General features: G+C 62.9%; 57 protein-coding genes (1 of these 57 running past the window's edge). 22 read left to right on the forward strand and 35 right to left on the reverse strand.

The features are described from left to right. Window positions 1-54: 54 nt before the first annotated feature. Window positions 55-1,431: an FAD-containing oxidoreductase gene (locus tag NKH21_RS05765; RefSeq protein WP_352863482.1), complete on the reverse strand. Its 1,377-nt coding sequence runs from the start codon at window positions 1,429-1,431 to the stop codon at window positions 55-57. Continuing rightward, complete coding sequence (locus NKH21_RS05770; protein WP_352863484.1) at window positions 1,428-1,889, reverse strand: DUF4126 domain-containing protein; 462 nt, start codon at window positions 1,887-1,889, stop codon at window positions 1,428-1,430. Before NKH21_RS05770 ends, NKH21_RS05765 begins: the two co-directional genes overlap by 4 nt. 147 nt (window positions 1,890-2,036) lie before the next feature. Here NKH21_RS05770 and NKH21_RS05775 point away from each other — a divergent pair, with 147 nt between their 5' ends. Further along, window positions 2,037-2,594, forward strand: coding sequence for a sugar O-acetyltransferase (locus NKH21_RS05775; RefSeq protein ID WP_352863486.1), 558 nt, complete (start codon window positions 2,037-2,039; stop codon window positions 2,592-2,594). Between the two features lie 6 nt (window positions 2,595-2,600). Here NKH21_RS05775 and NKH21_RS05780 read toward each other — a convergent pair whose 3' ends face one another. After that, a complete protein-coding gene (locus NKH21_RS05780; RefSeq protein ID WP_352863488.1) occupies window positions 2,601-3,587 on the reverse strand; it encodes a helix-turn-helix domain-containing protein in 987 nt (328 codons plus the stop codon). 128 nt (window positions 3,588-3,715) lie between these two features. Between NKH21_RS05780 and NKH21_RS05785 the strand changes: the two genes are divergently transcribed. After that, window positions 3,716-4,363, forward strand: a complete 648-nt coding sequence (locus NKH21_RS05785; RefSeq protein WP_023679515.1) for a cysteine hydrolase family protein — start codon at window positions 3,716-3,718, stop codon at window positions 4,361-4,363. Window positions 4,364-4,442: 79 nt separating this feature from the next. On the opposite strand, the gene NKH21_RS05790 is transcribed toward NKH21_RS05785, so the two are convergent. The 8 genes from NKH21_RS05790 to NKH21_RS05825 all read right to left on the reverse strand — a co-directional run bounded on the left by NKH21_RS05790 (window position 4,443) and on the right by NKH21_RS05825 (window position 14,463). Beyond that, the gene (locus tag NKH21_RS05790; protein ID WP_292660714.1) at window positions 4,443-6,122 is read right to left on the reverse strand and encodes a formate--tetrahydrofolate ligase; all 1,680 of its coding nucleotides are present in this window, start codon (window positions 6,120-6,122) and stop codon (window positions 4,443-4,445) included. Window positions 6,123-6,430: 308 nt separating this feature from the next. Further along, window positions 6,431-7,555 (reverse strand): DUF2333 family protein, encoded by a 1,125-nt coding sequence (locus NKH21_RS05795; protein ID WP_352488967.1) that lies wholly within the window; start codon window positions 7,553-7,555, stop codon window positions 6,431-6,433. Between the two features lie 15 nt (window positions 7,556-7,570). Continuing rightward, window positions 7,571-8,875 (reverse strand): DUF6638 family protein, encoded by a 1,305-nt coding sequence (locus tag NKH21_RS05800; RefSeq protein WP_352863490.1) that lies wholly within the window; start codon window positions 8,873-8,875, stop codon window positions 7,571-7,573. Window positions 8,876-8,917: 42 nt separating this feature from the next. Beyond that, entirely contained in the window at window positions 8,918-10,828 is a 1,911-nt protein-coding gene (locus NKH21_RS05805; RefSeq protein WP_352863492.1) for an AAA family ATPase, read from the reverse strand. Between the two features lie 24 nt (window positions 10,829-10,852). Beyond that, window positions 10,853-11,998, reverse strand: coding sequence for a hypothetical protein (locus NKH21_RS05810; protein WP_352863494.1), 1,146 nt, complete (start codon window positions 11,996-11,998; stop codon window positions 10,853-10,855). 35 nt (window positions 11,999-12,033) lie between these two features. After that, window positions 12,034-13,122 carry a hypothetical protein gene (locus NKH21_RS05815; protein ID WP_352863496.1) on the reverse strand — a complete coding sequence of 363 codons (1,089 nt, stop codon included), beginning with the start codon at window positions 13,120-13,122 and terminating at the stop codon, window positions 12,034-12,036. Window positions 13,123-13,325: 203 nt separating this feature from the next. Beyond that, window positions 13,326-13,715 (reverse strand): c-type cytochrome, encoded by a 390-nt coding sequence (locus tag NKH21_RS05820; RefSeq protein WP_352863498.1) that lies wholly within the window; start codon window positions 13,713-13,715, stop codon window positions 13,326-13,328. 136 nt (window positions 13,716-13,851) lie between these two features. Continuing rightward, entirely contained in the window at window positions 13,852-14,463 is a 612-nt protein-coding gene (locus NKH21_RS05825; RefSeq protein ID WP_352466807.1) for a thymidine kinase, read from the reverse strand. A gap of 236 nt (window positions 14,464-14,699) precedes the next feature. On the opposite strand from NKH21_RS05825, the gene NKH21_RS05830 reads away from it, so the two are divergent. The 3 genes from NKH21_RS05830 to choV all read left to right on the forward strand — a co-directional run bounded on the left by NKH21_RS05830 (window position 14,700) and on the right by choV (window position 17,786). Beyond that, the gene (locus NKH21_RS05830; protein ID WP_352863500.1) at window positions 14,700-15,635 is read left to right on the forward strand and encodes a choline ABC transporter substrate-binding protein; all 936 of its coding nucleotides are present in this window, start codon (window positions 14,700-14,702) and stop codon (window positions 15,633-15,635) included. Window positions 15,636-15,753: 118 nt separating this feature from the next. After that, the gene (gene choW, locus NKH21_RS05835; protein WP_352466809.1) at window positions 15,754-16,608 is read left to right on the forward strand and encodes a choline ABC transporter permease subunit; all 855 of its coding nucleotides are present in this window, start codon (window positions 15,754-15,756) and stop codon (window positions 16,606-16,608) included. Then, complete coding sequence (gene choV, locus NKH21_RS05840; RefSeq protein WP_352863502.1) at window positions 16,605-17,786, forward strand: choline ABC transporter ATP-binding protein; 1,182 nt, start codon at window positions 16,605-16,607, stop codon at window positions 17,784-17,786. The genes choW and choV overlap by 4 nt, the downstream gene beginning before the upstream one ends. Window positions 17,787-17,843: 57 nt before the next feature. Here choV and NKH21_RS05845 read toward each other — a convergent pair whose 3' ends face one another. Beyond that, window positions 17,844-19,253, reverse strand: coding sequence for an ATP-binding protein (locus NKH21_RS05845; protein ID WP_352863504.1), 1,410 nt, complete (start codon window positions 19,251-19,253; stop codon window positions 17,844-17,846). Next, on the reverse strand, window positions 19,250-19,966 hold the full coding sequence (locus tag NKH21_RS05850) for a response regulator (RefSeq protein ID WP_352863506.1): 717 nt from the start codon (window positions 19,964-19,966) through the stop codon (window positions 19,250-19,252). The genes NKH21_RS05845 and NKH21_RS05850 overlap by 4 nt, the downstream gene beginning before the upstream one ends. A gap of 237 nt (window positions 19,967-20,203) precedes the next feature. Between NKH21_RS05850 and NKH21_RS05855 the strand changes: the two genes are divergently transcribed. The 4 genes from NKH21_RS05855 to clpS all read left to right on the forward strand — a co-directional run bounded on the left by NKH21_RS05855 (window position 20,204) and on the right by clpS (window position 21,738). After that, on the forward strand, window positions 20,204-20,548 hold the full coding sequence (locus NKH21_RS05855) for a hypothetical protein (RefSeq protein ID WP_292665026.1): 345 nt from the start codon (window positions 20,204-20,206) through the stop codon (window positions 20,546-20,548). A 37-nt stretch (window positions 20,549-20,585) separates the two neighbouring features. After that, window positions 20,586-20,828: a hypothetical protein gene (locus tag NKH21_RS05860; protein ID WP_352664621.1), complete on the forward strand. Its 243-nt coding sequence runs from the start codon at window positions 20,586-20,588 to the stop codon at window positions 20,826-20,828. Window positions 20,829-21,104: 276 nt separating this feature from the next. Further along, a complete protein-coding gene (locus tag NKH21_RS05865) occupies window positions 21,105-21,302 on the forward strand; it encodes a hypothetical protein (protein ID WP_352664623.1) in 198 nt (65 codons plus the stop codon). A gap of 130 nt (window positions 21,303-21,432) precedes the next feature. Further along, window positions 21,433-21,738 (forward strand): ATP-dependent Clp protease adapter ClpS, encoded by a 306-nt coding sequence (gene clpS, locus NKH21_RS05870; protein WP_352664625.1) that lies wholly within the window; start codon window positions 21,433-21,435, stop codon window positions 21,736-21,738. A gap of 38 nt (window positions 21,739-21,776) precedes the next feature. Here the strand turns inward: clpS and NKH21_RS05875 are convergent, their stop codons facing one another. From NKH21_RS05875 to NKH21_RS05890, 4 genes are read right to left on the reverse strand one after another with little or no spacing between them, the layout of a single operon-like run. Beyond that, the gene (locus NKH21_RS05875; RefSeq protein ID WP_352863509.1) at window positions 21,777-23,864 is read right to left on the reverse strand and encodes a hypothetical protein; all 2,088 of its coding nucleotides are present in this window, start codon (window positions 23,862-23,864) and stop codon (window positions 21,777-21,779) included. Window positions 23,865-23,867: 3 nt separating this feature from the next. Then, complete coding sequence (locus NKH21_RS05880; protein WP_352863511.1) at window positions 23,868-26,690, reverse strand: DUF4159 domain-containing protein; 2,823 nt, start codon at window positions 26,688-26,690, stop codon at window positions 23,868-23,870. Next, window positions 26,687-27,601, reverse strand: a complete 915-nt coding sequence (locus NKH21_RS05885) for a DUF58 domain-containing protein (protein WP_352863513.1) — start codon at window positions 27,599-27,601, stop codon at window positions 26,687-26,689. The genes NKH21_RS05880 and NKH21_RS05885 overlap by 4 nt, the downstream gene beginning before the upstream one ends. Then, window positions 27,601-28,605: an AAA family ATPase gene (locus tag NKH21_RS05890; protein ID WP_352863515.1), complete on the reverse strand. Its 1,005-nt coding sequence runs from the start codon at window positions 28,603-28,605 to the stop codon at window positions 27,601-27,603. The genes NKH21_RS05885 and NKH21_RS05890 overlap by 1 nt, the downstream gene beginning before the upstream one ends. Window positions 28,606-28,750: 145 nt before the next feature. Between NKH21_RS05890 and NKH21_RS05895 the strand changes: the two genes are divergently transcribed. From NKH21_RS05895 to NKH21_RS05905, 3 genes are read left to right on the forward strand one after another with little or no spacing between them, the layout of a single operon-like run. After that, window positions 28,751-29,380, forward strand: coding sequence for a DUF1285 domain-containing protein (locus NKH21_RS05895; RefSeq protein WP_352863582.1), 630 nt, complete (start codon window positions 28,751-28,753; stop codon window positions 29,378-29,380). A 13-nt stretch (window positions 29,381-29,393) separates the two neighbouring features. Further along, window positions 29,394-30,026 (forward strand): CoA pyrophosphatase, encoded by a 633-nt coding sequence (locus NKH21_RS05900; protein WP_352863517.1) that lies wholly within the window; start codon window positions 29,394-29,396, stop codon window positions 30,024-30,026. Then, the gene (locus NKH21_RS05905) at window positions 30,023-31,291 is read left to right on the forward strand and encodes a CCA tRNA nucleotidyltransferase (RefSeq protein ID WP_352863519.1); all 1,269 of its coding nucleotides are present in this window, start codon (window positions 30,023-30,025) and stop codon (window positions 31,289-31,291) included. The genes NKH21_RS05900 and NKH21_RS05905 overlap by 4 nt, the downstream gene beginning before the upstream one ends. Window positions 31,292-31,294: 3 nt before the next feature. Here the strand turns inward: NKH21_RS05905 and NKH21_RS05910 are convergent, their stop codons facing one another. The 3 genes from NKH21_RS05910 to hemF form a co-directional block, all read right to left on the reverse strand. Then, complete coding sequence (locus NKH21_RS05910; RefSeq protein WP_023679490.1) at window positions 31,295-31,480, reverse strand: DUF1059 domain-containing protein; 186 nt, start codon at window positions 31,478-31,480, stop codon at window positions 31,295-31,297. A 262-nt stretch (window positions 31,481-31,742) separates the two neighbouring features. Then, window positions 31,743-32,003, reverse strand: coding sequence for a DUF1344 domain-containing protein (locus tag NKH21_RS05915; RefSeq protein WP_023679489.1), 261 nt, complete (start codon window positions 32,001-32,003; stop codon window positions 31,743-31,745). A gap of 257 nt (window positions 32,004-32,260) precedes the next feature. Then, a complete protein-coding gene (gene hemF, locus NKH21_RS05920; protein ID WP_352863521.1) occupies window positions 32,261-33,175 on the reverse strand; it encodes an oxygen-dependent coproporphyrinogen oxidase in 915 nt (304 codons plus the stop codon). A gap of 103 nt (window positions 33,176-33,278) precedes the next feature. Between hemF and NKH21_RS05925 the strand changes: the two genes are divergently transcribed. Beyond that, window positions 33,279-33,536: a hypothetical protein gene (locus NKH21_RS05925; RefSeq protein ID WP_352863523.1), complete on the forward strand. Its 258-nt coding sequence runs from the start codon at window positions 33,279-33,281 to the stop codon at window positions 33,534-33,536. Here NKH21_RS05925 and soxR read toward each other — a convergent pair. Further along, complete coding sequence (gene soxR, locus NKH21_RS05930; protein ID WP_352863525.1) at window positions 33,533-33,979, reverse strand: redox-sensitive transcriptional activator SoxR; 447 nt, start codon at window positions 33,977-33,979, stop codon at window positions 33,533-33,535. The genes NKH21_RS05925 and soxR overlap by 4 nt on opposite strands. Window positions 33,980-34,147: 168 nt before the next feature. Continuing rightward, on the reverse strand, window positions 34,148-34,606 hold the full coding sequence (locus NKH21_RS05935) for a tRNA (cytidine(34)-2'-O)-methyltransferase (protein WP_352863527.1): 459 nt from the start codon (window positions 34,604-34,606) through the stop codon (window positions 34,148-34,150). Between the two features lie 437 nt (window positions 34,607-35,043). On the opposite strand from NKH21_RS05935, the gene NKH21_RS05940 reads away from it, so the two are divergent. From NKH21_RS05940 to NKH21_RS05955, 4 genes are read left to right on the forward strand one after another with little or no spacing between them, the layout of a single operon-like run. Further along, the gene (locus NKH21_RS05940; RefSeq protein WP_352863529.1) at window positions 35,044-35,448 is read left to right on the forward strand and encodes a hypothetical protein; all 405 of its coding nucleotides are present in this window, start codon (window positions 35,044-35,046) and stop codon (window positions 35,446-35,448) included. Between the two features lie 26 nt (window positions 35,449-35,474). Beyond that, window positions 35,475-37,364, forward strand: coding sequence for an ABC transporter ATP-binding protein (locus tag NKH21_RS05945; protein WP_352863584.1), 1,890 nt, complete (start codon window positions 35,475-35,477; stop codon window positions 37,362-37,364). Then, on the forward strand, window positions 37,361-39,244 hold the full coding sequence (locus NKH21_RS05950) for an ABC transporter ATP-binding protein (protein WP_352863531.1): 1,884 nt from the start codon (window positions 37,361-37,363) through the stop codon (window positions 39,242-39,244). Before NKH21_RS05945 ends, NKH21_RS05950 begins: the two co-directional genes overlap by 4 nt. A gap of 21 nt (window positions 39,245-39,265) precedes the next feature. Next, window positions 39,266-39,580 carry a DUF6665 family protein gene (locus NKH21_RS05955; protein WP_352863533.1) on the forward strand — a complete coding sequence of 105 codons (315 nt, stop codon included), beginning with the start codon at window positions 39,266-39,268 and terminating at the stop codon, window positions 39,578-39,580. 27 nt (window positions 39,581-39,607) lie between these two features. On the opposite strand, the gene NKH21_RS05960 is transcribed toward NKH21_RS05955, so the two are convergent. Continuing rightward, window positions 39,608-39,952 (reverse strand): cupin domain-containing protein, encoded by a 345-nt coding sequence (locus NKH21_RS05960; RefSeq protein ID WP_352863586.1) that lies wholly within the window; start codon window positions 39,950-39,952, stop codon window positions 39,608-39,610. Window positions 39,953-40,233: 281 nt separating this feature from the next. Between NKH21_RS05960 and petA the strand changes: the two genes are divergently transcribed. From petA to NKH21_RS05980, 4 genes are all read left to right on the forward strand, one after another. Beyond that, window positions 40,234-40,794 (forward strand): ubiquinol-cytochrome c reductase iron-sulfur subunit, encoded by a 561-nt coding sequence (gene petA / locus NKH21_RS05965; protein ID WP_352488992.1) that lies wholly within the window; start codon window positions 40,234-40,236, stop codon window positions 40,792-40,794. A gap of 16 nt (window positions 40,795-40,810) precedes the next feature. After that, on the forward strand, window positions 40,811-42,112 hold the full coding sequence (locus NKH21_RS05970) for a cytochrome b (protein WP_352863535.1): 1,302 nt from the start codon (window positions 40,811-40,813) through the stop codon (window positions 42,110-42,112). Between the two features lie 89 nt (window positions 42,113-42,201). Continuing rightward, window positions 42,202-43,074, forward strand: coding sequence for a cytochrome c1 (locus NKH21_RS05975; RefSeq protein ID WP_352664654.1), 873 nt, complete (start codon window positions 42,202-42,204; stop codon window positions 43,072-43,074). A 213-nt stretch (window positions 43,075-43,287) separates the two neighbouring features. Further along, window positions 43,288-43,833, forward strand: coding sequence for an adenine phosphoribosyltransferase (locus NKH21_RS05980; protein ID WP_352664656.1), 546 nt, complete (start codon window positions 43,288-43,290; stop codon window positions 43,831-43,833). Window positions 43,834-43,878: 45 nt separating this feature from the next. Here NKH21_RS05980 and NKH21_RS05985 read toward each other — a convergent pair whose 3' ends face one another. The 9 genes from NKH21_RS05985 to NKH21_RS06025 form a co-directional block, all read right to left on the reverse strand. Beyond that, window positions 43,879-44,349: a MaoC family dehydratase gene (locus tag NKH21_RS05985; protein WP_352664658.1), complete on the reverse strand. Its 471-nt coding sequence runs from the start codon at window positions 44,347-44,349 to the stop codon at window positions 43,879-43,881. Continuing rightward, window positions 44,346-44,807, reverse strand: a complete 462-nt coding sequence (locus tag NKH21_RS05990) for a MaoC family dehydratase (protein WP_352466830.1) — start codon at window positions 44,805-44,807, stop codon at window positions 44,346-44,348. Before NKH21_RS05990 ends, NKH21_RS05985 begins: the two co-directional genes overlap by 4 nt. Before the next feature lie 132 nt (window positions 44,808-44,939). Then, window positions 44,940-45,914 (reverse strand): magnesium/cobalt transporter CorA, encoded by a 975-nt coding sequence (gene corA, locus NKH21_RS05995; RefSeq protein ID WP_352863538.1) that lies wholly within the window; start codon window positions 45,912-45,914, stop codon window positions 44,940-44,942. Window positions 45,915-46,111: 197 nt separating this feature from the next. Continuing rightward, complete coding sequence (gene ychF / locus NKH21_RS06000) at window positions 46,112-47,215, reverse strand: redox-regulated ATPase YchF (protein ID WP_352863540.1); 1,104 nt, start codon at window positions 47,213-47,215, stop codon at window positions 46,112-46,114. A gap of 77 nt (window positions 47,216-47,292) precedes the next feature. Next, window positions 47,293-47,856, reverse strand: coding sequence for a hypothetical protein (locus NKH21_RS06005; RefSeq protein ID WP_352863542.1), 564 nt, complete (start codon window positions 47,854-47,856; stop codon window positions 47,293-47,295). A 3-nt stretch (window positions 47,857-47,859) separates the two neighbouring features. After that, on the reverse strand, window positions 47,860-48,585 hold the full coding sequence (gene pth / locus NKH21_RS06010; protein WP_352664666.1) for an aminoacyl-tRNA hydrolase: 726 nt from the start codon (window positions 48,583-48,585) through the stop codon (window positions 47,860-47,862). Window positions 48,586-48,608: 23 nt separating this feature from the next. After that, window positions 48,609-49,253, reverse strand: a complete 645-nt coding sequence (locus NKH21_RS06015) for a 50S ribosomal protein L25/general stress protein Ctc (RefSeq protein ID WP_352489001.1) — start codon at window positions 49,251-49,253, stop codon at window positions 48,609-48,611. A gap of 380 nt (window positions 49,254-49,633) precedes the next feature. Continuing rightward, window positions 49,634-50,383, reverse strand: a complete 750-nt coding sequence (locus NKH21_RS06020) for an SDR family oxidoreductase (protein ID WP_352664668.1) — start codon at window positions 50,381-50,383, stop codon at window positions 49,634-49,636. Between the two features lie 206 nt (window positions 50,384-50,589). Then, a complete protein-coding gene (locus NKH21_RS06025) occupies window positions 50,590-51,834 on the reverse strand; it encodes an MFS transporter (protein ID WP_352664670.1) in 1,245 nt (414 codons plus the stop codon). Window positions 51,835-51,963: 129 nt separating this feature from the next. On the opposite strand from NKH21_RS06025, the gene NKH21_RS06030 reads away from it, so the two are divergent. Continuing rightward, the gene (locus NKH21_RS06030) at window positions 51,964-52,845 is read left to right on the forward strand and encodes an AraC family transcriptional regulator (RefSeq protein ID WP_352664672.1); all 882 of its coding nucleotides are present in this window, start codon (window positions 51,964-51,966) and stop codon (window positions 52,843-52,845) included. Between the two features lie 100 nt (window positions 52,846-52,945). On the opposite strand, the gene NKH21_RS06035 is transcribed toward NKH21_RS06030, so the two are convergent. The 3 genes from NKH21_RS06035 to NKH21_RS06045 form a co-directional block, all read right to left on the reverse strand. Then, entirely contained in the window at window positions 52,946-53,881 is a 936-nt protein-coding gene (locus NKH21_RS06035; RefSeq protein WP_352489004.1) for a ribose-phosphate pyrophosphokinase, read from the reverse strand. A gap of 251 nt (window positions 53,882-54,132) precedes the next feature. Next, on the reverse strand, window positions 54,133-54,753 hold the full coding sequence (locus NKH21_RS06040) for a hypothetical protein (protein WP_352664674.1): 621 nt from the start codon (window positions 54,751-54,753) through the stop codon (window positions 54,133-54,135). A 54-nt stretch (window positions 54,754-54,807) separates the two neighbouring features. Continuing rightward, a protein-coding gene (locus tag NKH21_RS06045; protein WP_352863546.1) for a M24 family metallopeptidase crosses the window boundary here: on the reverse strand, window positions 54,808-55,507 show its 3' portion. It continues 452 nt past the right edge of the window; only the last 700 of its 1,152 coding nucleotides appear in the window; the start codon falls outside the window, past its right edge; it ends in the stop codon at window positions 54,808-54,810.

Below are 55,507 nucleotides of genomic sequence, written 5' to 3' on the forward strand. Positions count from 1 at the left end.
GGCTGTCGATTGGTCCAGCCGGCGCCGCTATGGGCGCACGACTCTACCCGGCGCTCACACCAGCGGCTTGAGTTCCTGGGCGATGGTCGGCAGAAGCTCCGAGACGTTCGGGTGGATGTGGACGGCGCGCGCCAGCGTGCTGACCGGCGCCTTGGCATACATCAGGTCGAGCACGCAGTGCACCGCTTCGTCGCCGCCCGGGCCGAGCACCGAACAGCCGAGGATCTCCCTGGTGTCGGCGTCGACCAGGATCTTCATGAAACCTTGCGTCTCACCTTTTTCGACGGCACGGCTGACACGGGTCATTGGCCGCTGGCCGACCAGGGCGCGGCGACCGGATTTCCTTACCGCGGCTTCGGTTATGCCGCAGCGGCCGAGTGGTGGGTCGATATAGAGCGCGTAGGCCTCGATGCGGTCGCTGACCTTGCGCGGATCGTTGTCGAGCAGGTTGGCGGCGACGATCTCGTAGTCGTTGTACGAGGTGTGGGTGAAGGCGCCCTTGCCGTTGCAGTCGCCCATTGCCCAGATGCCGGGCACGCTGGTGCGCAACTGGTCGTCGACGACGATGAAGCCGCGTTTGTCGACCTCGACGCCGGCTTTGTCGAGGCCGAGATCGTCGGTGTTTGGCGTGCGGCCGAGCGCCAGCAGCACATGCGAGCCGACCGCAGCTGCCTTGCCTGGCGAGAAGGTCACGGCGATTTCGTTGCCTCGCCTGGCGAAGCGGATGTCGTCGGCGCCGAGATGGACGGCAATGGCTTCGTTTTCGAGGATCGACAAAATGGCGTCCGAGACATCCTCGTCCTCGCGGCCGATCAGGCGCGGGCTTTTTTCGATGACTGTGACTTCGGAACCGAAGCGACGGAACATCTGCGCGAATTCGAGCGAGACATAGCTGCCGCCGACAACGATGAGATGGCGCGGCAGCACGTCGAGATCCATCATCGACGAGTTGGTGAGGTAGGATACGTCGTTGACACCGGGCAGGTCGGGCACCGAGGCGCGGCCACCGGTGTTGAGGAATATCCTTTCGGCGCTCAGCAGATCGTCGCCGACGCGCACCGTATTGGCGCTCACGAAACGCGCATGGCCGCGACAGAGCGTGCATTTGTCCATGCCGGCAATCCAGTCTTCGAGATTGCCGCGTGCGTCGTTGGAGACCTTGTCCTTGCGCGCCTTGATCGCCTTGTAGTTGACGCCGACGGGACCGGAGAGCGTCACCCCGTAATCCGCTGCGGAGCGGGCTAGATGCGCGGCATAGGCGCTTGCTACCATCGTTTTGGTCGGCGTGCAGCCGGTGTTGACGCAAGTGCCGCCGACCAGCTTTCGCTCGATCAGCGCCACGCTCATGCCGGCCGCATTCAGCCGGCCGGCGAGCGGTGGGCCGGCCTGCCCGGCACCGACGATGATGGCGTCGAATGTCTTTGCCGTCATGCCACCGCCGCCACGATCAGAAGCCCGCCGACGATCGCCACCGCGTCCTCGATGAAGGCGGCGGGCGGGTCCTTGCCGAAGGCGGTGGCCAGGCGTTTGCGCGCCTCGGCGCCGCCCAGCGTGCCGATCACCGCGCCGATGGCGCCGGCGATCAGGCCGCCGATGATGGCGCCACCGGTGGCGCCGATCACCGCGCCGGTGAAAGCGCCCAGGACGATGCGCGTGCCGAATTGCTGCGGCACCTTGCGGCTCGGCGTCGATGGCAGCTGGTCGGTGACCAGTTCGGCGATGGCCAGGATGGTGAAGATGACGACGGCGATCCAGTGGCCCATGAAGCTCGCCCAGGTGCCGGCGACTGGCAACCAGCCAAGCCAGGCGCCCCAGGTGACCGCGGCGGGCGCGGTCATGGCGCGAAGCCCGGCAACGATGCCAATCAGGAGTGCAAGAATGTACAGCATGATCGATCCCCTCGATGGCCGGCTTGGGACAGGTCCGAGAGGGCAAGCTACCATAGGTCGGGTATTTGACCAGAGGTGGTGTCGCCGCCGGCGCTTCCGTATTTTCACCACTTGTGCTTTGGCAAAGTTGAAACTGGAGTTGCGGCCATGATGGGGAGCGAACGCACGAAAATGGCGGCGGGTGAGTGGTATTGCTGCCTCGATCCGGAACTGGAGGCGCTGCGCATTACGGCGCGCGACGCGGTGTTCGAGCACAACAGCCTGCCACCCCGGCAGCGTGGCGATATCGGGCCTGGATTGCGGGCGCTGCTCGGCGCTGCGGGCGAGGGCGCCCGGATCGAAGCGCCGTTCCACTGCGCCTATGGCTTCAACATCTTTCTCGGCGACCGCGTCTTCCTCAATGCCGGCTGCACCATTCTCGACACGGCGCCGGTGCGCATCGGCAAGGGAACGCTGCTCGGCCCCAATGTGCAGATCTATTGCGCCGAGCACCACAAGGAGGCCGCCGGACGACGGGCAGGGCTGGAGATGGCCAGGCCGGTCGAGATCGGCGACAATGCCTGGATCGGCGGAAGTGCCATCGTCCTCGGCGGGGTCAGGATCGGCGATGGCGCTATCGTCGGCGCCGGTGCCGTGGTGACACGCGACGTCGCGGCGAACACCACGGTTGTCGGCAATCCGGCACGGATAATCAGGAACGGCTGAGCCGGATCAGCGTGAAGCGCCGCGTCTATCCAGATCGACACTCCTCGAGAATTCGCGCCGGTACTGCGCCGGCGAGGTTCTGAGGCGCGCCGCGAAATGCCGGCGCAGCGAGGTGGCGCTGCCGAAGCCGGCCTCGAAGGCAACCGTGTCCATCGATTTTTCAGTTGCTTCCAGCAGCCGCTGCGCCAGCTGGACGCGCTGGTCGGTCAGCCAGTCGCCGAAACTGGTGCCGATCGATTTCTGGAAACGGCGCGTGAACGTCCGGCGGGTGAGGCCGGCGTGACCGGCAACGCTGTCCAGACTGTGCGGCTCACCCAACGTTTTGCGCACCGTCTCGAGAGCCTGGGTAAAGCGGTCCGCATTGCCGGTCCTGGCGATGGGACGTTCGATGAATTGAGCCTGCCCGCCCTGCCTGTGGGGAGAAAGCACGATCTGCCGGGCAAGGCGAAGTGCCGCCTCCGCGCCGTAACGAGCCCGTACGACGTGCAGGCAGCAGTCGAGCCCGGCAGCGACGCCGGCGGATGTCACGACATCGCCATTGTCGATGTAGAGCACTTCCGGTTCGACGAGAATGTCGGGATAGAGTTCCTGCAGCTGATCCGCGTAGGCCCAGTGCGTCGCCGCTCGCCGCCCCGAGAGCAGTCCGGTCGCCGCGACAGCGAACGTTCCCAGGCACAGTCCGACGATCAGCGCGCCGCGCCGATGCGCGCTAAGCAACGCGTCTATCAAAGCCGCTGGAGGTGAGCTCCCGAGATCCTTCCAGCTTGGCACGATGACGATGTCGGCGTCATCGAGCGCGGAAAGCCCGTGCGGGACGCTGATGGTCAGCCCGGCATCGGTGCGGATCGGCCCGTCCTCAATCGCGCAGACCCGGAAGTCGAAGCGCGGCAGGCCGAGCGTCGTGCGATCCGCGCCGAACACGAGACACGGCACGGAGAGATGAAACGGGCTGATGCCATCGAAGGCGATAGCGGCAACGGCAGGCTCGGTCATGGCAACACCAACAGGAGTAACAACCAATTGTCCCAATTCTTTCGAATAATGTCAATTGGGACACTTTTTGCCATCCCGTGCCGAGCTTATCGTCCACCCATCAATGTCCAACGGGAAAGGAAAACCCCATGTCGCAACCAGCCAAAGGCAAAGCTCCACGCCGCGCCCTTATCGTCATCGATGTTCAAAATGACTATGACGGCGGCAACCTCGCCATCCAGCATCCGCCGTTCCGCGACAGCGTCGTCAATGTAGCGCGAGCGATGGATGCGGCCACCGAGGCAGGCGTCAAGGTGGTGGTCATCAAGCAGTTGGCGCCGGAAACCTCACCGGTCTTCGCCAAGGGCAGCCATGGCGCCGAGTTGCACCCGGAAATCGCCAGGCGAAACCGCGACCACTACATCGAAAAGAACTTGCCGAGCGCCTTCACCGGCACAGACCTCGAGGAGTGGCTGCGCGCCAACTCTATCGATACGATCACGGTCATTGGCTACATGACGCATAATTGCGATCTGTCGACGGTCATCCACGCCGTGCATATGGGCTTTGAGGTGGAGTTCCTGTCGGACGCAACGGGGTCATTGCCGTACGCCAACAGCGCCGGTTACGCTTCGGGGGAGGAAATCCATCGCGTGGTGACGATCGTCCTGCAGTCGCGCTTCGCGGCCGTTCTCAAGACCGCCGAGTGGATCGATTGCCTGAAGACCGGCGTGGTACCCCAGCACGACACACCCTATGCCTCCAACCAGCGCGCGCTGGCGCGAAGCGCGGCGTAGGGACGAGATCGTCGCGAAGACGCCAAAAAGGGCGCCGCAGCGTTGCGGCACCCTTTGCGGTTCGAGCGTTTGATTATCCCTAGAACAGGCCTTCGATCTGGCCCATTTCGTTCAGGAAGATCTTTTCCGAGGATGGCGCTTTGGGCAGGCCGGGCATGGTCATCACCTCGCCGCAGATGATGACGACGAAGCCGGCGCCGGCAGACAGCCTGACCTCGCGCACCGGCACGGTGTGGCCCGTCGGCGCGCCGCGCAGATTCGGATCGGTGGAGAAGGAATATTGCGTCTTGGCCATGCAGACCGGCAGATGACCGTAGCCGGCGTGCTCCCAGGCGTGGAGCTGGTCGCGCACCGACTTGTCGGCGATCGCTTCGGAACCGCGATAGATGCGCTGGACGATCGTGTTGATCTTCTCGAACAGCGGCATGGCGTCGGGATACAGCGGGGCAAATTGCGACGCGCCGGATTCGGCCAACGCCACGACTCTTTTGGCCAGTTCCTCGATGCCGGCCGATCCCTGAGCCCAGTGCTTGCACAGGATCGCCTCTTCGCCCATCGAGGCGACATAGTCCTTCATCGCCTGGATCTCTGCGTCGGTGTCGGAGTAGAAATGGTTGATGGCGACCACGGCCGGCACACCGAACTGGCGGATGTTCTCGATATGGCGGCCGAGATTGGCGCAGCCCTTCTTGACCGCCTCGACGTTCTCCTTGCCTAGGTCCTCCTTCTTGACGCCGCCATTCATCTTCATGGCGCGAACCGTGGCGACGATGACCGCCGCTGCCGGCCTAAGGCCGGCCTTGCGGCATTTGATGTCGAAGAACTTTTCGGCACCGAGATCGGCGCCGAAACCGGCTTCGGTGACGACGTAATCGGCAAGCTTCAGCGCCGTCGTGGTGGCAACGACGGAGTTACAGCCATGCGCGATGTTGGCGAAGGGGCCGCCATGCACGAAGGCCGGGTTGTTCTCCAGCGTCTGCACGAGATTGGGCTGCATGGCGTCCTTCAAGAGCACGGCCATGGCGCCATCGGCCTTGAGGTCGCGGGCATAGACGGCCGACTTGTCACGGCGATAGGCGACGATGATGTCGCCGAGGCGCTTTTCCAGGTCCTTCAGGTCGGTCGACAGGCACAGGATGGCCATGACTTCCGAGGCGACTGTGATGTCGAAACCGGCCTCGCGCGGGAAACCGTTGGCGACGCCGCCGAGCGAACAGATGATCTCGCGCAGCGACCGGTCGTTCATGTCCATGACGCGGCGCCAGACGACACGGCGGGTGTCGATGCCGAGCTCGTTGCCCCAATAGATGTGGTTGTCGATCAGCGCCGACAGCAAGTTATGCGCGGTGGTGATGGCATGGAAATCGCCGGTGAAGTGGAGGTTCATGTCCTCCATCGGCACGACCTGCGCGTAGCCGCCGCCGGCGGCACCGCCCTTGACGCCGAAATTCGGTCCGAGCGAAGCCTCGCGGATGCAGACGATGGCCTTCTTGCCGATGCGGTTGAGGCCATCGCCCAAGCCCACCGTCGTCGTCGTCTTGCCTTCGCCGGCCGGTGTCGGGTTGATGGCGGTGACGAGGATCAGCTTGCCGTCCTTGTTGCCCTTCACCGACTTGATGAACTCGGCCGAGATCTTGGCCTTGTCGTGGCCGTAGGGCAGAAGATGTTCGCTCGGAATGCCGATCTTCTGGCCGATCTCCTGGATCTGCTTCTTCCTGGCGCCGCGCGCGATCTCGATGTCGGACTTCACTTCGGCCATGACGGCTTCCCTCTGGATTGGACGGATTTGACTAGTGTGGTCGCAAGAACAGCCCGGCATTGCAGGCGCGAGCATGTTCTACCCCTGTCGCTGCCGCGGCGTCAACTTTCATGCAACTATGTTTCCTGCGAAGAAAATACCTCTGCCGCCGGCCGCTCTGCTACAGGTTCTTTTTTTGCGCCGGTTGCAGCGCCGTATAGAAGCCAGAGCAGGCGCGGTTCCGCCGTCTCAAAACAGCCGCCTAATACGCGAAAAGCGACAGAAGCAACGGCGCAAATTCACCAGCGCCGGCCGTGCGGAACGATCCGCTACTGCGTCAGCACGTTGCTGATCTCGACCATGTTCGAGCGCACCCTGAGTATGTAAAAGCCCATCGTCGTCAGATGTGTCGGCAACAGCCAGCCGTCCTCGCGGCCATTGGCGATGATGAAGGGCTGGATGCGCAGCGCCGAGACGAATTGCGCGTCCATCGTATCCCACAGGTTCTGCAGGTGCTTTTCCTTGATGACGTCCTCGAAGTCGGCCTGTGCGCCTTTCATCAGCCCGTAATAGGCATAGAGCTGGCCATAGGCGAACCAGAAGCGGTCGTCGGCGCGGGTGTCGAACCAGCCATTATTGTGGTTTTCGGCACGCTCCTTGAGGATCGCCGAGGTCGAACCGATATCGGACGAGATGCGGTCGATATACTGCTTGAGATTGTCGGCGCGGGCATCGAACGTCGCCTGGCAGGCTGCGAGGCGGGCGTTGAAGGAACGCAGCTTGCGCACTGCGTCGCGATAGTAGCTCGGCGTCGGCGTCTTGGGACCGAACGGGTTCAAGCCGAAGTACCAGGTTTCCTCATCAAACTGCAGATTGCCGCGGGCGTCCTGCAGGTCGGCGTCGATCTGCGAGGTGGTGCGGACGCGGCCGAGATTATCGGCAAGCTCGGTCGCCGTGCGCCGCACCGCCTGGTTGATGCCGCGCTGGAACGAAGCCTTGTTGTCCATGAACGGCGTGTGGTCCCAGTCGATGCCGAACAGGCCGAGCTTGTAGAGGATCATCGACGACACCCAGGCATTCTGGTTGACGTTGAAGTCGGTCAGGTCGGCCGCAACCTGGGCAATGGCTGAATTTCCGCAGGTCTTGGCCGTGTCGGTGCCGGCGCCGGCGGAAACCTGTTCACCGGCGGAGCTGTTGCGTTTTTCGAACGTGTATTTGTCGACGTAATTCGGGTCGAAATTGTTCCACCACTGGGTGGCGTAGAAGAAATTGACATAGAGGCCGATCAGCACGAGCACAGCCAGGCCGAGCACCGCCTTCAGTATCCAGCCGCGTTGCGTGTACCAGCGCCCCGCCCACAGGAACGGCCACAGGATCGCACCGACGACCAAGCCGATGCCGCGGCCAATCCACTGGAAAATCCGGGTGAAGAAACTCACGATCGGATCAAGCATGGCGATATCACCCCCTCAGTCAGTCAAGCCGTAGAGGCGTGTGCGAAACGCCACCTTGTCCTTCAGATATGTGGTTTTCAGAACGTCCACAACATGCGATCTCCAGGCGTCGCTGAAGCCTTCATAATCCCTGTAGAAGCCCGGCTTGTTGAAGACGTAACGCGAGACGAAGTCCTGCGGCACGAAGTCCGAGATCAGCTGGTTGGTCAGCCAGGCGTCGGGATGGTCCGGCTTGGCGCGGATGACCAGGAAGCGCTGCTGCGGGAACACGTCCTCGATCTTGAGATGGCCGAGCTGGGCGATCTCGCGCTTGGCGGCGTTGAGGAAGGGAAAATTGCCGTCCCTGGTAATCAGATCGGTATGGCCGTGGATCCAGGTCTGCAGCCAGACCTTGTCGACGTCGGTCAGATTGCGGTCGGGATCGGCGTCGCGGATCAGCGCGCGCACCACCATTTCGGCGCGATGCTCGAGATAACCGGAGGTTTCGATCCATGAGGCGCGCGGCAGCTCGATGCGGCCGGTCGAGGCGAGGAACTTGAATACCTTGTCGGCGTCGTGGATCGAAAGGTAACTCACCTGCCATGGTCGCGAGCGGCGGAAGCCCGGCGCCGCCGGGTCGCTGATCACCGTCGTCACGTCGGGATCGACAAACACATAGAGCCCGCCGAAATGGCTGGTCCAATAGGCGTTGTGGCGGAAGATCACCTGGTCCGGCACCAGCGCATTCTCGCGGATGTCGCCGCAGATCTTCGCCAGCTCGACCATGTGGGCCAGCATGGCGTTGTCGCGCCAGGCATCCGGCTCCTGCTTCAGCCGGTCGACCAGCTTGCCGAGTTCGGCGGCCTTGCCGAGCACGTCCTCCGCCGACAGCACCTTGAATTCGACCTGGTTGATCGACAGCAGGTCCTCGATGTCGTCGACCTTGGGAACCGAATCCTCGATCTCGCCGTAGATGACGTCCTTGATCGTCAGCGCATCGATGGCGCGCTGGTTCTTGGACATGAATTCGTACATCAGCAGCGAGGTGTTGGAAAAAGCCGTGTGCACCACCGGCAGGTCGATCTGCGACGGCGTCAGGATGATGAAGCGGCGGTTGACCTCGTTCGGATCGAGGTAGCTGTAGTCGCTGCATTCCTCGGCAACCTGCGGCGAAAAGCCGGTGCGGTCGATCTCGAAGCTTTTCAATTTGGTCGGCTTCAAGCCGAACGCGACCATCGCCTTGTTGTAGCGCTGGATCAGGTGCTGCTCGTCGATCGTCAGCAGCCGGCCGTAGATCAGCTCGTTGTCGCGTAGCAGATCGGGCTTCTTGGCGGGTTTCATTCTTCCTTCTCCCACAAGGGGAGAAGGGGGCGTCGGAGCACCTCACGCATTCCACAGCCCTTTCTTCTTCATCTCCTCGATCTCGCGGACGGCACGCTCCCGCAGGCGGGTGTCGCGGATCATCTTGGTCACCGCCGCATCGTCGGACTTGTCGGAGTAGCGGAATTCGGAATCCGCGTAGCGGTTGATCTCCTGCATGACCATATCCATCGAGAATGGCCCGCGCAGTTCCTCGATCATCGCTTTCTTGTCGTCGTAGCCCTTGTGCATGAACGCTTCCGGCTTTTCGAACCACTCGTCCGGCAATTCGATGTCCATGGCGCGCATCTTGATGGCATCGGTGACGTTCTTGATGGCGCGGCCGGTAAAACGCGGCTCGGCATCCTTGATCATGTGCAGATAAGTGCCGATGTCGGCCATCGTCTTTGGCGCGCCGTTCTCCTTCATGTAGCGCTCGTAGACCTTCATCAATCCATCTTCCTGCGGCTTCTCATGCTCCTCGTAAGCTTCCATCACGGCGCGCTGGATCTCTTGCGCCGCATAGAGCTTGTGGTCGCCGAGCGGGATCTTGTGGTTCTTGCCGGCGAGCAGGACGAAGATATCGATATAGTCGTCGCGGCTCTGCGGGCCGTCGACCAGCCAGCGGGCGCCGGCGCGCTGGCGCAGCGCGTCGTCGACGTTCTCGGGATAATTGGAGAACATGCCGAAGGAACAGTTGCCGCGCACCACGGTCGCCGCACCTCCAAACGCGTCCATAAGCACGCCGGTGATTTCCTGCTGGCCGGCCGAGGCACGGTCGTCTGAGCGGCGTGCGGCGACCTGGTCGATATCGTCGATGGTGCCGAAGCCGATGACGCGCGGGTTCAGCACGTTGTTTATGAACTGGCGGCAGTTCTGGCCCGACTTACCCTGATAGGACGAGATCTGGTCGACGCCGAAATTCTCGTAGGCGAAGGGATAGCCGGCGACCTGGCAATAACCATTGAGAAGGCCGGCGATCATCTGGATCAGCGTCGTCTTGCCGGTGCCGGGCGCGCCGTCGCCGATAAAAGTGAACAGGAAACCGCCGAGCTCGACGAACGGGTTTAGCTCGCGCTCGAAATCGTAGGCCATCAGCATCTTGGCGAGCTTGACCGACTGGTATTTGGCGATGTGGTTGCCGACGACCTCTTCCGGTTTTTTGAAGGTCATCACCAGCGGCTTTGCCCGCTTGCCCGGCGCGACGTCGAAACCGTCAAGGGTAAAATCGTCGACGTCGATGCGGATATGAGCGTTCTCGAACGGGCCGATGCCGTCGAAGCGGCCCTTTCGCGCCAACAGCCCGTCGATGGCGACGCGGGCGAAGGCGCGGGCGCGGGTCATCAGGTCGGCATCGTCCTTCGAACCTGCTATCGACCTGTCGAGCCCGGCTACGATCGACTTCACCGCATCCTGTGGCGTGTCGAACAGAAAGTCCGGCTCGGGCGTGTCGTTCGGCGCCTCGCCGTCGCTGTCGATCAGCTGGAACAGATAGGAGGCAAGGCTGAAGGCGGAGATGTAGGCAGAGGCCGACAGCAGCTTCTTGAAGGTGGCAGCTTCATCGCCTTCGAGCGGCGCGCGGACATTTTTCGCCTGCAGGCTTTCGAGGTCCGAGCCCTCGGCGAAGACATCCGATATGGCCAGCGCTATCGCCAGCCCGCGCCGGGCGCGAAACAACAGCGTGTGCTGCGGGATGGTCAGCAACTGGTCGTCGGAATGAACGGCGGCGACGGTTTTGGCGAGCTCGACCTCGCGCGTGCGGCGCACCGAGCCGACCGAGACGGTCGAGACGAAGCGGCGGTTGGTGCCGGCAAGCGCGGTGCCGGACTCGCGCGATGGGTCTTCCAGCACGACGATGCGGGTGATGAAACTTTGCGCAGTGGCACGGTGCTTTTCAATTGCCGCTTCCGGAATGGTGGTCAGGCCGGTGTCCATGGAGGATGCTCCGCGATTTGACGGTCAGACGTCGCTGATGACCTGCCCTTTGGACAGGATGTGGACCTTGTAGCCCCAAAAGATCTTCTGCGCCTCGCCGGCGGCATAGAGCGCCTGATAGGCCTCGTGCGGGATCAGCGCATGGTTCTCATAGCTCGACACGCCTTGCCGCGCGGCCTCGAGATCGTCGGTATTGATGAAGAATTCCTGCGTCGTCTTTTCGCTCGAAAACAGCCCCTTGCGGCCTGGCTTTTCGGCCTTGGAAAAGACCTCCTGGATGGTCCAGGTCAGCAGCCAGGCGTTTTCCGGCTTGCGGACCTTGGCCAGCACTTCGCTCACCGTCGAATTGTTGTCGGTAATCCCTGCAGAATAGAACGGGCCGAGCACGACGCGACGCAGCTGCTTGGGATGCAGCGGCTCGAAATCCTTGTCGAGGTTGACCGCGATGGTCGCCGGCGACAGCGCGTATGCAGAATTCTTCTCGGTGAAATCGTCGAAACGGTGGGCAAGCTCGGGATTGAGCAAGCCGTCGACCGGCAGCGGAATGTCGACCCTCTCATTAAGTTTGCCACTGGAGTCGACAAGCTGCCGGATCATATCGTCCGAGGAATCCTCGACCGTCACCATATAGACAAGCGGCAGGTTGGCGCTGCCGTCGAAGCAGGCCCAGTGGACCAGATAATAGGGCCGCAACGTCTTCGGATTGACCGACACCTTGACCGTCTGCGCCAGCGTGAACGGGCCGAAGGTGGTCTCGCTCTTGACGTCCTCGAGGTAAAGCCGCTCGGCCATCGACTTCTGCAGCGCTTCGGGGAATTCCTTGTGGCGCAGGATGAAGTCCGCCATTTCCTCGCGTAGCTCGTCGGCCAGCGGGAGATTGGCGAGGCGCGCATCGGCCTGGAGCCGGTCGTTTTCCAGCTCCAGCAGGTTCTGGAAGACCGGGAAACCGCTTTCGGCGCGCGAGATGCGGAACGTCTCAGTGAAGCCCAGCCGGTTGCGCCAGCACGAGAATGACTTGTCGAGCCGCGCAATATATTCGGCGACGACCTTGGCGACGATGCCGTGCCGGTAGAGCGGCGAGCGATCGTCGCGCATGAATACTTCGAGGCCGCCAAGTGCCGCCGCGATCGCCGAGAAATAGCGCGCCGCGGCTTCGTTTTCGGGGGTCATGGCGCCAGCCCTTGGGAGCAGTGCACGTGCAGCAATCACGACTGCACGTAATTTGCCGAATTGTGCTTCTTCATCACATCGTCGAAGCGCCGGGCGAAGGCATCGTCGGCGAGCTTCTTGCGGCGCTGGATGTCGGCGGTGGCGACCATGTTCTTCTCATGCATTTCAAGCAGATCGCCGATGTGCTTCTGCGAGGCGGCACCGATGCCGGCCATGGTCTCTTCGGCGGTGTTGTCGACCTGGCTGCCCAGCGTGTTGATCTTGTGGGCGACATCCTGCTGGGCGGCGGTCTTCAGCGAATCTTCCAGCGCCTTGTACAGAACGATGCGCTGCTCGGTATCGATGGTCAGCTTGTTGATCAGCGTCGATTGCGCCGCGATCTGGTTGTTGAGCGAATCGACGAAGGTCTGGAACATCGAGGTGTAACGCTCCAGCGTCTGGCTTTCGGCCAGCAATTCCTGCTCCTTGGCCTGCTTCTCGTTGTATTCCGTGGCCAGTTTCGAGCGTTCGCCTTCAAGCTGCGTGCGCTCCTTCTGGCTGGTCGAGGCGGCGATCTTGTTCTCGATGTCGAGCAGCATCGGGTTGAGTTCCTCGATGCGCTTCTGCACGGTCTCGAGATTGGACATGGTGGTCTTGCGGCGCTCGATCACCTGCGACAGGCTGGCCTCGGAGGTCTTGTAGCGGGTGTCGAGAACCTGCTTCTGCGCCTTGAGGATGCCGACGATCGTGTCGGATTTCGCCAGCAGCTCCTGCAAATTGCCGGCCAGCGACATGTTGCGGACGCGGTCGGTGCGCAGGCGCTGCTTGCGCTGGCTGGAGAAGACACCGACGAAATTTTCCCAACCGGTGTAGTTCTTCATGCTCTCGAATTCGGCGCCGAAGACGTTGGTGGCGTCCTCGAGGCCGATGATCAGGTCGGCGATATTGCCTTCCATCACCTTCTGCTGCTTCAGCACATCCTCGATGCGGGCATTCTCGATGTCGAAATTGGCGTCCCCGATCTTCTTGTCGGCGGTGGCGAGCGTTTCGAGCACGCTACCGGACTGCTCGATCTTGGTGCGCATGTCCTCCACGACCTGCTTGGTCTTGGCAATCTCGGCATCGAAATTCTGCAATGTCGCCATTGGGGCCTCCCGCTTCGGCATCGGTTTCGTTTCGCAAACCGCCGCGAATATATGTGCCGGGTTTGGCGAATGAAAGACGGAAGACATGGGATTACAGGAAAACAAAAGAATTTCAGGAGGCCGACCGCAGGATAGTCAGGCAATGATTACGGTGTAACTGCCGTCCGGTCAGACACCGCTTCAACCGTGCTCGGGAGCGACGCTCAGGGCTTGGGATCGGCTTTGAGGTAGGCGATGACGTTGGCGATGTCGTCGTCGCTGGTCAGGCCGGAGAAGGCCATTTTGTTGCCGGGGACCTTCTGCCGCGGCGCGCGCAGGTATTCGGCAAGGTTTGCTTCGTCCCAGACCAGGCCGGCAGCGCCCGCGTCCTTCATCCCCTGCGAGTAGCGGCTGAGGTAACTGTCCGCGGTCCCAGCGGTGCGGCCGACGACACCCAGCAGATGCGGGCCGACCTTGTCGCGGTCGCTCGTTGCCTCATGACAGGCCATGCATCTGTTGAAGACTTTCTTGCCGAGAGCGGCATCGCCGTCGGCATGCGCGGCAAGAGCGCCGACAAGGAGGAAACCAGCAGCAGACGAAATGGCTCGAAGCATGGGAACTCCCGACGGCTCTGGCCGCGGATCAAAATAGGCGGCACGCTTGGCAACGCCGCATGATGGCGGAAACGATTGCTGTTTCAAGCTGTTCGGCGTGCGCCAAGTCAAGGCCGGATGAAACAAATAGCGCTGGTCAGGTTTTGGTGAAGCCGATGAAATCGTCGGGCACGGCGCGGCCCATTTCCTCTTCCCAATGGCGGCGGCAGAGCGAGACATAGACATCCTTGCCGATCGCCACCTGTTCGCCCTGTTTCGCCACCTTGCCGTCGGCGCCGAGGCGCACCACCATCGTCGCCTTGCGGCCGCAACGGCAGATGGTGCGCACCTCGCGCAGGTCGTCGGCGATCGCCAGCAGGGCGCGCGAGCCGGAAAACAGCTTGCCTTGGAAATCGGTGCGCAGGCCGTAGCACATGACAGGGATGTTGAGCCGGTCGGCGATGCGGGCGAGTTGCCAGACTTGCTCCTCTTCTAGGAATTGCGCCTCGTCGACGAAGACGCAATGGACCGTGGCGTGGTCGTGATGCTCGGCGACCCGGGCAAACAGATCGTCGCCGTCCCGGAACATCTCGGCTTCCGTCTCCAGGCCGATGCGCGACGAGATCAGCCCGGTATCGCCCTTGCGGTAGTGGCCGGCTATGAACAGCATCGTCGTCATGCCGCGCTCGCGGTAATTGTACGAGGCCTGCAACAGCATCGTCGTCTTGCCGGCATTCATCGTCGCATAGTGGAAGTACAGCTTGGCCATGCCGTCCTTTTAAGCCGAGTTGCAACAAAGCTGGGAGGGGGAGAGCCTACATTCCACCGGGAAAAGGCGACTTCCATCCGGAAAGCGGCGGGCGTGTCGCTGATCGGCCAGCCTGCGCCGTTGTTCGTGATTGCCTTAGTGCTTGAAACCGCAGCAGAATGATGTTTGGCTGGCGTGACAAGGCGGAGATAAAACCGTCGCTTGGCTTCACCGAGAACTGAAATGGGAGAATTTTCATGTCGCGTATGAGTTCATTCGTCGCCGGCCTCGGCCTGGCGGCTTTTCTATCCACGACTGGGGCCTTCGCCGGCGATCCGGAAAGCTGCAAGACGGTGCGGCTGTCCGATGTCGGCTGGACCGACATCCAGGCGACTACCGGCATAGCCTCGGTGCTGCTCACGGCGCTCGGCTATGAGCCGCAGGTGATCCAGCTTTCGGTGCCGGTGACCTATGCATCCCTGAAGAACAAAGACCTCGACGTGTTCCTTGGAAACTGGATGCCGTCGATGACCAACGACATCAAGGACTATACCGCCGAAGGCTCGGTCGAGACCGTCAGCGAAAACCTCAGCGGTGCCGGCTACGGCATTGTCGTTCCGACCTATGTCGCCGATGCCGGTGTCAAGACGCTGACCGATCTCGGCAAGTTCAAGGACAAGTTCGACGGCAAGATCTACGGTATCGAGGCCGGCAATGACGGCAACCGCATCATCCTCGATATGATCAAGGATCCGAAGACCAATCTTGAAGGCTTCGAACTGGTCGAATCTTCCGAGGCCGGCATGCTCACCCAGGCCGAGCAGTCCATGAAGAACAATGAATGGATCGCCTTCCTCGGCTGGACGCCGCATCCGGTGATGGGCGCCATGAAGATCACCTATCTCGAGGGGATGGGAGATAGCGGCTTTGGCGCTGCCACCGTGCATACCAATGTGCGCAAGGGCTACATGAGCGAATGCCCCAATGCCGGCAAGTTCATCGCCAACCTGAAGTTCAACCTGGACATGGAAGGCGAGATGATGGACGCGATCCTGAAGGGCGGCGACGCCAATACGGTCGCGACCGACTGGCTGAAGAAGCACCCGGACGCGGTCGCTCCCTGGATCGCCGGCGTCACCACCTTCGACGGCGGCGATGCGGCGGCTGCGGTGAAAACGGCGCTCGGAAGCTGACCCGACCATCTGGCATGACGAGACAAGGGGCAGCCACGGTAGAAATGGCTGCCCTTTTTCATATCCTGTGACAAGATGACCGTCCGGCAAAGGACGGCGCCGGTAGAAGAGGGGCTAGATGGATCCGATCTCCAAATTCCTGGTCAGTTACAAGATTCCCATTGGGGCATGGGGGAAGGCGTTTTTCGGCTTTCTCACTGACAATTTCGACACCGTCTTCAGGGCTTTTTCCAACAGCCTCAACTTCCTGCTCGACGGCATCGTCGACGGGCTGCTGTTGCTGCCGCCGGTTCTGCTGATCGCCCTGATCGCTCTGCTCGCCTATTTCCTGCAGCGCTCGAAAGGCCTGGCTTTGGCGGTATTCATCGGATTGCTGTTCATCCTCAACCAGAACCTGTGGAAGCAGACGGTGGAGACGCTGGTGCTGGTGGTCGCTGCTGCCGCCGTCTCGATGGCCATCGGCGTGCCGCTCGGCATCTGGGCCGCGCATAAGCCGAAGGTGTATCGCGTCATGCTGCCGGTGCTCGACCTGATGCAGACGCTGCCGACCTTCGTCTACCTGATCCCGGTGCTGACCCTGTTCGGCCTCGGCAACGCACCCGGCCTGATCGTCACCATCATCTTCGTCATCCCGACCTCGGTTCGGCTCACCCATCTAGGCGTCACCTCGGTGCCGAAATCGATCGTCGAGGCGGGCGAAGCGTTCGGCGCCACCAAGCGCCAGCTGCTGTGGAAGGTCGAGCTGCCTTCGGCGCTGCCGACCATCATGGCCGGGCTGACCCAGTCGATCATGCTGTCGCTGTCGATGGTGGTGTTCGCCGCCCTGATCGGCGCCGGCGGGCTCGGTACGGAAATCAACCGGGCGCTCGGGTCGCGCAGGATCGACCTCGGGCTTGAGGCAGGGCTGGCGATCGTCGTGCTCGCCATCGTGCTCGACCGGATGACGCGCATCGGCGTGGGAGGCAAGAAATGACCGTCGCCGTCGATTTCAGGAATGTCGATATCGTCTTCGGCGCCGACCAGGCAGGCTCGCTGGCGCTGATCGACAGTGGTGCCACCCGAGCCGAGATCCTCGAACAGACCGGCAACGTACTGGGCTGCGCCGGCGCCAGCCTCACCGTGAACGAGGGCGAGATCTCGGTGCTGATGGGGCTTTCCGGCTCCGGCAAATCGACGCTGCTCAGAGCCGTCAACCGGCTGAACGTCGTCTCGCGCGGTCAGGTGCTGGTCAAGGACGGCGATGGTACGGTCGACGTCGTCACCTGCGACGAGGCGACGCTTCGGCGGCTGCGGCAGAAACAGGTGGCAATGGTGTTCCAGCAGTTCGGCCTGCTGCCGTGGCGCACGGTCGAGGAGAATGTCGGCCTCGGCCTCGAGCTCGCCGGGGTACCCGAAGCCGAGCGCAAGGAGCGGGTGAACAGGCAGCTGAAGCTGGTTCATCTCGACCAGTGGTCGAAAAAATACGCGCATGAGCTTTCCGGCGGCATGCAGCAGCGCGTCGGCCTGGCGCGCGCCTTTGCCACCGAGGCGCCGATCCTGTTGATGGACGAGCCGTTCTCGGCGCTCGATCCGCTGATCCGGACCAAGCTGCAGGACGAGCTGCTGCAGCTCCAGGCCGAGCTGAAGAAGACCATCATCTTCGTCAGCCACGACCTCGAGGAGGCGCTGAAGATCGGCACCCATATCACCATCATGGAAGGCGGGCGCATAGTGCAGACCGGTGCGCCGGAAGACATCGTGCTGCGGCCTGCCAACGACTATGTCCGCGACTTCATCGCCAATGTGAACCCGCTCTCGGTGTTGACCGCGTGGAACGTCATGCGCGACCGCCGCGACCTCGAGCACGGCGAGAACGGCTGGGTGTGGCTCGACCGGCGCAAGACGACGCGCTTCAAGATCGACGAGCATGGGCTGGTGGCGGCGGCCGAGCGCGACGGCAAGCCGGCGGTATGGGTGTCCTGCGCCGATGTCGAAGCCCAGCCGGAGGAGACTGCGCAGGTGTTCTGGGCCAATCCCGGCACCTCGCTGAAGACCGTGATGCTGGCCATGCATCGCTCGCAGACCGCACCGGTGGCGCTGTTCGACGGCCAGTCGCGCTTCGTCGGCGCTATCGGCGTCAGGGATGTGCTGAGCGCGGTGCTGCGAAGATAGCTTTTTTCCTTGGGGAGAGAACCAAGATCAAACGCCGGCTTAGCCCGATACCGCATGCTAAACCGCCAGCGGCAGGCGCAACTCCGTCATCAGGCCGCCATCGGGATGGTTGGACAGGCTGACTTCACCGCCGGCGGCGCGGGCGATGTTGCGGGCGATGGTCAAGCCGAGGCCGAGGCCGCCGGTCTGGCGGTTGCGCGATTGTTCCAGGCGCACGAACGAGCCGAACACGGCGTCGAGCTCGGCCTGCGGTATGCCCGGACCGTCGTCGCGGATCGCCAGCGTAATTGTCTTGCCTGATTGACGCAGGCTGAGATGCGCCCTCTTGCCATAGGTCACCGCGTTCTGGACGAGGTTGGTGACGCAGCGCCGGAGCGCGACCGGCCGGGCCACGCAGATCAGGCCGCGCGAGCGCGCGTCCTCATTGTCGAAGGAGACCTCGTCGAAGCCGTCGGCGATCGATTCCACCAGCGACCAGAAATCGATCCTCTCGCTCTTTTCCTCGGTCACCTCGAAAGTGGCGAAGTCGATGACCGAGCTGGCAATGCCTTCGATGTCGGCGAGGTCGTGCGCCAGTGCGGTGCGGACGGTCGAATTCCTAAGCAATTCGAGGCGCAGCCGCATCCTGGTCAGCGGCGTGCGCAGGTCGTGCGCCAGTGCGGCCGCAAGATGCTCGCGGTCCTCGACATAGGCGCGCAGCCTCGCCTGCATGGCATTGACCGCCTTTGCCGCGGTACGCACCTCGCGGCTGCCGCTCTCGGCGATCGGCGGGCTCTTCAGGTCCTCGCCGATCCGCTTCACCGCGGTCTCCATCATCCGGTAGGGCGCCGTCAGCCGGCGCAGCGACCAGATCGAGGAAGCCACCACCAGCCCGGCGATCAAGGCATAGAGCGGCAGGCTGTCGAAGCTCAGTATCGGCCCGGCCGGTGTGTTCGGCTCGGTGAAGTTCAGCCATTGGCCGTCGGCAAAGCGAAGCGAGGCGGTCAGCTTGTCGCTCTGGGCGAAATCGGCCGCCAGTACCAGCAGGTCGCGCTCGACCTGGCCGATATCGGGACCGGCGACCGTCCCACCGGGAGCGTCGGCTTCGTGCGTTGCCGGGTCGCGACGGACCCGCGCGTCGGTGATGCCGAACTTCGATAGCCGGCCGACCAATATGTCTTCCAATTCGGCCAGTTCGTCGTCGCCGGCTATCGAGGAAGTAACAGCGGGCGTGTTGGAAACGGTGAGCGCATAAGTGGCGTTGAACAGGCCGGAGGCCGTCGCCTTGCGCTGTTCCGGCGTAGCGTCATGCATCAGCTGTACCAGCGAGAAGGCGCGGTCGTTGAGCCGGTAGAGATCGACGACGTCATTGGCGGCGGCACGGTCGCGCGAAACGATGTAGAGGGTCGCGATCTGGCTGATCAACAGGCCGGCGATGACGATGAGCAGCACCCAGACTGGCAGCGTTTGCGGCAGGATGCGTCTCATTCGGAGGTCGTCTCAGGCAGAAACTGATAGCCGCCGCTGCGCACGGTCAGGATCAGCTTCGGCGTTTTCGGGTCGTCCTCCATCTTGCGCCGCAGCCGGCTGACCAGAATGTCGACGCTGCGGTCGAAGCTGTAGCCGCTGTCGCCGCCGGACAGCTCGATGAGCTGCTCGCGGCTCAGTACGCGCTGCGCGCTCTTGACGAAGGTCTGCAGGAGATTGAATTCGGCCATCGTCAGCTCGATCCTGACGTCGTCCGGCGCCATCAGCCGGCGGCGCGAACAGTCCATGGTCCAGCCGGCGAAACGGTAGACCTGGCGCGACGTGGGCCGTCGCGGCTCGGCAGCGCCGTTGCGCCTCAGTACGGCACGGATGCGTGCCAACAGCTCGCGCGGATCGAAGGGTTTCGGCACGTAGTCGTCGGCGCCCATCTCCAGGCCAACGACCCGGTCGGTAGTTTCGGTAACCGCGGTCAGCATGATGATCGGTGTCGAATAATTGGCGCGCAACTCGCGGCAGAGTTCCAGCCCGCTCTTGCCGGGCAGCATGACGTCCAGGACGATCAGGTCGACCTGGGCGCGGCGCAGGATGGTCTCCATCTCGGTGCCGTCGGCGGCGACTGATGTATGCAGCCCTCGCTTCTGGAAAAATTCCTGAAGCAGGTCGCGAATGCCCTTGTCGTCGTCGACGATCAGTATGTGGGGGTCGGATTTCACAGGGAACCTGTCATTTGTGGATCGCCCAAGCGGTGCTTCGGCCGTCAGCCAGACGATAGAATTCAGGCCATAAGTTGGCCAGTGAAGATCGGCAGCCCGATCCGGGCTGCCGAGAAACAATCCAGAAACAAAATTCTACAATCCGGAAAAACTGCCGAAAAAAATCAAGGTCATAAGTGGTCCCGTGGCGGTCAGGTCATCGGCTGCGACACGCGTTACGGGATTACGGATAGACCAATGCAAAGGTTCTCGATCAGTCTGATGGGTGCGTTGCTTTCCATTTCGCTCGTCACGGCCGCGGTTGAACAAGCCGATGCAAAACTGGCCGATGCAAAGGTGGCCAATGCAAAGGCGGCCGATGCAAAGGTGGCGACCACCCGCAGCGAGCGTTGCATCGATCTGAACCGCCAGTTTGACGAAGCCCTCGAAACCCATGCCGCGGCAACGCAGGTCACCGCGGCGAAAGCACTTCAGAGAAAGGGAAACCGGTTCTGCGCCAACAAGAAACAGGCACAGGGAATCCGGATGCTCGCAAATGCTTTGAAGCTGCTTGGTGTCACACCGATCGACCCGGTTCAGTGATGCTCAAACCGACCTGCACAAACAAGGAAATGAAACCATGAAAAAGTCCCTCCTCTCCGCTCTCGGTCTCGCCGTCGCGCTTGCTTTCTCGATGCCGGTCCTCGGCAACGCCGCTGCCACGACCGTTGCTCCCGCCGCCACGACGACAGCGGCTGCCCCGGCGAAGGCGCCGATGAAGAAGGTTGTCTCCAAGACGACCGCCAAGAAGGTCTGCAGGGTTACCAAGACGCACAAGTGCCCGGTTAAGCACACCGTCAAGAAGACCGCTCCCAAGGCTTGAACCACGCTTACCTAGAGCGGTTCATCGTTTCACGGAACGCCGAACCGCTGCATGTCTTTGTTTTTGCGCAATTCCGGACGAAAACCGTTTCACACTTTTCCTGGAATTGCCCTAGACTACAAGGCCGCTCCAGCCGCAATCTGGTTGGAGCGGCCTTCTGGTGTCGCATACGCATCCGATATCCCGCGTCGCATAACCCGGTCGCAATCCCGTCCCGCCGAGGCATCCGCATGAACGAGCGCGTCGAGCCCGTTTTGTTCGCGCCCAGGATTTTCCGTGGATTGGAGCTACATCGCCATCTGGCGGACCCGATTGCTGATTGTGCTCATCGGCTCGGTGTTGGTCGTGGCCTGGCTGGCCACCGCATGGAGGGAACGCCGGCCGCAGGCTGCCGGGCCTCGTCCCGATGCGCCGCCCGCCGCACCAAGGCGGCAAGTCCACGACCGTCGCATCTTCGGCCGCCAGGACCGTTGAACGCCAGGCGATAGCTCCCACATAGATTGCGAATGACCGCGCCGATCGTAATCCCTGCGCGGTTGAAAAATGGACGGCCGCTTTCGCACATGTCAAAATGAAAGCGAGTTGTCGCGCAGCTACCGGTCCCATGCCAGAAATCACGACAAAACCTCGCACCAAGGCCCAGCCGAAGGTCGAACGGCCGAAGCTCTACAAGGTCATCCTGGTCAATGACGATTTCACGCCGCGTGAGTTCGTGGTGACAGTGCTGAAGGGCGAATTCAAGCTGAGCGAAGACCAGGCGCATAGGATAATGATCACCGCGCACCGGCGCGGCGTCTGCGTTGTCGCCGTCTTCACCAGGGATGTCGCCGAGACCAAGGCGGCGCGGGCAACCGATGCCGGCAAGGCCAAGGGCTACCCGCTGATGTTCACGACGGAGCCGGAGGAGTAGGGCTCCTCCCTCGCCCCGTTTGGAGGGAGAGACGGGAACTACCGCCCTTCGCGGTACCACATCGAACCCATCGCCAGAAGCAGCAGGCCGAGGCCGAGGAAGCCGCCGAACAGCGGCACCCGCGAGACGGCCTTTAGCACGCTGTCGTCGGTGGTGCGCAGGCCGATCCAGTCATTGCCGGAGGCAGCGCCCGAGGAACGGACCGGAACGATTGAGGGTAGCGTAACCGTGCTGGTGAGATTGCCGAGTGCCGAGGCCGGCGCCAGCCGGCGAACGCTGCCGCCGGTTGCCTCAGCCGGTGGTTTCAGCCGGTTCTCGGTGGAGACCACATCGGTGAATTCCGGCGCGTTGACCGGTCCGACATGGGCCAATGCCGTCAGGTCGCCACTGCCGACCTGATAGAGACCGATTTCGCTGGTCTCGACGCTGCCGAGGAAGACGCCTGGTTCGGATTTCTCGAGCCTGACGATCAGTGCCTTGCCGGACGGCGTGATGACTTGAGCCGGGCCGGGGTCGTCGCTCATCGTCTGGCGGCGGATTTCCAGCACCATGCCGCGGCCGTCGGCGGTCAGCCGCTCTTCCTCGAGTTCGGGCTCCTTCATCAGCCAGTGGGCGATGCGCCGGTAGAGCTGGACGTGCGGGCCACCGCCCTCGAAGCCCCGCGCCCACAGCCAGCCCTGGTCGGACAGAAGCATGCCGACGCGGCCTTCGCCCTTGCGGTCGAGCAGTAGCAGCGGCCGGTTGTCGGCGCCCTTCATCACCACCTCGCCCTCGGGATTCTCGACGCCGATAGTGCGGAACCAGCGGCTCCAGTGCGGCGGCTCGGTCGCGGAGCCGTCGAGCCCGCGGGTTACCGGATGACGCTGGCCGGTATCGGTGAGCCGCGGATAGAAGGCCTTGTCGATGACCTCGCCGGTCGGCATTGCCGGCAGCGCCGACATCAGCGGCGTGCGGGCGATCGAGCTTTCGCCGGCATATTCGGGGCCTGCCGCGATCAGCAGCGCGCCGCCCTTTTCGACATATTCGGAGATGTAGTCGTAATAGAGGATCGGCAGCACGTCGCGGTGCTGATAGCGGTCGAAGATGATCAGGTCGAAATCCTTGATCTTCTCGACGAACAACTCGCGCGTCGGAAAGGCGATCAGCGACAATTCGTTGATCGGCGTACCGTCCTGCTTTTCCGGCGGGCGCAGGATGGTGAAGTGCACGAGGTCGACCGAAGCGTCGGATTTCAGCAAATTGCGCCAGGTGCGCTCGCCGGCATGCGGTTCGCCGGAAACAAGCAGCACGCGCAGATTTTCGCGGATGCCGTCGATCAGCGCGATGGCGCGGTTGTTGGTGTCGGTGAGTTCGCCCGGCTCGTGGTTGATGGCGAGTTCGACGATGTTGCGCCCGGCGCTGGGAATGGTCACCTGCAGCGGCATCGCCTGGCCGATGTTGGCGTGCTCGACCGATACCTGCTCGCCGTTGACCGATACGCGGACATCGACCGCGCCGGTTTCGTTGTTGGTGGCGATGACGCGATAGGTCATGTCGAGCGGCTTGCCGACGAGACCGAAGCGCGGCGCATTCTCGAAGCGGATGCGGCGGTCCTTCTCATGCTCGTTGCCGGTAATCAGCGCGTGCAGCGGGGCATTGAAGTCGGGTGCACCGGGCGGCGCGTCATGCACCTCGCCATCGGTGATCATGATGGCGCCGCCAATGCGCGACGGCGGTACGTCGCGGAAAGCGTTTTCGAGTGAGGAAAACAACCGCGTCTCGGTGCGCTCGTCGGCGGCTTCGGACTTGCCGGCTTCGACGACACGGACGTCGAACTGCTTGAAACGGCCGAGACGCTGCTGAAGCCCGGCCAATGCCGCGTCGGTCTGCTTGGTGCGGTCGCCGATATCCTGGCTCTGGCTGCGGTCGACGACGACGGCGACGATGCTTTTCAGCGGCTCGCGCTCTTCGTCGAGGAACACGGGATTGAGCAGCGCCGCAGCCAGGGCAATCAGGGCTGCCAGGCGGAAGACCGCGCCGCGCTGGCGAAACCAAAGGCCGACCAGCGCCAGCAGCAGCAGCGGGACCAGAACTACTGCGAACAGCGGCCAGGTGGTGAGCGGTTCGAAGGCGAGCGACCAGTTCATGGTCTATTGCCCCAGCCGTTCGAGCAGCACCGGGACGTGCACCTGGTCGGATTTGTAGTTGCCGGTCAGCATGTACATCATGATGTTGACGCCGGCGCGCAGGGCATAGATGCGCTGCATCGGATCCGACGGCACGGTCGGCAATAGCGGGTCGCCATTCTCGTCGACGGCCCAGGCGCCGGCGAAATCATTCGCGGTGATCATTATCGGGGAAACGCCGTCGCCGGTGCGCACCGGGCGGTTCTCGGTGTTGCTGGCTTCGAGCGATGCCTCGACCCAAAGCGGGCTGCCGGCAAAACGGCCGGGAAACTCCGGAAGGATGTAGAAGGATTTGGTCAGCACGTGGTCCGACGGCACCGGTTCCAGCGGTGGCACGTTGAGGTTGCCGAGGATGTCGCGCAGCCGCTCCGTCGCCGGGCTGGTCGAATCCGCACCAATGCCATTGGCGAACTGGTCGCGGGTGTCGAACAAGACCGTTCCGCCCTGCTGCATGTAGGCGTCGATGCGGGCGATGGCGGCCTCGCTCGGCATCGGGGCCGAGGGATCGATCGGCCAGTAGATCAGCGGATAGAAGGAAAGTTCGTCCTTCGAGATATCGACGCCGGCCGGTGCTCCGGGTTCGAGCGCGGTTTTTTCTATGAGGAAGCGGGTCAGGCCTTCGAGCCCGGCGCGGCTGATCGAATCGACACCCGGCTCGCCGGTCAGCACGTAGGCGATCCGGGTCTTTGAAATGTCCCCGATCGCCTCCGTATCTCCCGGTTTGGCGTCGTCGGCGCGCGCGACGTCCGCGTGGCCAATCAAGGCGCCGAGCGCAATCAGCAGGACGGCTGCCGTCGCCGCCGCGCTGGCACGGCGCGGCCGGCGCGACAACAGGCCGCCCATCCAGAATACGGCAAGCGTGTCGAGCACCATCAGCACCAGGGCGGCCGTGACAAGCGGACCTTTGAGGTTGCGCTGCTCGTCGAAAGCATACTGGATGGTGGTGACCGGCACCGTGATCTCAGGCCGGGCCAGCGGCGTGAATGCGCTGTCGCCACCGAGCAGATTGTGAGCGAACACTCCCGTCTCCGAGCCGTAGAGGCCGGGCGGGTTTTCGAGCGTCACCGGCAGCGGGCCGGCGCCGGGCACCAGCGGCCTGGCATCCGGCGTCGGCGGCACCAACGTGCCGTCGGCGGCGATCATGCGATAAGGTGCCAGCGACGTCGCGGCGGCCTCGGCATTGGCGACAGCCGCGCCCTGGTTGCGCGACAATTGCACGATGCGCCGCAGCATCTCGACGAAGCTGCCGGAGATCGGCAGGTTGGACCATGTCGCCTCGGGGGTGACGTGGAACAGCACCAGGGTACCCTTGTCCTTCTTCATCCCGGTCACCAACGGCGTGCCGTCGGCAAGCGTGGCCCAGGTGCGCTCGACGATGTCGGGCGTCGGTTCGGCCAGCACCTGCCTGGTGACGGTGACCTCGGTGGGCGGCGCGAGGTCGGCGAAGGGACCGGTTTTCGGGAATTCGGTGACCGGCTGCGGCGCGGTCCATGACAGCGCGCCGCCAAGCGATCGCTCGCCGGTGCGCAGCCGGACCGGCAGCAGGTCGTCGTCATTGCCGGCAGCGGCCAGCCGCGAACCGGCAAAACGCACCAGCGTGCCGCCCTTGTCGACCCAGTCGACCAGCCTTTGCCGCGCCTGTTCCGGAATGGTGCCGACATCGGCCATGACGATCATCGCCGGCTTCTGGTCGAGCAGTTGCGGGATCGCGTCGGCGAGATCGACGCTCGACGGCTCGACCAGATCGGCGAAGGGCTGCAGGGCGCGGCGGATGTAGTAGAGCGGCGACAGCAGCGGTTGCGCCTGATCGGCCTCGGACTGCGAAAGCAGGCCGACGCGGCGGCGTTTTGAGCTCTCATCGAGAACGCGGACGGCACCGGCCTGGCGCTCGCCATCGAGCGCGACGTAGGCGAAGTCGTTACGCAGTTCGAACGGCACCGCCATCGTGCCGGTGGCGGTGGTTCCGCCCGGGGCAAAGGTCAGCGTCGCGTCGGCAATGCGGCGGCCCTTGTCGTCGAAAGCGCCGGCCGTCACCTGTGCAGGTGCCGGATCGCCCGGTGCGCGAATGGCGGTCAGGGCGAAGCCGTCGACCTGGTTGTCGGCGCCGGTCAGGCCGGTCAGCGACAGCCGGTCGGAGACGGCCCAGACGACACGTGCCGCGTTCTTCGAGAACAGCGTGCTGAAGGCGGCTTCGTCACCTTGCGCCGCCAGACCATCGGCGAGCACGGCAACGCTGGCGCCAGGCAGCGACTCCAGGGCTGAAGCGACGCGGGCGTAGACGGCAGGGCGGTCGGTCGGGATCGGCCGCGGCTTTGCCGCGCGCAGCCGGTCGAGCGCGGCAGCGGCATCGAAGGGACCGATCTCGGCATTCGGCTTCTCGGCGGTGAAAGCGATGAGCACCGGCACGCCGTTCGAATTGGCATCGGCGATCAGCCGCTCGGCGGTGGCGACCCGCTTGCCCCAGTCGGCGGCACTTGCCCAGTCATTGTCGATCACCAGCGCCAGGGCGGCGCCCTCGGCCGGCAGCTTTTCGCGCGGGTTGAAGACGGGTTCGGCAAGTGCTGCCACGACAAGCGCGGCCATCAGCAGCCTGAGCAGCGTCAGCCACCAAGGGCTCTGCTGCGGCGTTTCTTCGCGCCTCAGCACGCGGGCGAGAATCCTGAGCGGCGGAAACACCTCGGTTTGCGGCCTGGGCGGGGTCAGCCGCAGAAGCCACCAGATCACCGGCAGCGCCAGCAGGCCCCACAGCACCATCGGCGCCCCGAAGGAGAGCGGCAGCCAACTCATGCGCGGGCCCTCCCGGCAAAGCTGCCCTCGGCGGTCATCGCCATGTGGATGTGCACCAGCGCGTCGGAGGCAAGGCGATCGGTATGATTGACGGTAAAGCTCCAGCCAAGCCGTTTGCACCAGCCAGCCAGTTCCTGGCGGCGGGCGGCATAAAGCAGGCGATATTCCTCGCCCAGCATTTCGGCGCGGCCGGCGGTCAGCTTGTCGCCGGTCTCAGGATCGGTGAATTCGGTGCGCCCGGCATAGGGGAAGCTTTCCTCGGCCGGATCGGCGACCTCAATCAGATGTGCGCGCACGCCATGTCGGGCGAGCACATCCAGCCAGGCCATGGTGTCCTCGACCGGGTCGAGGAAATCGCTGACGAGGACGATGTCGCAGAAGCGGCGAATGCCGGACAGGTCGGGCTTTGCCGGCAGGTCGGCGGCGTGCATCAATTGCGCCGCGATGCGCTCGGCGCCATTGCGGGCGGTGAACGGGTCGGTCAGGCCCGGCCAGGCAATGCGCTCGCCGCTGCGCGACAAAAGCTCGGCCATGGCCAGCGCCAGCACCAGGGCGCGCGACTCCTTGGAAACGCTGGCTCCGGTCGATTTGTAGAGCATGGAAGGCGAGGGGTCGGCCCACAGCCACACCGTATGGGCGGCCTCCCATTCACGGTCGCGGACATAGGTGTGGTCGTCGCGAGCGGAACGGCGCCAGTCGATGCGCGAGGAATCGCCTTCGACATAGGGCCGGAACTGCCAGAAATTCTCGCCGATGCCGCGCTTGCGGCGGCCATGCCAGCCGGCAATTACCGTGTTGACGATGCGGCGCGCCTCGACCAGCAGGTCCGGCACCAACGAAGCCCGCAACCGGCCTCTGGCGAGCGCATCGCGCGTCGCTGCCGGTGCCTGCGCTTCACCGATGCGCGCCATCAAATCCCTTTCGCGAGCTTCGCCACAATATCGCGAACCGTGGTGCCCTCGGCGCGGGCGGCGAAGGTCAGCGCCATGCGGTGCTGCAGCACCGGCTCAGCCAGCGCGCGGACGTCGTCGACCGACGGCGCCAACCGGCCGTCATAGAGGGCGCGGGCGCGGGCGCACAGCGTCAGCGCCTGACTGGCGCGCGGGCCTGGGCCCCACGCGACGTGCTTGTCGGTATCGGCGTTGCCCTGGCCGGGACGGGCCGAGCGCACCAGCTTGAGGATCGCCTCGACGACGCTTTCCGGCACCGGCATGCGGCGGATGAGCGTCTGGATGTCCTTCAGCCGCGCCGGCTGCAGCACGTTTTCAGCCTTGGCATCCTCGATACCGGTGGTTTCCAGCAGGATGCGGCGCTCCGCCTCGATCTCGGGGTAGAGGATGTCGACCTGCATCAGGAAGCGGTCGAGCTGCGCTTCCGGCAGCGGATAGGTGCCTTCCTGCTCCAGCGGGTTCTGCGTCGCGAGAACATGGAACGGTGACGGCAAGTCATGGCGCACGCCGGCAATGGTGACGTGGTATTCCTGCATCGACTGCAGCAGCGCCGACTGGGTACGCGGCGAGGCGCGGTTGATTTCGTCGGCCATCAGCAGTTGCGCAAAGATCGGCCCGGAAATGAAGCGGAACGAACGCTTGCCGAATTCATCCTGCTCCATCACCTCTGAGCCGAGAATGTCTGATGGCATCAGGTCGGGCGTGAACTGGATGCGGCGCGAATCGAGGCCGAGCACGATGCCCAGCGTTTCGACCAGCTTGGTCTTGGCTAGGCCGGGCACGCCGACCAGCAGTGCATGGCCGCCGGCTAGCAATGCAACCAGCGTGCGCTCGACGACGCTTTCCTGGCCGAAGATGACCCGGCCGACGCCGTCGCGGACCCTCGAAATGTCGGCCAGCGCCTTCTCGGCCTGCGCCACCATGTCTTTTTCGCTGATCGGGCTTTCCTTGATCATAACGCTCATGCAGCATCGATCCTTCTGGTTGGAAATACCGCTTGGCACCTTGGGTGCCGCAGAATGCCGCGATTCGGCCTCGCATGGCGCCTGCAATGAACTTAAATCACAGACTTAGGCTGACAAGCGGAACAACAGTGACTATTTCGTGACCATGACGGAAGCCGCCGACCATCGTGAAGAGAGCCTGACGGCCGCGACCGAGGCGCGCGGGCTGGAAGCGCTGGTCTCGCGCGCGACGCGAGCCGGCAAGGGGCCGGCGCCGGTGGAACGCTGGAATCCGGCGTTTTGCGGCGATCTCGACATGGAAATCAAGCAGGACGGCACCTGGTTCTATCTGGGAACGCCGATCGGCCGGATGCCGCTGGTGCAGCTTTTTTCCTCGGTGTTGCGTAAGGACGAGGACGGCAGGACCTACCTGGTGACGCCGGTGGAAAAGGTCGGCATCCGCGTCGCCGACGCGCCCTTCATTGCCGTCGAGATGGACGTGTCGGGCGCAGGCGACGGACAAATCATAACCTTTCGCACCAATGTCGGCGACGTGGTCGAGGCTGGGGCGGGGCACCCGCTGCGCTTCGTCGATGAGGACGAGACAGGTGGCCTGAAGCCCTATGTGCTGGTGCGCGGGCGGCTGGAGGCGCTGGTGGCACGGCCGGTGATGTACGAGCTGGTCGAGCACGGCGAAGAGATCGACATCGGCGGCAAGACGATGTTTGCCGTCCGTTCCAAAGGCGAGGTCTATCCAATCATGCCGGCTGAGAAACTGAAACGGCTGAGCGCATGATGGACCGCCTATGATGGATCAGGTGACGCCGCTGCCGTTTTCCGCTGCCGGGTTTCGCCAGCGCGTCGCGGCGCAGCCGCTGGTGCATGCCGGCGACGATTTTGGCGACCACCGCTTCAATCCGGGCCATCCCAGGCTGAAGCTGGCCAAGGCGCTGCGCGATGCCGCCGTGCTCATCCCGGTGATCGATCATGGCCATGGAGCCACGGTCCTTTTGACCAGGCGGGCGGAAAAGCTGCGCAACCATTCGGGGCAGGTGGCTTTCCCCGGCGGAACCATCGATCCAACCGATGCGAGCCCGGAAGCGGCGGCGTTGCGCGAGACATTCGAGGAGATCGGTCTCGATAGGGATTACATCGAGATCATCGGCCGTCTGCCGGACTACGTCTCCGGCAGCGGCTATCGCATCGCCCCGGTGCTCGGGATTGTGCGGCCCGGTTTCAGCCTGACGCTGAATTCCGACGAGGTCGATGCCGTCTTCGAAGTGCCGCTGGGCTTTCTGATGGACCCCGCCAACCACACCAGAGACAGTCGCATGTGGAATGACCTCGAATGGTTCTATTACGAGATGCCCTATGGCGGCCAGCGCATCTGGGGCGTCACCGCGGGTATCATCCGAACGCTTTATGAAAGGCTCTATTCGTGAGCAATCCGGTGTCGATTGCTGGCAAGGCCGGCTGGCTCGGCGAAAGCCACCTGCAGCGCCTGCTCGCCGCGCTCACCGACAGCGGCGAGGAGGCGCGTGTCGCCGGCGGCGCGGTGCGCAACGCGCTCATCGGCCAGCCGGTCGCCGACATCGACATCGCCACCACGACGGTGCCCGAGGAAACCGTCCGGCGCGCCGAGGCGGCGGGCTTCAAGACGGTGCCGACCGGCATCGAGCATGGCACCGTCACCGCGGTCGCCCACGGCAAGGCTTATGAGGTCACCACGCTGCGTGCCGATATCGAAACCGACGGCCGGCGCGCCAAAGTGTCGTTCGGCCGCGACTGGAAAGCCGACGCTGAGCGGCGCGATTTCACCATCAATGCACTCTATGCCGAAGCCGATGGAACGGTCGTCGATCTGGTCGGCGGTATCGCCGATATCGAAGCGCGGCGGCTGCGCTTCATCGGCGATCCGGAAGCGCGTATCCGCGAGGATTATCTGCGCATCCTGCGTTTCTTCCGTTTCTTCGCCTGGTATGGCGACGGCAGGCCGGATGCCGAAGGGTTGAAGGCTTGTGCCCGACTGAAGCAGGGGCTCGACCAGCTCTCGGTCGAGCGCGTCTGGTGGGAATTGAAGAAATTGCTGTCAGCGCCAGATCCGTCGCGGGCGCTGCTGTGGATGCGCCAGGCCGGCGTTCTGACCGCCGTTTTGCCGGAAAGCGAGAAATGGGGCATCGATGCCATTCACGGGCTGACCAAGACCGAGAAGGATCTGGCCTGGGCGCCGGACCCGCTGCTCAGGCTGGAAGCCATCGTGCCGCCGGATGCCGCGCGCATGAAAACGCTTGCCGAGAGATTGAGGCTTTCCGCGAGCGAGGCAAGCCGGCTGCGGAATTGGGCGATCACGGCTGCCGTCGATCGGAAAACGACCGAAGGAGAGTTGGCGAAAAGGCTTTATTTTGGCGACCGCCAAGGCTTTATCGATCGGTTGCGGCTGTTGCTCGCTTCCGCTCGAGCCCGCGCGGTCGAAGACAATGACGCACTGCTCGAAGCCGGCGGCTTCTCGCGCCTGCTTGCCTTCGCTGCAAAATGGCAAAACCCTGTTTTTCCGGTCAAGGGCACCGATCTGACGACGCTTGGCGCATCACCGGGGCCGAAGCTTGGTGCAACGTTGAAGAATCTCGAAAAGGAATGGGTCGAGTCCGGTTTTGCGCTTGATCGCGGCGCGCTGCTCAAGCGCGCCGCGGAGGCACTCGAATCCTGACCGTCACGCTGCGTCGCGGACCTTTTCGATGCGCGAGCGGATCGCCTCGATCATCGTCTCGCGGATCACCGTCTCGCCATGCGTCTCGCGCAGATGCTCGACGGCACGGCGCATGACCTCAGCCTCCTCCTCGGCGCGTGTGTGCCACTCGCAGCCGGGTACGAGCGACCCGCAATGGAATTCCTTCATTTGGCTTCTCCTCATCTCCTCCTTGGAGCGCCGCGCCGCGCAATGACACGGAAGCTCCAGACCTTTGATTGCGCGATCCGGAAACCGGGTCCGGTATCCGGCTACACGCGGGCCAGCTAAGCATAACACGATCGAACGGTTTTGGTTGCCCTACGCCGCGCGTGCAAGCCGACACCCAGTGCTCAAGGTTGCGAAAAGGCGGAGCAGCGCTGCTCCGCCCTCTTACGCTACCCCGGAGGCAAGACCTCCAGCGGGCAGGACATCACTTCACGATCTTGACGGCCTCGGCAATTTTGTCCTTGCCGCTCATATCCCACGTGACGCGGACCTTTTCGCCGACCTTCAGGCCAGGATCCTTGAAGGTCTGGGGCAACGTAAAGGTGGCTCCGTTATCCAGAACCAGGCTCATCGCCGTTCCATCAAAGCTTTTGATCGTGCCGGTGGTGTGCTTGACCGCAGCGAATGCGGCAGTACCAGAGGCGAGAACGGCAGCGGCGGCTGCGGTCATAATAAGCTTGCGCATGGCATGCTCTCCTGGAAAATGCGGGCACCCGCTTGGGAAGGTGCCCCATTCAATCATGGGCCGTCCGGTCACGTCGGGTCGCGGCTCTCGGGAGTAAAGGACCGCCGGCGTTTCCCGGCCCGACGCGACAAATAGCCCAATCTTTTCAATAGAATATTAGACGAAAAAGATATTTTCTGGCGCGCCTTGCGCCACATTTGCCGTCAAATTCTGGGGATTTAGACCCGATTGCGGCTCACATCACGCTCACCGAGATTTTACGGCCATTTCACCTCAGGCGGCAGGCTGGACAGGATCGAGGCGACATTGCCGCCGGTCTTCAGCCCGAAGATGGTGCCGCGATCGTGAAGCAAGTTGAATTCGACATAGCGGCCGCGGCGGATGAGCTGCTCGTCACGGTCGCCATCGGTCCAGTTGTCGTTGAAGTTGGCGCGCACCAGATGTCCGTAGACGACGAGAAAAGATCGCCCGACGTCCTGGACGAAGTTGAAATCGGCGTCCCAGCCGCCTTTGTCCTCGCCCGAATGCAGCCAGTCGAAGAAGATACCGCCGGTACCGCGTGGCTCGTCGCGGTGCGGCAGATAGAAGTACTCGTCGCACCAGGCCTTGAATTTCGCGTAGTCGGCGATCGCCGCGTTCTTCTCGCAGGCAAATTGCATCGCCCTGTGGAAGGCGATCGTGTCGGGGTCGTCCTGGCTGCGGCGGCGGTCGAGCACCGGTGTCAGGTCGGCGCCGCCGCCGAACCACTGGCGCGAGGTTACGACCATGCGCGTGTTCATATGCACGGCCGGCACGTTGGGGTTCCACGGATGGGCGATCACCGAAATGCCGCTCGCCCAGAAGGACGGGTCCTCTTCGGCGCCCGGCATCTGCTTCCTGAATTCGGGCGAGAACTCGCCGTGGACGGTCGAGGTGTGGACGCCGACCTTCTCGAAGACGCGGCCATGCATCATCGACATGATACCGCCGCCGCCCTTGCCGGCATCGCGTTGCCACGGCGTCTTTTCGAAGCGGCCGGGCGACCAGCTGGCCTGCGGCCCCTGCAGGTCCTGCTCGATCTGCTCGAAGCTGGCGCAGATGCGCTCCCGCAACGTCTCGAACCACAGCCGTGCCTTCGTCTTCTTCTGTTCGATGTCGGCTGGCAGCCCCGCCGGTATCTCGGGTCGTTGCAAATCCTGTCTCCGGTTGCGGGCGCGCCCGACAAATGACTCGTCTTTTCCGGCCGCGATCCCTAATCTCTTGGGTGCAAGGGTCAAGTGTGAATGGAGTTCTTTCGTGCGCACCCCGGCAAGACCGCCGCTGGATGGCCTGAAGAGGAGGCTCGACCGTTCGCGCGCCGAGAACGCGCGCATGCCGCGCGACGGATTTCTGCGCGAGACCTTCGTGCTGCCGCGCTCCGACGCCCGTCTCAAGGCGAAGGAATGGTTCGAGCGCTTTCCCAAGCAGGCCTATTGGACCGAGATCGAAAGCTGGTTCGAGCGGCCGGGCGACGTCATCGAATTCACCATCAGGCGGCTGCCGGCGGCGGATTAACGCTCGATCAGCAAGCGTCTCGCTCCCGGCCCCTGGATGCTCAGCCGGTCGCCCTTGTTCCTCAGCGGACATTTGTCGATTGACATGCAGCCGCAGCCGATGCAGTCGGTCAGCCCGTCGCGCAGCTTCTTGAGCTGACTGATCTTCTGGTCGAGCTCGTCGCGCCAAGCCGTCGAAAGCAGGTTCCAATCCTCGCGCGTCGGCGTTCGGCCTTCGGGCAATGATCGAAGGGCTGTGCCGATCTCGGCTAATGAAATGCCGACCTCCTGCGCTACCTTGATGATCGCCACCCGTCGCAGCACGTCGCGGCCGTAACGCCGCTGGTTGCCTGATGTGCGGTGGCTGCGGATCAGCCCGCGCGCTTCGTAGAAATGCAGCGCCGACACCGCGACGCCGCTGCGCGTCGCCACCTGGCCGACCGTCAATTCCGTCACCGCAGCCATTCTAATTTCCGCTTGACCTCAAGTTAAGTTGAGCTTGTAGCGAAGAAGCCTCGAAGATGCAAACGGCAGGAGAAGGCGATGTGCGTCTGGATGAGAATGACTGGAGAGGAAGCAGTGTTGCGTGAGGACGACGCCTTGGTCGCTGCGGCCGGCGATCGCGTACACATCCTAGCGAAGCTGCCGGGTCGCCTCGCCCGCCACCATCGCAACGGAAAGCGCGACGTTGATGCTGCGCGCGCCGGGCTGCATCGGAATGGTCAGGCGCGCATCCGCCGCCTCGTGGACGGCATCCGGCACGCCTGCGGATTCACGGCCGAACAGGAGAATGTCGTCGCCGGCAAAGACGAAATCCGTGTAGGCGACAGCTGCTTTGGTCGACAGCAGCACCAGCCGCCGCTTGGCAAGCTTGCGCCAGTCCTCGAAGGCGTGCCAGTCGACATGCCGGGTGAGCGCCGCCATTTCGAGGTAGTCCATGCCGGCCCGTTTCAGCGCCCGGTCACTGAGCGGGAAGCCCGCCGGTTCGACAATGTCGACGCCGAGACCGAGGCAAGCGGCGAAGCGCAGGATAGTCCCGGTATTGCCGGCGATATCCGGCTGGTAGAGCGCGATGCGGAGACGGTCGTTCATTTCCGCGTCTTTCTAATAAGTGGCAGATCAGCCACAGAGCTCTCGCGGTTTTGGAAATTCCTGGACTGGCGGGTGGTCATTTTCTGCGAAGTCGGTTATACGGCCAGCATTGTCAACCCGAACCGATGGAGGGGTAATTCATGATGGCCATGCACATCCACCACCCCTCTCGTGGGCTTACCAGCCCGACGGCGGTTTCGGTACGACGATTCTCCTGACCTTCTAGACTTCAATCGCACCGATTCCCGCCGAAACCTTTTTCGGCCTTTGAAGGAATCCTGCGATGTTTTTCAAGCTGTGGAAGGGGCTGAACGCCCCACCTGAACACGCTTCGACCGATGCCACCTTTGCCGCGCCGCGCATGCCCGCGGCCTGGGTTGGTTCACCCTTCTACCTGTATCTTCAACTACCTGTATCTTCAACCGGAGGACGGACCGATGTTCGATCCCTGTAGAATACCCGGCTCAAGGAGCCTGCACGAGCGCAAGACTGCGACCTGGTCGCTTTTGATCGGCGAGACCTACTCGTCGGCGGTTCACGCCGAGACCCGCCGGCGTCCGCATCGCGGCATGCTGCCGGACGTCGATTTCTCGCGCGCCGTTCCGGACTATAGCCGGCCGTCGCTGGTGCGCCGGATCATCAGGCTGATCCGGCCTGGTGCAAAAACCGGCGCGAAAATCCGGATCGTCAAAACGTCGTCAGCATCGTCAAACGAGACTGTCGGCGAAAGGCCCGCGACAACCTATATAGCGCGAAGCAGGACCGGCGAGGCGGACGATTCCGTATCACCGGTCCTTGGCGCCATGCGGTCTGGGCACCTCGTCCGGTCCCGTGCCGCGTGAGCGGAAACAGTACTGTGAGCACCACTATGTTTAGCTGGTTTGAAAAAAGGCTCGATCCGTTCCCTGCCAAGGAGCCGGTCGAGCCGCCGCGGACACTGATCGCCTTCTGCGTGCATTACACACGCGGCGCATGGCCCTATATCGCTCTCGATGCGGTACTGGTGACGGCCATCGCCCTTGCCGAGGTGTGGATGTTCGGCTTCATGGGCCGGATCGTCGACTGGCTGTCCGGACAGAATCGCGAGACGTTCCTGCAGACCGAAGGCTTGAAGCTGGCCGGCATGGCCTTCATCGTGGTTTTCGCGCTGCCGGCAACGGTCTGGTTCCATTCGCTGCTCAACCAGCAGACGCTGATGGGCAACTATCCGATGCGTATCCGCTGGCAGGTGCATCGTTACCTGCTCAAGCAGTCGATGAGCTTCTATCAGGACGAGTTTGCCGGGCGCATCGCGACCAAGCTGATGCAGACGGCGCTCGCCGTGCGCGAGTGCGTCATCAAGCTCATCGATGTGCTCAATTATATCGTCGTCTATTTTCTCGGCATGCTGTTCATTGTCGGCTCGGCAGACTGGCGGCTGGCTGCGCCGCTTGCCGTCTGGCTTGCCGGCTATGTCCTGCTGTTGCGCTATTTCATCCCGCGGCTGGGCAAGGTCGGCGAGGAGCAGGCCAATGCGCGCTCAACCATGACCGGCCGTGTCGTCGACAGCTACTCCAACATCCAGACGGTCAAGCTGTTCTCGCATGCGCGGCGCGAGGCATCCTTCGCCAAGGACGGTATGGCCGGCTTTCTCGACACGGTTTACCGATCGATGCGGTTGGTGACGCAGCTCTACGGCCTGCTCTACGTCCTGAATTCGCTGCTGTTGTTTTCGGTCACCGCAATCTCGCTATGGCTGTGGCTCGGCCAAGCCGTGACGATCGGCGCCGTCGCCCTGGTCATCGGCCTCGTGCTGCGGCTCTGGGGCATGTCGCAATGGATCATGTGGGAGATGTCCACGCTGTTCGAGAATATCGGCACGGTGCAGGACGGCATCGCCTCGATCTCGCTGCCGCGCCTCGTCGAAGACCGGCCTGGCGCCAAGGATATTGCCGTGACCAAGGGGGAGATCCGTTTTGAGGACATCCGCTTCCACTACGGCAAGCAGAAGGGTGTGATCGAAAGCCTGTCGCTGACGGTGAAGCCGGGCGAGAAGGTCGGCATCGTCGGCCGTTCGGGTGCCGGCAAGTCGACGCTGGTCAATCTTCTGTTGCGCTTCTACGACCTCGAAAGCGGCAAGGTCCTGATCGACCGCCAGGACATTGCGGCGGTGACGCAGGACTCGCTGCGCGCGCAGATCGGCATGGTCACGCAGGACACCTCGCTGCTGCATCGCTCGGTACGCGAGAACATCCTCTATGGCCGGCCGGACGCCAGCAACGAGATGCTGATCGAGGCGGCGCGGCGCGCCGAGGCGCTGGATTTTATTGCCGGCTTGTCGGATTCGAACGGCCGCAAGGGTTTCGACGCGCATGTCGGCGATCGCGGCGTCAAATTGTCCGGCGGCCAGCGGCAACGCATCGCCATAGCCCGTGTCATGCTGAAGGACGCGCCGATCCTCATTCTCGACGAGGCGACCTCCGCCCTAGATTCCGAGGCCGAGGCGGCCATCCAGGAGAACCTCTACAAGCTCATGCAAGGCAAGACCGTCATCGCCATTGCCCACCGGCTGTCGACGATCGCAGCCATGGACCGGCTCGTCGTCATGGACAAGGGCCGTGTCATCGAGGAAGGTTCGCATGAGGAACTCGTTGCCAAAGGCGGGCTCTACGCCCAACTCTGGCAACGCCAGTCGGGCGGATTCCTGCTCGACGACGGCCCCTCTGCCAACAATGCAGCCGCCAACGATGCAATCGCCAAGGGTGAAGCTGCCGAATGATGACTGCCATCTACCGCTGGTTCGAGAACTGGGTCTATCCATTCCGGGAGCCCGCGGACCTTCGGCCACCTGCCGGCGTCAGGGGTTTCCTCTGGCATTATGTCGGGCAGGCGAAGATCGCCTTCTTCGCCATGCTGGTGATCGGCGGCATCGCGCCGCTGGTCGAAGCCGGACTGTTCTATTTCGTCGGGCGGCTGGTCGACATCCTCGACCAGCTTCCCGGCGAACGCAGCTGGCACGCGCTGTGGACTGCCGCCGGCCCGGAACTTGTCTTCATGATTGCGGTGGTGCTGGTCATCCGCACCATCGTCGTCAGCCTGTCGGCGCTGGTCGACGAGCAGACGATCACGCCAGGTTTCTATAACCTGGTGCGCTGGCAGGCGCATCGCCATGTCTCGCGCCAATCCTACGCCTTCTTCCAGAACGACTTTGCCGGACGTATCGCGACCAAGGTCTGGCAGGCGGGACAGGCGACCGGCGATCTGATGGAAAGCTTCATCGAGGTCGTCTGGTTCATGGTCGTGTATACGGTGACGACGCTGGCGCTGGTCGCCGGGCTCGATCTCCGGCTGGCGATGCTGGTGGTGATCTGGATTACCGCCTTCGGCTTGCTGGCCAGGCGCTATGTGCCGGCAATCCGCAAACATGCCGAAGCCACAGCCGAAGCCGGCTCGATGATCACCGGCCGCCTTGTCGATTCCTATTCGAACGTGCAGACGTTGAAACTGTTCTCGGCCGATGGCGACGACCGCTACATCAGGAACGGCTTCGACATCTATCTCGACGCGCTGCGCCCGTTCACCCGCCGGCTGACAGGCGTGCGCATGGCGCTGACAATGCTGTCGGGCATCATGATCACAGCGATCGCCTGCTTTGCCGTTTATCTCTGGATCGACGGTTCGATCACAGTCGGCGCCGTGGCCTTCACGCTGTCTTTGGTGCTGCGTCTGAACATGCTGCTCGGCCGGCTGATGATGCAGCTCAACGGCATCTTGCGAAACCTCGGCGTGCTTGAGAATTCCAAGGCGCTGATCTCGCAGCCGCTCGGCCTGACCGATGCGCCGGACGCGAAAGAGCTTGTCGTCGGCGGCGGGCGCATCGACGTGAGCAATGTCGAGTTCCACTACGGCAAGGGGTCCGGCGTGCTCAACGGCATCGCCCTCGTCGTGCGGCCGGGCGAAAAGGTCGGCCTGGTCGGCCCGTCCGGCGCCGGCAAGACGACCTTGGTCAATCTGATCCTGCGCCTCTACGACCTCGAGAGCGGCAAGATCACCATTGACCGGCAGGACGTCTCCAGGGTCACGCAGAATTCGCTGCGCGCCAATATCGGCGTCGTTAGCCAGGATACGGCACTGTTCCACCGCTCGCTGCGTGACAACATCAAGCTCGGCATGCCGGAAGCGACCGACGCCGAGGTGGTCGCGGCAGCGAAGAAGGCCGAGGCGCACGAGTTCATCCTCGGTCTGCGCGACAATCGCGATCGTATTGGCTATGAGGCCTATGCCGGCGAGCGCGGCGTCAAGCTCTCCGGCGGCCAGCGCCAGCGCGTGGCGATCGCCCGCCTCTTCCTCAAGGATGCACCGATCCTGGTGCTCGATGAGGCGACCTCGGCGCTCGATTCCGACATCGAGGCGGCGATCCAGGAAAATCTGGCAAGGCTGATGGAAGGCAAGACAGTCATCGCCATCGCGCATCGGCTGTCGACCATTGCGGCACTCGACCGGCTGGTGGTGCTCGACGACGGCCGCATCGTCGAGCAAGGCACGCATGACGAGCTGGTCGGGCTCGACGGGCTCTATGCCAGGCTGTGGAAGCGGCAGTCCGGCGGCTTCCTGTTCAACGAGGAGAGCGCGCTGGCCGAGACCCGGCCGGCGGAGTAGTTTCTAAAACCGGAGCAGACCATGGCTGTGAGAATGCCATCGAATTTCGGACGGTCCGGCGCGCAGGAGAGCGCGTTGGACCTGCTTGGCCATGAAATCCTCGGCGAGAAGGCGGCGGCGCTCGGCCGCGCCGGCCGGCGCGTCGAGGAAACGCTGACGAAGCTGCGCGAGAATTCCGACAGCGTCGACCGTGCCCGGCTACTCAAGGACGCAGCCGAAGCGGTGCACGGCTATTTCATCCAGCGCGAACTCTGCGGCCTGCGTAAGCACGACGCGGTGACCCGGGAATACAACATTCCCAAGGCCGTGCTGGCCAGGCTCGGCGCCAGCGCATGATCCGAACCGGAACTGGTTTGTGAAGCGTTATTCCAGCCACTCGGTGATGAAGCTGCCGTTCTCGTGTATGTCGGTGGTTTCCAGCGGGCCGGGCCCGAGATTGGTGAATTTGTGCGGCGTGTTCGGCGGTACGACCAGGATCTGGCCGGCTGTGGCCTCGATCTGCCGGTCGCCGACGGTGAACAGACCGGTCCCGGTCCGGATGATAAAAATCTCGCAATAGGGATGGCTGTGCAGCCTGGGGCCGCCGCCGATCTCGGGCAGGTAGTTGAAGATCAGGCAGCTGTTCGAGCCGTAAGCTCCGCCTTGCAGCTCGCCCTGCCAGTGATCGGGCGCATCGGCCCATTTGTCGCGGTCTATGACATGCGCCATAGGCCGAGGATAAACCGGGCCAGCGCCAGCTGTCGAGGCGAACGCAGCCATTTGGTTTTGCTGCTGTTTTCCAATCGTTCCGCCGTGCGAATTACGTCCCCGCGACAATCTGCCCTTGTGCCTTCACCCGTCTGGACAAAAACAGGCTTCACGCATAAACCCAAGTCCCAAATGCCGGAGGAATTCGCTAGCCTGTTCGCCATGCGCTGTCGGGCCGGCGTGATTGAGCGGGGAACAAGGCTCTGCCGCCGGCACGGAAGAGGCGAAAGGATCAGGCACCCGTGAGCGCAACCGACACCCAGGATCCCAACCGTCGTGATTTTCTCTACGTCGCCACCGGCATGGCCGCGGTGGTCGGCGCGGGCGCCGTCGCCTGGCCGTTCATCGACCAGATGCGTCCGGATGCCTCGACACTGGCGCTCGCCTCGGTCGAGGTCGACGTCTCCTCGCTGACGCCGGGAATGTCGCTCGTCGTGAAGTGGCGCGGCAAGCCGGTTGTCGTGCGCAACCGCACCGAAAAAGAGATGAAGGAAGCCGAGGCGGTCAATCTCGCCGAGCTCAAGGATCCAATCGCCCGCAATGCCAACCTGCCGGCCGACGCGCCGGCAACCGACGCCAACCGAACCACGCCGGGCAAGGAAGCCTGGATGGTGATGGTCCAGGTCTGCACCCATCTCGGCTGCATCCCGCTTGGCCAGGAAGGCGATTTCGGCGGCTGGTTCTGCCCATGCCATGGTTCCGTCTACGATACCGCCGGCCGCATCCGCAAAGGGCCGGCGCCGGAGAACATGGCGGTACCGGTGTTCCAATTCGTTTCCGACACCAAGATCCGTATCGGCTGAGGCAGGGGATATTTCCATGAGCGAGGGACACTCGACCTATACGCCCAAGACCGGCATCGGACGCTGGTTCGATTCGCGCATGCCGCTGCCGCGGCTGGTCTATGACAGCTTCATCGCCTATCCGGTGCCGCGCAATCTAAACTATGCCTGGACCTTCGGCGGCATCCTTGCGCTTATGCTGGCGGCGCAGATCCTGACCGGTATCGTGCTGGCCATGCACTACGCAGCCGACAGCACTCTCGCCTTCGATTCGGTCGAGAAGATCATGCGCGACGTCAATTCCGGCTGGATGCTGCGCTACCTGCATTCGAACGGCGCGTCGTTCTTCTTCATTGCCGTCTACATCCATATCTTCCGTGGCCTCTACTACGGCTCCTACAAGGCGCCGCGCGAGCTGCTGTGGATCCTCGGCTGCATCATCTACCTGCTGATGATGGCGACCGGGTTCATGGGCTACGTGCTGCCTTGGGGCCAGATGAGCTTCTGGGGCGCCACAGTCATCACCGGCTTCTTCACCGCCATACCGCTGGTTGGCGACTGGATCCAGCAGCTTCTCCTCGGCGGCTTCGCGGTCGACAATCCGACGCTGAACCGGTTCTTTGCGCTGCATTACCTTTTGCCGTTCATGATCGCCGGCGTCGTCGTGCTGCACATCTGGGCGCTTCATGTCGTCGGCCAGAACAATCCGACCGGCATCGAGGTCAAATCGAAGACCGACACGCTCGCCTTCACGCCTTACGCGACCATCAAGGATGGGTTCGGCATGATCGTGTTCCTGTTCGTCTTCGCCTATTTCGTGTTCTACCTGCCGAATTATCTCGGCCATCCGGACAATTACACCGTGGCCAACCCGCTGAAGACGCCGGCCCACATCGTGCCGGAATGGTACTTCCTGCCGTTTTACGCGATCCTGCGCGCCATCACCTTCAATATCGGGCCAATCAACTCCAAGCTCGGCGGCGTGCTCTGCATGTTCGGCGCGATTGCAATGCTGTTCCTGGTGCCGTGGCTCGACACCTCGAAGGTGCGCTCGGCAGTCTACCGGCCCTGGTACAAGCTGTTCTTCTGGCTGTTCGTGGCCGACGCCATCCTGCTCGGCTGGCTGGGCTCGCAGCCGGCCGAGGGCAGCTATGTGTTCATGGCGCAAATGGCGACGCTGTTCTACTTCGCCTTCTTCCTGGTAGCGCTGCCGGTGCTCGGGCTGATCGAAAAGCCGCGGCGGCTGCCGAATTCGATCACCGAAGCGGTGCTCGAGAAGAACAAGGGCGGCGGTGGACATCCTGCCGGCGCCACGACCGCGCCGGAAACCAAGGGCTGAGCATGATTCCGAAAAGTGGAAACCGGTACTCGGACAAGGTCATGCTCGAGACGGTGACAGCGCGTCAGAGAATCTCAAGGGGATTTGGCATGAAGAAGATTCTCACCTCGCTGGCGCTGCTTGGCCTTGTGGCCGCGGGCATGGGGGCCGCAGGCACTGGAGCCAGCGCCCAGGAAGAGGCGCACAATGAGGCGGCGCCGACGCATTTCCCGATACACGAACCAAAGGAAATGGACTGGAGCTTCGCTGGGCCATTCGGCACCTACGACAAGGCCCAGCTGCAGCGCGGGCTGAAGGTCTACAAGGAAGTCTGCTCGGCCTGCCATTCGATGAATTTGGTGGCGTTCCGTACGCTGGAAGGCCTTGGCTATTCGGACGCGCAGATCAAGACGCTGGCGGCCGAATATACGATCCATGACGGCCCGAACGATGCCGGCGACATGTTCGACCGTCCCGGCAAGCCGTCCGACCATTTCCCGGCGCCATTCCCTAATGTCGAAGCGGCAGCGGCGGCAAATGGCGGCGCAGCGCCGCCCGACATGTCATTGTTGGCCAAGGCGCGCGGCGTCGAGCGCGGCTTCCCGCGCTTCGTCTTCGATATCTTTACCCAGTATGCCCAGGGCGGCCCCGACTACATCCACTCGCTGCTGACCGGCTACGACCAGCAACCGCCGGCGGGCATGGTCATACCGGAAGGCACGCACTACAATCCGTACTTCCTGTCCGGCGTGTCGCTGAAGATGCCGAAGCCGCTCTCCGATGGCCAGGTTACCTATGATGACGGCGCGCCGCAGACGGTCGACCAGTATTCTCGCGACGTGTCGGCCTTCTTGATGTGGGCGGCCGAGCCACACCTCGAGGATCGCAAGAAGACCGGCTTTCGCGTACTGGTCTTCCTGCTGCTGTTCGGTGCGCTGGTCTACCTGACCAAGCGCAAGGTGTGGGCCGGCGTGATGCACTGAACCCTGCGATATACGAGAATGCGAGGGCGTCGAAAGGCGCCCTTTTCATTGCAGGCATGTCGATTCATCGCTGCCGGCGCAGACCAGGCCCTTTGCCGGACAATTTTCCGTCAGGCGTCACATGGCGGTAGCCGGACTTAGCTGCACCGGGTTACGATTGGCCAATTCCCTTCACGTCTTCAGCCGAATCTGAATGGCCCGGAGAGCCGCCTGATGAAGTCCTCGCTCGAAGAGACGCTGCTTGCCGCGATCCGCACCATTCCGGATTATCCCAAGCCGGGCATCCTGTTTCGCGACATTACCACGCTGCTCGGCAATGCGCGGGCCTTCCGCCGCGCCATCGACGAACTGGTGCATCCCTATGCCGGCCTCAAGATCGACAAGATCGCCGGCATCGAGGCGCGCGGCTTCATTCTCGGCGGCGCCATCGCCCACCAGCTCTCGGCCGGCTTCGTGCCGATCCGCAAGAAGGGCAAGCTGCCTTACGAGACGGTGCGCGTCGCCTACAGCCTGGAATACGGGCTGGACGAGATGGAGATGCACAAGGACGGTGTTTCTCCGGGCGAGAGGGTAATCCTCGTCGACGATTTGATCGCCACCGGCGGCACGGCCGAGGCGGCCGTCAAGCTATTGCGGCAGATCGGTGCCGACATCGTCGCCGCCTGCTTCGTCATCGACCTGCCGGACCTTGGCGGCCGAGAGAGGTTAGAGGCGCTCGGCGTACCGGTGAGGACGCTGATCGGGTTTGAGGGGCATTGAGCGTTTCTTCCTTCTCCCTTTCTGTGGGAGAAGGAAGAACTCCGCTCACCCCACCTTCACCAGCACGGCACTTTCGAATTCGATGACCTTGTCGCCCATCGAATCGAAGGCCTCTGAGCGGAGCGTCAGCAGCCGCCAGCCCGGTCGCGAGGCAATGGGGCGATGGGCCAGCGCGGTGCGGGTGAAAGTCACGGTTTCCCCGGCATAGACAGGTTTGGGCCATTTGAGGTTCTTGAAGCCGGGCGAGGGGCCGAATTCCGGCACCGGCCCAGGGCCGGGCCAGCGGGCGACCTCTGCCTCCATGCCAGCCTCGAGGTTCAGTTTCATCCAGGTGGCGGCGGTGTGCCAGCCCGAGGCACAGAGCCCGCCGAATATGCTGTTCCTCGCCGCCTCTTCGTCGATATGGAATATCTGCGGGTCGTATTTGCGGGCGAACGCCTTGATCGCCTCCGGTTCGAATCGATGCGAACCGAGCGTGACGGTGATACCGATGCAGAAGAATTCGTCGAGACTCACGCACTGCCCTCGCGGGTGAGGAACATGACGGTGTTTTCGAGCTCGAAAACGCCTTCGCCGCGCTGGTTGAACAACTCGCTGCGCATGGTCACCAGGCCAAGCCGGGGCTTCGATCTGGACAGTCGCTTGGCAAGGACGGTGGTGCTGCCGCTCAACAGGTCGCCGGCCAGGACTGGCCGTTTCCATTTGACCTGGTCGACGCCTGGCGCGCCCTGCGAGGTCGAGTCGAGCAGGAAGGCATCGCACAGCATGCGCATGAACATGGCGCAGGTGTGCCAGCCCGAAGCCGCCAGCCCGCCGAGGATGCTGGCCTTGCCCGCGGCCTCGTCGAGATGCATCGGCTGGGCATCGAATTCGCCGGCGAATTCGATGATTTCGGCGGCACTTACCAGCTTGGTGCCGAGATCGAGCGAAGCGCCCTCGACAAAATCCTCATAAGCCCAGGTCTTTGCGGTCATGATGGAAATCCGGTTCATGATTGTACGATCGCGGGTCCGGGTCCCGGATGCAGGCAGGGCGGCATTTGGTCAAGCAATTTCTACTGCGCCAGCCCCCGCTGCGACCAGGCCGCAGCGGAGCCATTGATGACCCTACAGCCAGCCGCGGCGGCGGAAATACCAGAAGGGCAGGATTGCCGATAGCACCATCATGCCGATGGCGAAGGGATAGCCAAGGTGCCATCTGAGCTCGGGGATGATGTCGAAATTCATGCCGTAGATCGAAGCGACAAGCGTCGGCGGCAGGAAGATGACAGCGGCGACGGAGAAGATCTTGATGATGGCGTTCTGCTCGATCGAGATCATGCCGAGCGTCGCGTCGAGCAGGAAGCTGATCTTCTGTGACAGGAACGTGGCGTGGTCGGCGAGCGACAGCACATCGCGCGACAAGGTCTTGATGCGGGCGCGGGTATCCTTGCTCATCCTGGTCTGCGTGGAGGCATGGGCGAGGAAACCGGCAAGGCGCTGTAGCGAGATCAGGCTGTCTCGGATCGAGGAGGCGAGGTCCTCCTTGCGGCCAATGCCTTTCAACAGCTCCTGGAAGTCGCGGTTGCGCTTGGAAACCTTGGTCGAGCGTGCCTCGAAGATGTCGCGCGAGATCACCTCGACGTCGCGGCCGGCGCGCTCCAGAATGTCGGCGAGGCGGTCGACGATCGCCTCCAGCAGTCCGATCAGGATGGTGTCGCCGCTGGTGCAGCCGGTCGCCACCTTCTCGGCGCGCAGCGGAAAGGTCCTGAACGCCTTCGGTTCGTGGTACCGCACGGTGATCAGCCTGCTGCCGGCGAGCACGAAGGTAACCGGCGACATCAACGGATCGTCAACCTCGGTCTGGGCAGGCAGAATGGCGGTCATGAAGTAGGCGCCGTCCTCGACGTAGAGACGGCTCGAGATCTCGATCTCTTCCATCTCTTCGCGGGTCGGAACGGCGATGCCGAGCCAGGTCTCGATTGTCGTCTCTTCTTCCTTTGTCGGGTTGAAGAGATCGACCCAGACGACAGTGTCGCTGTTTTGCAGGAGATCGTCGACCAGGCGCAGGCGATCATTGTCGACGACGAAGGCCTTGATCATCGCCGGGTCTCCCTTGCTGTTGCCAAAGAGCGTTCGTTTGGAGGGGGCGCGTCAGTCGGGTCGCACGGACACGGGCAGGTGAGGCGCGAGGCCGGTGCAGAGGCCCCTTAGACCCCGCACGACGGCCCGTCAAGCAGCGCAAGAGGCACTGCGACATCGAGCGACGGCAATGGTCGCCACTGGGCTCCCTCGCCGGGTCAGGTGTTGAACTTGAACAGCATGATGTCACCGTCCTGGACGACATACTCCTTGCCTTCGTCGCGCGCCTTGCCGGCCTCCTTGGCCGCCACTTCGCCGCCCAGCCTGACGAAGTCGTCATAGGCGATGGTCTGGGCGCGGATGAAGCCGCGCTCGAAATCGGTGTGGATAACGCCTGCCGCCTGCGGCGCCTTGGCGCCCTTGTGCACGGTCCAGGCGCGCGTCTCCTTCGGCCCGACGGTAAAATAGGTAATGAGCTGCAGCAGCTCGTAGCCAGCGCGGATCACCTTGTTCAGGCCCGGCTCGTCGAGCCCAAGCGAGGAGAGGAATTCCATCTCTTCTTCGTCCGAGAGCTGGGCGACCTCGGCTTCGATCGCCGCTGAAATCACGACGGTGCGGGCGCCTTGCGCGGCGGCCATCTGCTCGACGGCCCTGGTATGCGCGTTGCCGGTAGCGGCATCGGCTTCCGCGACGTTGCAGACATAGAGCACGGGGTGAGACGTCAATAGGTTCAGCCCCTGCAGGATGCGCAGGTCCTCGGCCGAGATGCCGTTGAGCAGGATACGGGCGGGCTTGCCGGCCTGCAGCAGTTCAAGCGCCGCTTCCATCATCGGAAGTACGGTCGCTGCTTCCTTGTCCTTGCCGGCGGCACGCTTGCGGATCTGCACGATGCGGCGCTCGAGGCTGTCGAGGTCGGCAAGCATCAATTCGGTCTCGACGGTCTCGGCATCGGCGACGGGATTAATGCGGCCCTCGACATGGGTGATGTCGTCATCCTCGAAGCAGCGCAGCACATGGACGATGGCGTCGACCTCACGGATGTTGGCGAGGAATTGGTTGCCAAGCCCTTCGCCTTTCGAGGCACCACGCACCAGGCCGGCAATGTCGACGAACGAGATGCGGGTCGGGATGATCTCCTTCGACTTGCCGATCGCGGCGATCTTCTGCAGGCGCGGGTCGGGCACCGCCACCTCGCCGGTATTCGGTTCGATAGTGCAGAACGGATAATTGGCGGCCTGCGCCGCCGCCGTCCTGGTCAGCGCATTGAAGAGCGTCGACTTGCCGACATTGGGCAAGCCAACGATGCCGCATTTGAAACCCATTTTGGTCTGGTCCTATCGGGAAATCGAAATTTGATCAGGGCTATGGGCGAAAGCGCCGATGATCGTCAAGGCGCAATTCAATTCAGACGCTGCGCGATGTCATCGGTGCCTATCGCCAACGAACGAACGCCGGACCTGCTCAGTATTTGCAGAAGATGCCAGAACGCGTCTACCTCGGCGGTTCCGAAATCGATGGTCAGTTGCCCGTCGAGCAATTGCACACTGTGAATGATGTTTCCGACGGTCTCCGATGTTTCACGCTCGCCATCGATATCGAACCAGCCGCGAAACCATTCGTCGAAGAGATCGCCGTCGAGCTCATTTACGAGGAATTTGAAATGAACCTCGTCCCATTTGAACGGTGAGACGAGGACATCCACTCCACCAATCCCGGCGTGAATATCCGGAGAGAATTTCACATAGGTTTCGCTGTTGATGAATTGCGGATTTGGCTGTCCGTCATTGCCGACGAAATCAACCGCGATGAGAGTTCGATAGAACGAATCGACATTCGAAAACTTGATCTCGGTTGCATGCGATCCTTGGCTGTTGCGAGCAAGTTCGCCGGCAGCAGCGACGAAATAATCAACATACTTCTGTCTGATGAGGCGGACCAATTCCTGAACGTCATCCATATCCATGGCTCAGTCCTTGCCGCCAAAAAGCTTCTTCAGCATAGCCGCCATCGGGCCGGTTTCGGGCAGCTTGGCCGCCGGCTGCTGCGGCCGCGCCTGGCGGACGTGGCTTTGCGCCTTTGGCGCCTTGGGCGGTGGGCGATCGTCGTCGCCCGTCGGCGTGAGCTTGTCGCGCAGGGCCAGCGTCACGCGGTTCATGAACGAGTTGTCGTCGCCCTTGGCAAGCAATCCGGCACCATCGGCGATTTCGTCGAGCAGCACGTCCAGCCATTCGCGGTCGCCCTTGGCGAAATCGCCGAGCACATGGCCGTGCACCATTTCCTTGACGCCGGGGTGGCCGACGCCGATGCGCACACGGCGAAAATCCTTGCCGACGTGCTGGTCGAGCGAGCGGATACCGTTGTGGCCGCCGGAACCGCCACCGACCTTGACCCGCACCTTGCCGGCGGCAAGGTCGATCTCGTCATAGAAGACAGTCAGCGCCGAAGGGCCGAGCTTGTAGAAGCGCAAGGCTTCGCCGACCGACTGGCCGGACAGGTTCATGAAGGTCTGCGGCTTGATCAGGATCACCTTTTCGCCGGCAAGCGTGCCTTCGGCGATCAGACCCTGGAATTTCTTCGACCAGGGTGAAAAGGAATGGCGGCGGGCGATCGCGTCCGCCGCCATGAAGCCGACATTGTGCCGGTTGTTGGCGTATTTCGCGCCCGGATTGCCGAGGCCTGCAAAGACAAGCATCGTCGCCTCCGGGCGGGAAGGAGTTACTTCTCTTCGGCGGCAGGAGCCGCTTCGGGCGCAGCCGCTTCAGTCGTCTCTTCCGCGGCCTCCGGCTTCATCGCCGAGGAGCCGGCAATGGTCGCGATGGTGAAGTCGCGGTCGGAGATCACCGGCTTGACGCCGGCCGGCAAGGTGACGGCCGAAATGTGGATCGAATCGCCGATATCCGTGCCGGTGAGATCGATGGTGATGAAATCCGGGATCGCATTGGCCGGGCAGTGGAACTCGACCTCGTGGCGCACGATGTTGAGCACGCCACCGCGCTTGATGCCGGGCGACTTGTCTTCATTGATGAAGTGCACGGGCACATCGACGTTGACTTCGGTATCCTTGCCGATGCGCAGGAAATCGACATGGACAGGGAAATCCTTGACCGGGTCGAGCTGGAAATCCTTGGGCAGAACCTGGATCTTGTTGCCGTCGACATCGATCGTGGCGACCGTGGTCAGAAACCCGCCGCCATGGATCTTGTAGTAGATGTCCTTGTAGGTCAGCGCAATCGCCAGGGGAGGCTGCTTGTCGCCGTAAATCACTGCAGGCACTTTACCGTTGCGGCGAACTGCACGGGCGGACCCCTTACCGACCTGTTCGCGCGCTTCGGCCTTGAGCTCGTAAGTATCGTGGCTCATGGCATTTCCTTTCGCGTTGTTCTGGAGCGTTCGCGGCCGGCAAAGTGCCGGGGCCGTAAACGTCGAAAGCCGCCATAGCTAACGCATGATCTGGTCCGAAAACCGGAATCCACTTTTCGGGATCATGCGGGAAGGCGGCCTTCCGCCGCGTTGCCTCCAAGGGTGTCTACGCGGGTGGCGGCTCTATAGCGGAAGGCGGCGCGAGGTGCAAGCGGGGCGGAAGGCGCCTGTCTACAAGGGTTTCCCCGATGGCATGGCGACCACCCATGCCGATGTCATCAACGCCGACCTGCTGACCTTCTTCAAGGCGCAAGGCCTTTCAGAACGTAACAAAAAAACCCGCCAGATGGCGGGTGTTCTTGTGTCAGGTCGTGCCGATGTCAGGCGATGCTCAAGCCGCCATCGATCAGCATTTCCGCACCGACCATGAACGGGCATTCGTCCGAAGCAAGAAAGACCACTGCATTGGCAATTTCCTCGGCGGTTCCAAAACGACGGGCAGGCACCAGGCCGACCACAGCTTTCGCGCGCACCTTCGCCGCTTCGGGGTCCAGCCCAAGTTTGTCGTTGAGCGGCGTGTCGATCGGACCCGGGCTGATCACATTGGCGCGAATACCGCGTTCTATCAGTTCGCCCGAGAGCGTCCGAGCGAGCGAAATCATGCCGGCCTTGGCCAGCGCATAGACGTGCGTTCCAGCCATTCCCATATGTGCGTTGACCGAGCCGCTGAGGATGATCGACGAGGGGTTCGAAAACAGCGGAACGAGCGCCTTGACCAGGAAGTACGGCCCCTTGAGGTCGACATCGATGCTCCTGTCAAACGCGGCCTCGGTCCAGTCGCCAAGCGGGCGCAGGTCGGCGATACCAGCATTGAGGAAGAGAGCATCGAGCTTGCCGAAGGTTTCCTCGATCCGCCGCGCTATGTCGTTCTGGGCAGCAGCATCTCCGGCGTCGGCGGCAATCACAAGCACATCACTGCCAAGGATGGTGCGCGCCTCCTCGAGACGGCTCGCATTGGTTCCGGTGATGGCGACGCGCGCACCTTCCTCGATGAAACGTCGCGCCGTCACCAGGCCGATGCCGCTGGTGCCGCCGGTAATCAAAGCGACCTTGCCTTTTAGTCTGGGCATAAGCTAATTGCCTTTTCTGGCGCGGAGCGCTGCGCAGCATCAGGGCTGAGCCCGGTATGTTCAACTTGAAGGCGTTGCTGACCAAAATTTTGCCTTCAGGGGTGGACCCTCTCTAACAGGCTTTTCACCCGGCGTGTGGTGAAAGAATCATCGAGGGCGCGACAAATGTCGCGCCCCTCGTATCAATTCCGAAAGATGAACTGATTTTAGCTGGCCACCGCCTCCACCTTCCTCGCTTCCTTCATGTTCGGCAAAAACACCGTCAGCAGGCCGAGTAGCGGCAAATACGAGCAGACCTGGAAGACGAAATCGATGCCTTTCATGTCGGCGACGACGCCAAGCACGGCGGCCGCGATGCCGCCCATGCCGAAGGCGAAGCCGAAGAAGATGCCGGCGATCATGCCGACCCGGCCGGGCACCAGTTCCTGCGCGAAGACGACGATGTTCGAGAAGGCCGAGGACAGGATCAGGCCGATCAGCACGGTGAGAACCATTGTCCACTCGAAATTGGCGTAGGGCAAGGCCAGGGTGAAGGGCAGCACGCCGACGATCGAGAACCAGATCATCGCCTTCTGCCCGTAGCGGTCGCCGAACGGGCCGCCGAGCAGGATGCCAAGGGCCGAGGCGCCGAGGAACAGAAACAGCATGACCTGCGACATCTGCACTGAGACGCCGAATTTATGGATGGCATAGAAGGTGTAGTAGCTGGACAGGCTGGCGATGTAGGCGTTCTTCGTCAGCACCAGCAAGGTAAGCACCAGCAGCGCGCCCATCACCTTGCGGCGGGGGAAGGGCGAGACGAAGCCTGCCGCCTTGCGGGTGCTCTGCGCGGCACGCAGGCGGCTGTACCAACCACCGACCTGCCACAGCACGATGATGCCGATCAACGAGCCGCCGGCAAACCACGCGATGCTGGTCTGGCCGAAGGGCACGACGATGAAGGCTGCCAGCAGCGGCCCCATCGCCTGGCCGAAATTGCCGCCGACCTGGAACAGCGACTGTGCCAGCCCGAACCGGCCGCCGGAGGCGAAGCGGGCGATGCGCGAGGATTCCGGATGGAAGATCGCTGAGCCGATGCCGATCAGCGAGGCGCCGATGAGGAGCAGGAAATAGTGTCCGGCATAGGCCAGCACGACCAGGCCGATCAACGAGGAGGCCATGCCGTAGGGCAGCGAGTAAGGCATCGGCCGCTTGTCGGTGATCATGCCGATCACCGGCTGCAGCAAGGATGCCGTCACCTGGAAGGTGAAAGTCAAAAGGCCGATCTGCCAGAAATCGAGACCGTAATTGTCCTTCAGCAGCGGATAGATCGCCGACAGCAGCGACTGCATGATGTCGTTGATGCAATGGCAGAAGCTCACCGCCAGGATGACGGTGAAGGCCGTCGCCTGAGCTGAAATGTGGCTGGCCGCTGCCGGCTTGGCGTCGGCGGTTGCTGTGGTATCGGTCAAGGCAGGCTCCGTGGTCTTTTTGGCGGGCGCTCCCGCAGGCGGTCTTATGGGCCGGCTGCCTTATACGTTGCTTGTCACGCGACTTCTTTCGTGGTTTGGTCCAATAGTTTCGCAAGTGGGCCATAGCTGATGCCGCATGGCAGGGAAATGTTCAGAGCGGGCGATACCGATCTCGGCCTGTTGCACGAGCGTCGCTGGCAATGGCTGGAGCAGGCCGTCGGGCCGGCCGTGGCGCTGCCGACCGAATATCCGGACGGCTATCACGTGCCACGGCACCATCATAGCCGCAGCCAGTTGCTGCACGCGCTGGTCGGTGTCGTGCTGGTGACGACGCGGCATGGGCGCTGGATGGTGCCCCCCGACCACGCGATGTGGATCCCCGCCGGCACCGAACATTCCGTCGAGATGCTGGGCGACGTCAGCATGCGGTCCGTCTATGTGATGCCGGAGGCCATTCCGGGCCTGCCGGACGGGTTGCGCGTCGTCGGCATCACCGACCTGATGCACAGCCTGATCGTGGAATCGGAAAAGCTGCCGCAAGGCGCCGAGCTGGAGGGGCGGGGTGGGCTGATCATGAAGCTCCTGCTGCACGAAATCCCGAACCTGCCGGAACGGCCGCTCGGACTGCCGTTCCCGTCCGATGCAAGGCTGGCGGCGCTGTGCCGGCGCTTCGTCTCAGCACCGTCACCGCATGCGACGATCGACGAGTGGGCCGCTATCGTCGGCATGAGCCGCCGCTCTTTCACCCGCGCGTTCCACCGCCAGACCGGATTGTCGCTATCGACCTGGCGCCAACAGGCCTGCCTGTTCGCGGCGCTGCCGCGGCTGGCCGACGGCGAGCCGATCACGAGGGTGGCGCTCGATCTCGGCTATGACAGCGTGCCGGCGTTCATCACCATGTTCAAGCGCATGCTGGGAGCCTCGCCACGCGGTTATATGCGGGGCGCGCGTGATGCTGGCGAAGGTGTGCGACGAATAAGCGGTCCGGCTCGGCCTGAGTCGCAGCCCTAAAGGGCGTCGCGTTCGGCCGGCCTCATGCGCCGCGCTTTGGGTTCTTGTTTTTATGCATTTCGTTATCGCAAAACCGCTGCACAGTTTTGCGCGACACGCATTAATCGAACAGGCTCGACACCGATTCCTCGGTCGCCGTGCGCGAGATCGCCTCGCCCATCAGTTCGGCGATGGAGATGACGCGGATATTGGTGGCGTCGAGCACTGCCTGGGTCGGCTGGATGGAATCGGTAATGACCAGTTCCTGCAGTTTCGAGGCGCCGATGCGGGCGATGGCACCGCCGGACAAAACGCCATGGGTAGTATAGGCGGTGACACTGGTGGCGCCGTCGGCAAGCAGCGCATCGGCCGCATTGCACAGCGTGCCGCCCGAATCGATGATGTCGTCGATCAACAGGCAATCCTTGCCGCGCACGTCACCGATGACGTTCATGACTTCCGATTCGCCGGGGCGCTCGCGGCGCTTGTCGACGATGGCAAGCTGGGCGTCGATGCGCTTGGCGAGCGCGCGGGCGCGGACCACGCCGCCGACATCCGGCGACACCACCATGACATTGGCAAGCTGCTTGTATTTTGCCTTTACGTCGCGGGCCATGACCGGCACGGAAAACAGATTGTCGGTCGGGATGTCGAAGAAGCCTTGAATCTGGCCGGCATGGAGATCCAGGGTCAGCACCCGGTCGACGCCCGCCCTGGTGATCATGTTGGCGACCAGCTTGGCCGAGATCGGTGTGCGGCCGGAGGCGCGGCGGTCCTGCCTGGCATAGCCGAAATAAGGAATAACCGCAGTGATGCGCTTGGCCGAGGAGCGCATGAAGGCGTCGATCATGATGAGTAGTTCCATCAGATGATCGTTGGTCGGGAACGAGGTGGATTGCAGGATGAAGACGTCCTCGCCGCGCACGTTCTCCTGGATCTCGACGAAGATTTCCTGGTCGGCGAAGCGCCTGACGCTGGCCTTGCCCAGCGGAATGTTGAGGTAGCGGGCGACTGATTCGGCCAGCACCCTGTTGGAATTGCCCGCGAAGAGCTTCATGCACCGTTCCTGGCGAAGGATTGAGAGACTCCGATAGCACTCCAGCCTCTTAGTCGGGCTTTTAGCGGCCCGCGCCGGTATTGCAAGCGTCGTGAATGGGAATCCGCCGGCTAATCTCAATAAACGCTTACGGCTTGAGCATGCGGCGATAGAGCCGGTTCCATGCCCGGCGGAATCGGGTTGGCGCTATCTTTCTGTTTGAGCATGATCTTTCCGAAAACCGGATTCCACTTTTGGAATCATACTCCAGGTCAGCCGGCGCCGCCGCCAAGCCAGGTGGCGAACTGGTCGATTGTCTGGTCGGCAATTGCCTGCATGGTCGCCGGCGCGACCGCCGCCCAGCCTTCACCACCGCCGACGGAGGGCGCCTTCTGCTGGCCATTGATGCGATGCAGCCGGTTGCCGGCCGGGTCATAGATGTCCCAGACGTAGATGACGGTGGTGTCCTTGCCTTCCGTCATGGTCGAGAAATAGCCCTTGAGCACATGCGTTGGGGTTTGGTCGGTGCTGCCGGCCAAAGTGATGCCGCGCTGCCTGGCGCGTGTCTGAAGCTCGGCGGTCAGCGGTGTCGCGGCTTCTACCGAGGCGCCGACGATCGGCGCCACCTGCAGCCGGGTCCGCGCAATGGCAGCCGCGCTTTTGGCGGGCGGCACGGCTGCTGCAGTGGAAGGCTGCGCTGTACCTGCAGTTTGCGCGGTGCCGGCAGGCTGAGCCGGGGTTGAGGGGGGCGTTGCGGCACCTCCGGCTCCGGAGAGCGATTGCGTCGATTGCGGGGCAATGGCCGAGGGTTCGAGAACGTCCTTCGCATTGGTGCAGGCCGCCAGTGCCAGCGCCACGAGCAATGACACGGTCGTCACATGCGATCGTCTCATTAGCCTGAAAACTCCTTGGCGACGAACGCCCCTCACACTCTTTCCATTATGGATTCACTGCACGATCAAGTCGAGATCATGGCGGGACAGCGGCTTCGGCTGGGATTCGGTCGTCAGATAGGTGCGGCCAAGCGTCATCGCGGTTTCGGTTTCGGAGTCCATGATGATCATATGGGCGAACAGCGTCATGTTCGGCGCGATCGGTTCGGGATTGCCCTGATAGAACATCGGCATATCCATCCAAGACGGGGTGAAGCGGGCGCCGAGCGAATAGCCGCAGGCATTGAGCCGGTGCTTGGTCAAATTGTGGGCCTCGAGCGTGCGGGCATGGGCGTCGAACACGTCGCCGAACGTGTTACCGGGCGTCATCGCCTTCTCGACTGCAAGTAGCGCGGCGCGGGCGGCATCGAACAATTCCTGGTGGCGTTTCGATGCCTTGCCGGTCAGCACCGTGCGCATCATTGCCGCATGGTAGTGGTGGAAGACACCGGCCCATTCGAGCGTCAGCTGGTCGTTCTTGGTGAGCTTGCGGCGACCGGCCTTGTAGCGGCAAAGCAGGGCGTCGACGCCGGAGCCGATGATGAACTCGTTGGCCGGATAATCGCCGCCGCCGGCAAAGATCGCACCTTGCATGGCGGCCAGGATCAGCGCCTCATCGCCGCCCTGCTTGATCAGCGGCAGTGCTGCGTCCAGCGCGTCGTCGGCCAGATTTGCGGCTTTTTCCGCCTTGGCGATTTCTGCCGGGCTCTTGAAC

Source organism: Mesorhizobium sp. M1329, from assembly GCF_040318035.1.
In the GTDB taxonomy this organism is placed as follows: Bacteria; Pseudomonadota; Alphaproteobacteria; order Rhizobiales; family Rhizobiaceae; genus Mesorhizobium.

Coding starts and splice junctions, on each gene's coding strand:
- NKH21_RS05990 (WP_352466830.1), bottom strand. CDS start 44,807: ATGACCGCAAAGACCTGGGCTTATGAGGATTTTGTCGAGGGCGCTTCG.
- NKH21_RS05860 (WP_352664621.1), top strand. CDS start 20,586: ATGAAAAAGTCCCTCCTCTCCGCTCTCGGTCTCGCCGTCGCGCTTGCT.
- NKH21_RS05805 (WP_352863492.1), bottom strand. CDS start 10,828: ATGGACACCGGCCTGACCACCATTCCGGAAGCGGCAATTGAAAAGCAC.
- NKH21_RS05855 (WP_292665026.1), top strand. CDS start 20,204: ATGCAAAGGTTCTCGATCAGTCTGATGGGTGCGTTGCTTTCCATTTCG.
- NKH21_RS06035 (WP_352489004.1), bottom strand. CDS start 53,881: ATGAAGCTCTTCGCGGGCAATTCCAACAGGGTGCTGGCCGAATCAGTC.
- NKH21_RS05815 (WP_352863496.1), bottom strand. CDS start 13,122: ATGGCGACATTGCAGAATTTCGATGCCGAGATTGCCAAGACCAAGCAG.
- NKH21_RS05785 (WP_023679515.1), top strand. CDS start 3,716: ATGTCGCAACCAGCCAAAGGCAAAGCTCCACGCCGCGCCCTTATCGTC.
- NKH21_RS05775 (WP_352863486.1), top strand. CDS start 2,037: ATGATGGGGAGCGAACGCACGAAAATGGCGGCGGGTGAGTGGTATTGC.
- NKH21_RS05940 (WP_352863529.1), top strand. CDS start 35,044: ATGTTCGATCCCTGTAGAATACCCGGCTCAAGGAGCCTGCACGAGCGC.
- NKH21_RS05810 (WP_352863494.1), bottom strand. CDS start 11,998: ATGACCCCCGAAAACGAAGCCGCGGCGCGCTATTTCTCGGCGATCGCG.
- NKH21_RS06030 (WP_352664672.1), top strand. CDS start 51,964: ATGCCGCATGGCAGGGAAATGTTCAGAGCGGGCGATACCGATCTCGGC.
- soxR (WP_352863525.1), bottom strand. CDS start 33,979: ATGGCTGCGGTGACGGAATTGACGGTCGGCCAGGTGGCGACGCGCAGC.
- NKH21_RS05765 (WP_352863482.1), bottom strand. CDS start 1,431: ATGACGGCAAAGACATTCGACGCCATCATCGTCGGTGCCGGGCAGGCC.
- NKH21_RS05875 (WP_352863509.1), bottom strand. CDS start 23,864: ATGAACTGGTCGCTCGCCTTCGAACCGCTCACCACCTGGCCGCTGTTC.
- NKH21_RS05980 (WP_352664656.1), top strand. CDS start 43,288: ATGAAGTCCTCGCTCGAAGAGACGCTGCTTGCCGCGATCCGCACCATT.
- NKH21_RS06005 (WP_352863542.1), bottom strand. CDS start 47,856: ATGGATATGGATGACGTTCAGGAATTGGTCCGCCTCATCAGACAGAAG.
- NKH21_RS05960 (WP_352863586.1), bottom strand. CDS start 39,952: ATGGCGCATGTCATAGACCGCGACAAATGGGCCGATGCGCCCGATCAC.
- NKH21_RS05890 (WP_352863515.1), bottom strand. CDS start 28,605: ATGAGCGTTATGATCAAGGAAAGCCCGATCAGCGAAAAAGACATGGTG.
- NKH21_RS05780 (WP_352863488.1), bottom strand. CDS start 3,587: ATGACCGAGCCTGCCGTTGCCGCTATCGCCTTCGATGGCATCAGCCCG.
- NKH21_RS06040 (WP_352664674.1), bottom strand. CDS start 54,753: ATGAGACGATCGCATGTGACGACCGTGTCATTGCTCGTGGCGCTGGCA.
- NKH21_RS05975 (WP_352664654.1), top strand. CDS start 42,202: ATGAAGAAGATTCTCACCTCGCTGGCGCTGCTTGGCCTTGTGGCCGCG.
- NKH21_RS05820 (WP_352863498.1), bottom strand. CDS start 13,715: ATGCTTCGAGCCATTTCGTCTGCTGCTGGTTTCCTCCTTGTCGGCGCT.
- NKH21_RS05825 (WP_352466807.1), bottom strand. CDS start 14,463: ATGGCCAAGCTGTACTTCCACTATGCGACGATGAATGCCGGCAAGACG.
- NKH21_RS05945 (WP_352863584.1), top strand. CDS start 35,475: ATGTTTAGCTGGTTTGAAAAAAGGCTCGATCCGTTCCCTGCCAAGGAG.
- choV (WP_352863502.1), top strand. CDS start 16,605: ATGACCGTCGCCGTCGATTTCAGGAATGTCGATATCGTCTTCGGCGCC.
- NKH21_RS06020 (WP_352664668.1), bottom strand. CDS start 50,383: ATGCCCAGACTAAAAGGCAAGGTCGCTTTGATTACCGGCGGCACCAGC.
- NKH21_RS05770 (WP_352863484.1), bottom strand. CDS start 1,889: ATGCTGTACATTCTTGCACTCCTGATTGGCATCGTTGCCGGGCTTCGC.
- NKH21_RS05970 (WP_352863535.1), top strand. CDS start 40,811: ATGAGCGAGGGACACTCGACCTATACGCCCAAGACCGGCATCGGACGC.
- NKH21_RS05910 (WP_023679490.1), bottom strand. CDS start 31,480: ATGAAGGAATTCCATTGCGGGTCGCTCGTACCCGGCTGCGAGTGGCAC.
- NKH21_RS05900 (WP_352863517.1), top strand. CDS start 29,394: ATGGATCAGGTGACGCCGCTGCCGTTTTCCGCTGCCGGGTTTCGCCAG.
- corA (WP_352863538.1), bottom strand. CDS start 45,914: ATGATCAAGGCCTTCGTCGTCGACAATGATCGCCTGCGCCTGGTCGAC.
- ychF (WP_352863540.1), bottom strand. CDS start 47,215: ATGGGTTTCAAATGCGGCATCGTTGGCTTGCCCAATGTCGGCAAGTCG.
- NKH21_RS05895 (WP_352863582.1), top strand. CDS start 28,751: ATGACGGAAGCCGCCGACCATCGTGAAGAGAGCCTGACGGCCGCGACC.
- NKH21_RS05795 (WP_352488967.1), bottom strand. CDS start 7,555: ATGCTTGATCCGATCGTGAGTTTCTTCACCCGGATTTTCCAGTGGATT.
- NKH21_RS05800 (WP_352863490.1), bottom strand. CDS start 8,875: ATGAAACCCGCCAAGAAGCCCGATCTGCTACGCGACAACGAGCTGATC.
- NKH21_RS05915 (WP_023679489.1), bottom strand. CDS start 32,003: ATGCGCAAGCTTATTATGACCGCAGCCGCCGCTGCCGTTCTCGCCTCT.
- NKH21_RS05845 (WP_352863504.1), bottom strand. CDS start 19,253: ATGAGACGCATCCTGCCGCAAACGCTGCCAGTCTGGGTGCTGCTCATC.
- NKH21_RS05955 (WP_352863533.1), top strand. CDS start 39,266: ATGGCTGTGAGAATGCCATCGAATTTCGGACGGTCCGGCGCGCAGGAG.
- NKH21_RS05935 (WP_352863527.1), bottom strand. CDS start 34,606: ATGAACGACCGTCTCCGCATCGCGCTCTACCAGCCGGATATCGCCGGC.
- NKH21_RS05790 (WP_292660714.1), bottom strand. CDS start 6,122: ATGGCCGAAGTGAAGTCCGACATCGAGATCGCGCGCGGCGCCAGGAAG.
- NKH21_RS05885 (WP_352863513.1), bottom strand. CDS start 27,601: ATGGCGCGCATCGGTGAAGCGCAGGCACCGGCAGCGACGCGCGATGCG.
- NKH21_RS05830 (WP_352863500.1), top strand. CDS start 14,700: ATGTCGCGTATGAGTTCATTCGTCGCCGGCCTCGGCCTGGCGGCTTTT.
- NKH21_RS05950 (WP_352863531.1), top strand. CDS start 37,361: ATGATGACTGCCATCTACCGCTGGTTCGAGAACTGGGTCTATCCATTC.
- choW (WP_352466809.1), top strand. CDS start 15,754: ATGGATCCGATCTCCAAATTCCTGGTCAGTTACAAGATTCCCATTGGG.
- NKH21_RS05880 (WP_352863511.1), bottom strand. CDS start 26,690: ATGAGTTGGCTGCCGCTCTCCTTCGGGGCGCCGATGGTGCTGTGGGGC.
- pth (WP_352664666.1), bottom strand. CDS start 48,585: ATGCTTGTCTTTGCAGGCCTCGGCAATCCGGGCGCGAAATACGCCAAC.
- NKH21_RS06015 (WP_352489001.1), bottom strand. CDS start 49,253: ATGAGCCACGATACTTACGAGCTCAAGGCCGAAGCGCGCGAACAGGTC.
- clpS (WP_352664625.1), top strand. CDS start 21,433: ATGCCAGAAATCACGACAAAACCTCGCACCAAGGCCCAGCCGAAGGTC.